Origin of the sequence: Bifidobacterium tissieri, from assembly GCF_002259645.1 — a bacterium.
Lineage (GTDB): Bacteria > Actinomycetota > Actinomycetes > Actinomycetales > Bifidobacteriaceae > Galliscardovia > Galliscardovia tissieri.
The window spans coordinates 288,357-346,027 of the sequence record NZ_MWWV01000003.1 but is presented as its reverse complement, the minus strand read 5'-3'; the positions used below and the strand labels follow the sequence as shown (position 1 = coordinate 346,027).

At 59.6% G+C, this 57,671-nt stretch carries 49 protein-coding genes and 1 tRNA gene (2 of these 50 cut by a window edge); 7 read left to right on the top strand and 43 right to left on the bottom strand.

Translation table 11 applies throughout. The features are described 5' to 3' along the window. The 8 genes from glmS to BTIS_RS02960 form a co-directional block, all read right to left on the bottom strand. A protein-coding gene (gene glmS, locus BTIS_RS02995; RefSeq protein WP_094662487.1) for a glutamine--fructose-6-phosphate transaminase (isomerizing) crosses the window boundary here: on the bottom strand, positions 1-227 show its 5' portion. The gene continues 1,666 nt to the left of window position 1, outside the view; 227 of the gene's 1,893 nt are visible here — the first part of the coding sequence; it begins with the start codon at positions 225-227; its stop codon lies off the left edge, out of view. A 160-nt stretch (positions 228-387) separates the two neighbouring features. Next, on the bottom strand, positions 388-1,206 hold the full coding sequence (locus BTIS_RS02990; protein WP_094662485.1) for an amino acid ABC transporter ATP-binding protein: 819 nt from the start codon (positions 1,204-1,206) through the stop codon (positions 388-390). 24 nt (positions 1,207-1,230) lie between these two features. Beyond that, positions 1,231-2,214 (bottom strand): amino acid ABC transporter permease, encoded by a 984-nt coding sequence (locus BTIS_RS02985; protein WP_094662483.1) that lies wholly within the window; start codon positions 2,212-2,214, stop codon positions 1,231-1,233. A gap of 199 nt (positions 2,215-2,413) precedes the next feature. Then, on the bottom strand, positions 2,414-3,364 hold the full coding sequence (locus BTIS_RS02980; RefSeq protein WP_094662481.1) for an ABC transporter substrate-binding protein: 951 nt from the start codon (positions 3,362-3,364) through the stop codon (positions 2,414-2,416). 168 nt (positions 3,365-3,532) lie between these two features. Next, positions 3,533-4,447, bottom strand: a complete 915-nt coding sequence (locus tag BTIS_RS02975; RefSeq protein WP_094662479.1) for an ABC transporter substrate-binding protein — start codon at positions 4,445-4,447, stop codon at positions 3,533-3,535. Between the two features lie 148 nt (positions 4,448-4,595). Beyond that, positions 4,596-5,093, bottom strand: a complete 498-nt coding sequence (gene smpB / locus BTIS_RS02970; RefSeq protein WP_094662477.1) for an SsrA-binding protein SmpB — start codon at positions 5,091-5,093, stop codon at positions 4,596-4,598. Between the two features lie 200 nt (positions 5,094-5,293). Further along, positions 5,294-5,500 carry a helix-turn-helix domain-containing protein gene (locus tag BTIS_RS02965; RefSeq protein WP_094662475.1) on the bottom strand — a complete coding sequence of 69 codons (207 nt, stop codon included), beginning with the start codon at positions 5,498-5,500 and terminating at the stop codon, positions 5,294-5,296. Between the two features lies 1 nt (position 5,501). Then, positions 5,502-6,116, bottom strand: a complete 615-nt coding sequence (locus BTIS_RS02960) for a DUF2975 domain-containing protein (RefSeq protein WP_094662473.1) — start codon at positions 6,114-6,116, stop codon at positions 5,502-5,504. 306 nt (positions 6,117-6,422) lie between these two features. Between BTIS_RS02960 and BTIS_RS02955 the strand changes: the two genes are divergently transcribed. Beyond that, positions 6,423-7,994: a DUF4153 domain-containing protein gene (locus BTIS_RS02955; protein WP_094662472.1), complete on the top strand. Its 1,572-nt coding sequence runs from the start codon at positions 6,423-6,425 to the stop codon at positions 7,992-7,994. Between the two features lie 242 nt (positions 7,995-8,236). Here BTIS_RS02955 and BTIS_RS02950 read toward each other — a convergent pair whose 3' ends face one another. The 5 genes from BTIS_RS02950 to BTIS_RS12195 form a co-directional block, all read right to left on the bottom strand. After that, on the bottom strand, positions 8,237-9,727 hold the full coding sequence (locus BTIS_RS02950) for a CHAP domain-containing protein (RefSeq protein ID WP_245819226.1): 1,491 nt from the start codon (positions 9,725-9,727) through the stop codon (positions 8,237-8,239). A 69-nt stretch (positions 9,728-9,796) separates the two neighbouring features. Next, entirely contained in the window at positions 9,797-10,720 is a 924-nt protein-coding gene (ftsX, locus tag BTIS_RS02945) for a permease-like cell division protein FtsX (RefSeq protein WP_094662471.1), read from the bottom strand. Beyond that, positions 10,717-12,108 carry a cell division ATP-binding protein FtsE gene (gene ftsE, locus BTIS_RS02940; RefSeq protein WP_094662469.1) on the bottom strand — a complete coding sequence of 464 codons (1,392 nt, stop codon included), beginning with the start codon at positions 12,106-12,108 and terminating at the stop codon, positions 10,717-10,719. The genes ftsX and ftsE overlap by 4 nt, the downstream gene beginning before the upstream one ends. 75 nt (positions 12,109-12,183) lie before the next feature. Next, entirely contained in the window at positions 12,184-13,314 is a 1,131-nt protein-coding gene (gene prfB / locus BTIS_RS02935) for a peptide chain release factor 2 (RefSeq protein WP_094662468.1), read from the bottom strand. A gap of 234 nt (positions 13,315-13,548) precedes the next feature. After that, on the bottom strand, positions 13,549-13,680 hold the full coding sequence (locus BTIS_RS12195; RefSeq protein ID WP_258185403.1) for a hypothetical protein: 132 nt from the start codon (positions 13,678-13,680) through the stop codon (positions 13,549-13,551). Between the two features lie 194 nt (positions 13,681-13,874). Between BTIS_RS12195 and dapD the strand changes: the two genes are divergently transcribed. Beyond that, complete coding sequence (gene dapD / locus BTIS_RS02930) at positions 13,875-14,858, top strand: 2,3,4,5-tetrahydropyridine-2,6-dicarboxylate N-succinyltransferase (protein ID WP_094662466.1); 984 nt, start codon at positions 13,875-13,877, stop codon at positions 14,856-14,858. A gap of 298 nt (positions 14,859-15,156) precedes the next feature. Here the strand turns inward: dapD and BTIS_RS02925 are convergent, their stop codons facing one another. Together BTIS_RS02925 and map are read right to left on the bottom strand one after the other, a co-directional pair. Then, positions 15,157-16,443: a citrate synthase gene (locus BTIS_RS02925; protein WP_094662464.1), complete on the bottom strand. Its 1,287-nt coding sequence runs from the start codon at positions 16,441-16,443 to the stop codon at positions 15,157-15,159. A 322-nt stretch (positions 16,444-16,765) separates the two neighbouring features. Beyond that, positions 16,766-17,542 (bottom strand): type I methionyl aminopeptidase, encoded by a 777-nt coding sequence (gene map / locus BTIS_RS02920; protein WP_094662524.1) that lies wholly within the window; start codon positions 17,540-17,542, stop codon positions 16,766-16,768. 186 nt (positions 17,543-17,728) lie between these two features. Here map and BTIS_RS02915 point away from each other — a divergent pair, with 186 nt between their 5' ends. Both BTIS_RS02915 and BTIS_RS02910 read left to right on the top strand, forming a co-directional pair. Further along, positions 17,729-19,801, top strand: coding sequence for a M13 family metallopeptidase (locus BTIS_RS02915; RefSeq protein WP_094662462.1), 2,073 nt, complete (start codon positions 17,729-17,731; stop codon positions 19,799-19,801). Between the two features lie 382 nt (positions 19,802-20,183). Next, positions 20,184-20,897, top strand: coding sequence for a single-stranded DNA-binding protein (locus tag BTIS_RS02910; RefSeq protein WP_158216818.1), 714 nt, complete (start codon positions 20,184-20,186; stop codon positions 20,895-20,897). Positions 20,898-20,999: 102 nt separating this feature from the next. Here BTIS_RS02910 and BTIS_RS02905 read toward each other — a convergent pair whose 3' ends face one another. Beyond that, entirely contained in the window at positions 21,000-22,817 is a 1,818-nt protein-coding gene (locus BTIS_RS02905; RefSeq protein WP_169713043.1) for a proline--tRNA ligase, read from the bottom strand. A 146-nt stretch (positions 22,818-22,963) separates the two neighbouring features. On the opposite strand from BTIS_RS02905, the gene BTIS_RS02895 reads away from it, so the two are divergent. Continuing rightward, complete coding sequence (locus tag BTIS_RS02895) at positions 22,964-24,916, top strand: SCO7613 C-terminal domain-containing membrane protein (protein WP_143248850.1); 1,953 nt, start codon at positions 22,964-22,966, stop codon at positions 24,914-24,916. An 8-nt stretch (positions 24,917-24,924) separates the two neighbouring features. Here BTIS_RS02895 and BTIS_RS02890 read toward each other — a convergent pair whose 3' ends face one another. From BTIS_RS02890 to BTIS_RS02880, 5 genes are all read right to left on the bottom strand, one after another. After that, a complete protein-coding gene (locus tag BTIS_RS02890; protein WP_094662454.1) occupies positions 24,925-26,451 on the bottom strand; it encodes a polysaccharide deacetylase family protein in 1,527 nt (508 codons plus the stop codon). 9 nt (positions 26,452-26,460) lie between these two features. Beyond that, positions 26,461-27,447 carry a serine hydrolase gene (locus BTIS_RS02885; RefSeq protein WP_143248849.1) on the bottom strand — a complete coding sequence of 329 codons (987 nt, stop codon included), beginning with the start codon at positions 27,445-27,447 and terminating at the stop codon, positions 26,461-26,463. Between the two features lie 110 nt (positions 27,448-27,557). Continuing rightward, positions 27,558-28,169 (bottom strand): hypothetical protein, encoded by a 612-nt coding sequence (locus tag BTIS_RS11655; protein WP_143248848.1) that lies wholly within the window; start codon positions 28,167-28,169, stop codon positions 27,558-27,560. Positions 28,170-28,481: 312 nt separating this feature from the next. Continuing rightward, positions 28,482-29,606, bottom strand: coding sequence for a sensor histidine kinase (locus BTIS_RS11650; protein ID WP_143248847.1), 1,125 nt, complete (start codon positions 29,604-29,606; stop codon positions 28,482-28,484). 16 nt (positions 29,607-29,622) lie between these two features. Continuing rightward, on the bottom strand, positions 29,623-30,321 hold the full coding sequence (locus tag BTIS_RS02880) for a response regulator (RefSeq protein ID WP_094662450.1): 699 nt from the start codon (positions 30,319-30,321) through the stop codon (positions 29,623-29,625). Between the two features lie 189 nt (positions 30,322-30,510). Here BTIS_RS02880 and BTIS_RS02875 point away from each other — a divergent pair, with 189 nt between their 5' ends. Next, entirely contained in the window at positions 30,511-32,733 is a 2,223-nt protein-coding gene (locus BTIS_RS02875) for a glycoside hydrolase domain-containing protein (RefSeq protein WP_094662448.1), read from the top strand. Between the two features lie 40 nt (positions 32,734-32,773). Here the strand turns inward: BTIS_RS02875 and BTIS_RS02870 are convergent, their stop codons facing one another. From BTIS_RS02870 to nusA, 9 genes are all read right to left on the bottom strand, one after another. Next, positions 32,774-34,225 carry a DEAD/DEAH box helicase gene (locus BTIS_RS02870; protein ID WP_094662446.1) on the bottom strand — a complete coding sequence of 484 codons (1,452 nt, stop codon included), beginning with the start codon at positions 34,223-34,225 and terminating at the stop codon, positions 32,774-32,776. A 138-nt stretch (positions 34,226-34,363) separates the two neighbouring features. Beyond that, complete coding sequence (locus tag BTIS_RS02865; protein WP_094662520.1) at positions 34,364-35,506, bottom strand: iron-containing alcohol dehydrogenase; 1,143 nt, start codon at positions 35,504-35,506, stop codon at positions 34,364-34,366. 262 nt (positions 35,507-35,768) lie between these two features. After that, positions 35,769-36,995, bottom strand: a complete 1,227-nt coding sequence (locus BTIS_RS02860) for an aspartate aminotransferase family protein (protein ID WP_094662444.1) — start codon at positions 36,993-36,995, stop codon at positions 35,769-35,771. Between the two features lie 232 nt (positions 36,996-37,227). Further along, complete coding sequence (locus BTIS_RS02855) at positions 37,228-38,109, bottom strand: SDR family NAD(P)-dependent oxidoreductase (protein WP_158216817.1); 882 nt, start codon at positions 38,107-38,109, stop codon at positions 37,228-37,230. Between the two features lie 222 nt (positions 38,110-38,331). Further along, entirely contained in the window at positions 38,332-39,495 is a 1,164-nt protein-coding gene (ribF, locus tag BTIS_RS02850; protein ID WP_094662440.1) for a bifunctional riboflavin kinase/FMN adenylyltransferase, read from the bottom strand. Between the two features lie 108 nt (positions 39,496-39,603). After that, on the bottom strand, positions 39,604-40,782 hold the full coding sequence (locus tag BTIS_RS02845) for a tRNA pseudouridine synthase B (protein ID WP_245819224.1): 1,179 nt from the start codon (positions 40,780-40,782) through the stop codon (positions 39,604-39,606). A 194-nt stretch (positions 40,783-40,976) separates the two neighbouring features. Beyond that, positions 40,977-41,525, bottom strand: coding sequence for a 30S ribosome-binding factor RbfA (gene rbfA, locus BTIS_RS02840; RefSeq protein WP_094662438.1), 549 nt, complete (start codon positions 41,523-41,525; stop codon positions 40,977-40,979). A 201-nt stretch (positions 41,526-41,726) separates the two neighbouring features. After that, complete coding sequence (gene infB / locus BTIS_RS02835) at positions 41,727-44,666, bottom strand: translation initiation factor IF-2 (RefSeq protein ID WP_094662436.1); 2,940 nt, start codon at positions 44,664-44,666, stop codon at positions 41,727-41,729. Between the two features lie 374 nt (positions 44,667-45,040). After that, complete coding sequence (gene nusA, locus BTIS_RS02830; protein ID WP_094662434.1) at positions 45,041-46,069, bottom strand: transcription termination factor NusA; 1,029 nt, start codon at positions 46,067-46,069, stop codon at positions 45,041-45,043. A gap of 178 nt (positions 46,070-46,247) precedes the next feature. On the opposite strand from nusA, the gene BTIS_RS02825 reads away from it, so the two are divergent. Further along, positions 46,248-47,123, top strand: a complete 876-nt coding sequence (locus tag BTIS_RS02825; protein WP_143248845.1) for a hypothetical protein — start codon at positions 46,248-46,250, stop codon at positions 47,121-47,123. 183 nt (positions 47,124-47,306) lie between these two features. Here BTIS_RS02825 and BTIS_RS02820 read toward each other — a convergent pair. From BTIS_RS02820 to rplO, 13 genes are all read right to left on the bottom strand, one after another. Next, positions 47,307-47,392, bottom strand: a tRNA-Ser gene (locus BTIS_RS02820). A 165-nt stretch (positions 47,393-47,557) separates the two neighbouring features. After that, positions 47,558-48,364 (bottom strand): transglutaminase family protein, encoded by an 807-nt coding sequence (locus BTIS_RS02815; RefSeq protein WP_094662430.1) that lies wholly within the window; start codon positions 48,362-48,364, stop codon positions 47,558-47,560. Between the two features lie 120 nt (positions 48,365-48,484). Continuing rightward, positions 48,485-50,692: a circularly permuted type 2 ATP-grasp protein gene (locus BTIS_RS02810; RefSeq protein WP_094662429.1), complete on the bottom strand. Its 2,208-nt coding sequence runs from the start codon at positions 50,690-50,692 to the stop codon at positions 48,485-48,487. 276 nt (positions 50,693-50,968) lie between these two features. Beyond that, positions 50,969-51,883 carry a tRNA pseudouridine(38-40) synthase TruA gene (gene truA / locus BTIS_RS02805; protein WP_094662427.1) on the bottom strand — a complete coding sequence of 305 codons (915 nt, stop codon included), beginning with the start codon at positions 51,881-51,883 and terminating at the stop codon, positions 50,969-50,971. A 253-nt stretch (positions 51,884-52,136) separates the two neighbouring features. Further along, on the bottom strand, positions 52,137-52,652 hold the full coding sequence (gene rplQ / locus BTIS_RS02800) for a 50S ribosomal protein L17 (RefSeq protein WP_094662425.1): 516 nt from the start codon (positions 52,650-52,652) through the stop codon (positions 52,137-52,139). A 120-nt stretch (positions 52,653-52,772) separates the two neighbouring features. Continuing rightward, the gene (locus BTIS_RS02795) at positions 52,773-53,768 is read right to left on the bottom strand and encodes a DNA-directed RNA polymerase subunit alpha (protein ID WP_094662424.1); all 996 of its coding nucleotides are present in this window, start codon (positions 53,766-53,768) and stop codon (positions 52,773-52,775) included. Between the two features lie 79 nt (positions 53,769-53,847). Continuing rightward, a complete protein-coding gene (gene rpsK, locus BTIS_RS02790; protein WP_093959596.1) occupies positions 53,848-54,246 on the bottom strand; it encodes a 30S ribosomal protein S11 in 399 nt (132 codons plus the stop codon). A gap of 88 nt (positions 54,247-54,334) precedes the next feature. After that, a complete protein-coding gene (gene rpsM, locus BTIS_RS02785; protein ID WP_094662422.1) occupies positions 54,335-54,709 on the bottom strand; it encodes a 30S ribosomal protein S13 in 375 nt (124 codons plus the stop codon). 142 nt (positions 54,710-54,851) lie between these two features. Beyond that, the gene (gene rpmJ / locus BTIS_RS02780; RefSeq protein ID WP_093959598.1) at positions 54,852-54,965 is read right to left on the bottom strand and encodes a 50S ribosomal protein L36; all 114 of its coding nucleotides are present in this window, start codon (positions 54,963-54,965) and stop codon (positions 54,852-54,854) included. A gap of 10 nt (positions 54,966-54,975) precedes the next feature. Beyond that, positions 54,976-55,194 carry a translation initiation factor IF-1 gene (gene infA / locus BTIS_RS02775; RefSeq protein ID WP_004268611.1) on the bottom strand — a complete coding sequence of 73 codons (219 nt, stop codon included), beginning with the start codon at positions 55,192-55,194 and terminating at the stop codon, positions 54,976-54,978. Positions 55,195-55,472: 278 nt separating this feature from the next. Further along, entirely contained in the window at positions 55,473-56,039 is a 567-nt protein-coding gene (locus BTIS_RS02770; RefSeq protein ID WP_094662421.1) for an adenylate kinase, read from the bottom strand. 1 nt (position 56,040) lies between these two features. Further along, positions 56,041-57,378, bottom strand: coding sequence for a preprotein translocase subunit SecY (gene secY, locus BTIS_RS02765; RefSeq protein ID WP_094662419.1), 1,338 nt, complete (start codon positions 57,376-57,378; stop codon positions 56,041-56,043). Positions 57,379-57,503: 125 nt separating this feature from the next. Continuing rightward, positions 57,504-57,671, bottom strand: the 3' end of a protein-coding gene (gene rplO, locus BTIS_RS02760) for a 50S ribosomal protein L15 (RefSeq protein ID WP_094662417.1). It continues 297 nt past the right edge of the window; only the last 168 of its 465 coding nucleotides appear in the window; the start codon falls outside the window, past its right edge; the stop codon is at positions 57,504-57,506.

The following is a 57,671-nucleotide window of genomic DNA, read 5'->3' as shown; positions in this document are numbered from 1 at the left end:
CCCACGGTCGCGGCCGGCATTGGCTTGCGTTTGATGTCGTCGATGAGATTGGAGAGGCGCCCCGCCTTCTTGCGGACCTCCACGTGATCCATGCCGGGTGCCGTCAGCGCCACACCGGCCGAGTCGTATCCGCGGTATTCAAGGCGCCGCAGACCCTGAAGGCAGACCTCAAGAGGCTTGCCGCACGCGGTTGAGATGTTTCCTGCATATCCAACGATTCCACACATGGAACACCAGTGTACGGGGTCCATGTTGCGAACGCTCCAAGCAAAACGCCACCTTGGCCGAACCTATACAGGCCGTATGGATATGGGACCGGCCAAGATGGCAGACAGCATCCAGAAGGCATCAGGGCCGTGCGGATTCCAGCACGTCCCCCAGCGCGCCTCACAGCACGTGGTTGAGGAAGTCCTTGAACCTCGGTTCGGTGGGGTTGTCGATGATCTCCGGACCACCCTTCTCCACGACCACGCCGCCGTCCATGAACACGATCTGATCGGCAACCTCGCGGGCGAATCCGATCTCGTGCGTCACGCAGATCATGGTCATGCCGCCCTGAGCGAGCGAGCGCATCACGTTGAGCACCTCGCCCACGAGTTCGGGATCAAGCGCGGACGTCGGCTCGTCGAACAGCATGATGTCGGGGTGCATGGCGAGCGCACGGGCGATGGCCACACGCTGCTGCTGACCACCGGACAGCTGCATCGGATAGTAGTCAAGACGCTCGCCCATGCCCACGCGTTCCAGTTCCTTGATGGCCTCCTGGAGGGCTTCGGACTTGGACTTGTGCGCCACATGCACGGGCGCCTCCATCACATTCTCGAGCGCGGTCATGTGCGGGAACAGGTTGAAGCGCTGAAACACCATGCCGAGCTTGGCGCGCTGCGCGGCGATCTGCTTGTCATCAAGCGTCTGCAGCACACGCTGGCCGTTCTTGTCCACCCACTTGTAGCCGATCATCTCGCCGTCGACGTCGATCTCGCCACCGGTGAGCGTCTCCAGCTGGTTGATCAGACGCAGGAAGGTGGACTTGCCGGAGCCGGACGGACCGAGGATCACGGTCACGGTGCCCGGCATCACGGTCAGATCGATGCCCTTGAGCACGTGCAGGGATCCGAAGGCCTTGTGCACGCCCTTGGCCTGCACGGCCGGGACCACGCCGGTTCGCGCGGCGACGTAGTCGTTGCTGTTCGCAGTGTTCTTCATGTCAGTATCTCCCCTCACTGTCGCCTAGGCGTTCAGCCCCACCATGGTGGCCTGGTTCTGCTTTTGGATGTCGTCCTTGGGTTCGCCGTCGGTCTTGCCGGGCAGCGGCGGCTGCTTGCCCTTGGTGCCGATCGGGCGGGCCTCGAAGCCCTTGCCGAAGTGCTTTTCGAGTCGGGACTGGATGATCATGAGGATGGAGGTGATCAGCAGGTACCAGAAGCAGGCCACGATCAGCAGCGGGATCGGCTTGTAGATACGGTTGGCGATGGCGTTCGTGGCGAACTGCAGATCAAGGGTGAACGGCACGGCGAGCACCAGGGACGTGGTCTTGAGCATGCCGATGGTCTCGTTGCCGGTGGGCGGGATGATGATGCGCATGGCCTGCGGCAGGATCACGCGACGCATGATGAGCGACCGACGCATGCCGAGCGCTTCGGCGGCCTCGGTCTGACCGGGGTCGACGGCCTCGAGTCCGGCGCGCACGATCTCGGACAGGTAGGCGGCCTCGTTGAGCGCCAGACCGATCACGGCTGCACGGAACGCGGTGATCACATCCTGCGTGTCCACGGACCAGAACGTGACGGAGGTGAATGGGATGCCCAGTCCCAGCTTCGGCACCAGCACGGAGATCAGACCCCAGAACACCAGCTGGGTGTACACAGGGGTGCCGCGGAAGAACCAGATGAAGAACCAGCTCACGCCTCGCAGCACGGGGTTGATGGATTTGCGCATGATCGCGAGCACCACGGCCAGCACGATGGCGATGACCATGGACAGCACGGTGATCCACAGCGTCCAGCCGATACCGGCGAGCACGTTCTCGTTGAACAGGTACTTCCAGACGACGGGCCATTCGAAGTTCGGGTTGACGATCATGCCGTAGACCAGCATGGCCGCGAGCAGCGCCACGATCACGCCGGCCACCACGGGTCCGATGCGCTTGACCGGAAGCGCGTTGATCCTGTTCGGAATATTGAGTCCGTCGGACTCGTTCTTCTTGGATGCCATTGGTTTCGGCTTTCTCTCTTTTCTCGGGAAAACGACTATGGTCACCCGTGGATTTCCGAGCCTCGTTGAACACTGCGAAGTTCGGGAATCCACGGGTGACCGGTAGTCAACACATATGGGAAGTGAGTCTAACCTACGTTTCCGTCATCCGTGTTTCACTACGGAGTTTTCGGAATCGATATCATCGATTCGGAATCGGTCAGGACTCCACCGTCGGGTTGATCTCCGCCTTGTCGATGGCTCCGGAGGAGACGCCCCACGTGTCGAGGATCTTCTTGTAGGTGCCGTCGTCCATGAGCTTCTGCATGGCGGCCTGCACGGCCTTGGCGGTGTCGGTGTCGCCCTTCTTGATGGCCACGGCCTCGGGGGTCACGCCAACGTCCTCGCCGAGGGCCTGCAGCGTGTCACCGGTCTGCTCGATCGCGTAGCCGGCGACCGGGGAGTCGGCGTAGAAGATGTCGGCCTTGCCGGTGGCCACGGCGGTGGTCACATCGGTCTGCAGCTTGGACGACTGGATGGTGATCTCGGACTTGCCGGCCGACTTGCACGCGTCGTTGTCGGCGTTGATCTCCTCCTCCTGCGTGGTGCCGGTCTGCACGGCCACCTTCTTGCCGCACAGGTCGGAGGAGTCGATCTTCTCCGGGTTGCCTTTCTTCACCACGAAGGTGGAGCCGGCCTTGAAGTAGGTGACGAAATCGACGGCCTCAAGACGTTCCTTGGTGACGGTGAACGAGGAGATGCCCAGATCGTACTTGGTGCCGACGGACGGGATGATGGAGTCGAAGGTGGCGGTGGTGTTCTCGGCCTTGAGCCCGAACACCTTGGCCAGCGCCTTGGTCAGGTCCACGTCGAAGCCGACCGGCGTCTTGCCATCCTCGGCCAGGAACTCGGCCGGGGCGTAGGAGGTGTCGGTGCCGACCTTGAGCACACCGTCGGACTTGATCGAATCGGGCAGCATGGCGGCGATCTCATCGTCCTTCTGAATGCCGCTCACGTCGTAGCCCTTGGTGGCGGACGAGCTGCCCGAGCCGCTGGAGCTACCGCTGCCGGAATCGGCGGAATCCGACGTGCCGCATGCGGCCATGGAGAACAGCGTGACGGCGGCGAGCGCGGCCGCGGCGATGGCCTTGAATCGAGTCTGGACTGACATGGTTTCTTCCTCTCACGATGTCAACAAATCCAAGATCCGAACCTAGGTTTGCTATGTCACGAATAGGTTACCAACCAAATTTTTATGGACACCCAACCAAATTTACCGGCCGTACACCGTGCCGCGCCCCACCGATCACCGACCACCGATCAACAGTCACCTGCCGGCTCAGCCCTCCACGTCCGGGTTCACCTCGAATTTGTCGACCATGACGTTCTCCACGCCCCAGGCCTTCATGATGCCTTCGTAGTCGCCGGTCTCCTTGAGCTTGTCGAGCGCGGCCTTGACCGCCTTGACGGTCGCGTCATCACCCTTCTTGATGGCCACGCCCATCGGCAGCACGCCCTCGTTTTCGCCGATCACCTGCAGTCGGTCGTCGGTCTGCGCCACCGCGTAGCCGGTGACCGGGGTGTCGGCGTACATCAGGTCCACTCGTCCGGCGATCAGCGCGGTCGTCACGTCGGTCTGGTTGCGATACGGCAGGATCTCGATGCGTTTTTCACCTTTGGCCTGACACTGGTCCTGCATCTTGTACATCTCGGTTTCGGCCACCACGCCCACCTGCACGGACACGCGTGTACCGCACAGATCGTTCACGTTGACGTGGGTGGGGTTGCCCTTACGCGCGGCGAAGGTGAGGCCGGCCTGTGCGTATGTGACAAAGTCGACGGCCTCGATGCGCTCCTTGTTCACGGTGAAGCCGGAGATGCCCACGTCGTATTTGCTGCCGACGGCGGGAATGATCGTATCGAACATGGAGTTCTGGATGTCGAGATCCAGTCCGAAGATCCGTGCCAGCGCCTTGCTGAGGTCGACCTCGTACCCGACGGGCGTCTTGCCGTCGGCGGCGAGGAACTCGGCGGGCGCATACGTGACGTTCGTGCCGATCGTGAATTTGCCGTCATCGGTCACGGATGCGGGAAGCATGGCGGCGATGGCGTCATCCTTCTGGATTCCGCTCACGTCGTAGCTGCGGGCGATGTCGGGATCGGAGCCGGTGGCATCCGTGGTGCCACATGCGGCAAGGGGCATGATCATCAGGACGGCCAGCGTCATGATGATCGCGTTCTTCAGTCTTCTCATAGGGTTCATCTTATGTCCGGACGTATGTTGGGGATGGTTATGGTCGGGCATGGTTATGGTTGCGCGATGCAAACGGAAATATGGAGGGCAGGACGACCGTGATCACAGGCGGCCACGATCGGCAACCCATGACCGCATGACCGTTCGATCAGCCGTGACGCAGATTGCGCAGTCGCATGGCACGCTGCGCCTCGCGCTTGTCCTGCTCCTCACGCAACGCCTGGCGCTTGTCGTATTCACGCTTGCCCTTGGCCAGCGCGATCTCCACTTTCACACGGCCGTTCTTGAAGTACAGGCTGATCGGCACGATCGTGTAGCCCTTGGCTTCGATCTGTCGGGCGAGCTTGGCGATCTGCTGGGCGTGCAGCAGCAGCTTGCGCTTGCGCTTGGGGGCGTGATTCGTCCACGTGCCGTTGAGATATTCGGGGATGTTAGCGTTTTCCAGCCAGATCTCGCCGCGTCGGTCGATCGACACGAACGCCTCGGCCAGCGACGCACGGCCTTCGCGCAGTGACTTGACCTCGGTGCCGGACAGCACGATGCCCGCCTCGTATTTGTCCTCGATCGCATAGTCATGCCGCGCCTTGCGGTTCACCGCGATGGGCTTCAGCCCCTGTTCCTTCGCCGTGACGTCGTTTTTCGCCATAGGTGTCGTCTCTTTCCTCTTGTCGTCGGCACATCCGCCGATCGGTAGTCGCCGGACCACTCCGCCGGCCTTGCTCCCCGAATGATCACATCGGAATCATCATCACATCGCAGGGCACATATCCGTGTGCCGCCGCGTTCGTCTGCAATGTTCCCATCATACTCACGGGGAGGAAAGACCGACCCGCGATTCCGGCTGATTCAATCCTCGACATATTCGAGCACGTCGCCCGGCTGACAGTCAAGAACCCGACAGATCTCGTCGAGCGTGGAGAAACGGATGGCCTTGGCACGGCCGTTTTTCAACACCGACACGTTGACCGGCGTGATGCCGATGCGCTCGGCGAGTTCGTTCACGCCCATCCTGCGTTTGGCGAGCATGACGTCGAGATTCACGCGAATGGCCATGTCAGATCACCTCCGCGAGTTCGTCGCGCTGGGCGATGGCGTCCTTGAGCAGGGATCGCATGACGATGAGCAACAGCACGAACGCGGCGAGCAGCAGCAACGCCACTATGCACGCCAGACTCATGGCCGCCGCACCCATCGCCACGTCGATGGATATGCCCTGTGCGGGATCATAGTATTCCGAATGCGCCAGCGATCCGTATAGCAGTACGAACATGACGAGAACGGCTTCGGCGAGCGCACAACCGATGATGGTGTCGGTACGCGATACTGCCTTGCCGGAGAATACATCATGGTGTTTGACCAGCGTCAGCAGCTGCCACAGCGGGATCAGTGCGATCTCGAAACAGGCGACGCCAAGCACGCCGGTGATCGCATACGGCCAGCGCGCGGACGCCAGTTCCGGATAAGTCGCCACGATATCGCCGGACACGACCACGACCACAAACTGCCCCCAAAGGCAGATCAACTCCAGCAGTACGATCATCGCCTTCAACACGGCGATGATCACACCCGAACGGTTCGACCGCGACGGATGATTCGACTGATTCGACGGCGATGAATCGACGACGGCGTGAACGCCATCACCCTCGGATGCGGAACCATGGGAGCCCATTGCCCACCTCTTTCTCGATTCAACGAAAATTCGACAATGATTCGACGATTCGATAACGACGTACCGTAATCGCAAAACGATAATAACCTATCGTATTTCGATATGCAAATCTCGTGAAGAATCGAAATTCGATTGGTATCTATCTTTTTTCGATATCTATTGTGAGGGTTGGAATCAGATACAAGCCAACCTCGACGGATTCCGGTACCGGACAGCGACCGGCAATTCACCCGATCACGCCCACCGCAAATAACCGACATCATTGACGGAAACCTCAGCCGCCACACTCATCGCAAAGGACACTTCATGACCACCACACCGCAATCCAGCACCGAACACATAAGGAAACCCAACGATCAACCATCGCAGCCAGACACCGCCACACTCCCCCGGTATCCGCTGCTCCTGCTCGCCGCCACCGCACTCATCGCCGTGCTCTTCGACCGCATCGTCGTCGCCACATTCCTCTCCCTCTACACACCTGACTTCCACGACACGTTCCCCCACATGACCGTCGCTCTCGCCATCTTCTGGTTTGCATGTCTCGTCGTTGTCACCGCGCTGCACTGGCGTACGGCGAAACGCAACCCCTACGCATGGTTCACGACAGCGGCCATCACCCTGCTCGCCATCTGGATGATCGTCGCCGAACACAGCATTCGCGCGGCCAACGGTACGACGGAGGACGGCAGCGTCATCGCCAATCCCCTGCTCGGTTTTGACATCGCACCCACCGACGGTTTCCCCTTCCTCGGCAACAACGAATACCAGCTCCTCACACTCACGATCGCCGTTCCCTCACTGCTCATGCTGCACGCCCAGCTGGTCGGCGGGCTGTTCTCCCCCTCGCATCCGTTCGGTCTCGCCCTGCGCTGGCTGACCGGATGGATCATTCAGCCATTCAATCGACTCGACACGTTCGGCATGGCCCTTGCCAAGGCAATCAATACCGCGGCCGCCCACGGCAAACGTCCCGCGCTGTGTAAGATCGGCATCGCCGCACTGATCTGCGTGCCAGTGGTCGGCGTACTGCTGGCGTTGCTGGCGAGCGCGGACATGGTATTCGCCTACGGGTTGTCGAGTGTGTTCCACGATTTCGACGTCAACGCCATCCTGTTCCACGGCACGATCATATTGGTGCCGATTCCGTTCCTATACTCGCTGCTTGCCAACCTCGTTCCGCAGGATAACCGCGATACGTCAGTACGCACGAATTCGACGAAGTCGACCGGATCAAGTGACACAGCCGACTCCTCCAACGACTTGCGCGCTCTCTACTCGTTCAACGTCCGTCTTTCATTGGATCCCACGATCACCATGATCGTACTGGGTGCGGCACTGATCGTATACGCGGTGTTCTGCTCGGTGCAGTTCACGTTCCTGTTCGCCGGTGCCGGTCTGCCCGACGGGCTCACGTACGCGGAATACGCGCGCAGCGGCTTCTTCCAGCTGCTGTTCGTCGCCGCGGTGAACCTGGCAGCATTCGGACTGGTGCTCACCTACGTGCGCAACGGCGACGAAACGCATGTCGCGCAGTCAGGTCATGGCACACAGCGCCGCGCGCTCATCGTCATGCTGATCGGCCTGATCGCCGCGACCGCAGTGCTGCTGGCATCGGCGGCCACGCGACTCGGCCTGTACATCGGCGCGTATGGGCTGACCTGGCTGCGATTCACGGCCATGTCGTTCATCGCCCTGCTGGCCGTGGTGCTTGTGCTCTGCTTGGCGAAGATGCGATTCGCACGCATTCCGTTGATCACGGTCTGCTGTATCCTGTTCGTCCTCTGGTACATCGCGCTCGGATACGCCGATCCCGCCGCCCTGATTCAGCACTACAACCTCGTCCACGGCTTCACCGCCGCCCTGCCGTTGCAGTAGGCGTGGTTCCTGCCCTCTCATACGGGCCGAAAAAGACGAAAACTACAATTCGTAGTGGTTTACAGACGTTTTAAGCGCTTACAACATCCGTAATCTACTACGAATTACCGGAATCGTCTTTTTCAGCCCGTATTTCACGCCTGATGGACGGGACAGCGCGGGTAGGCAACGAAAAAGTCCGCATGTCACGGGAAGTGAGCATGCGGACTTTCGTACTCGTACCGAATCAGACCGAAGGACGATCAGTAGTGGACGTAGGTGTAGGCACCGCTGGCGGCGTTAGGGATGGTCTGGTAGTAGATCTTGCCGTTCATCGACTTGCCGCAGTTCGACGTGACGATCGACCCGTCGGACAGCACCTGCTCCACGATGGCCACGTGACCGTAGACGGCGCTGGACCCGTTCTGGCCGGCGCGGAAGGAGATGGCGGCACCCACGTGCGGCGTGGTGTTCACCAGATAGCCGAGTCGGCGACCCGAGTTGCCCCAATCCTGACCGTTGCCCATGTAGGAGCCGACCGGCAGCTGCAGCTTGCTGCGACGGACGTACGCCCACCAGGTGCACTGGCTGTACTCGTAGACATTGCCGACATTACCGGTGTTATGGCCGTAGCAGAAGGAAGATCCCGCAGCGCAGTTGCCGGGAACGGAGTAGTTCATGCCCGAGGCGCCACCGGAGGAAGAGCCGCCGGACGACGATCCACCGGAGGAACTACCGCCGCTGGATCCACCGGAGGAACTACCGCCCGACGACGGACGGCTTGACGAACCACTGTTGGAAGACGATCCGCTGTTCGACGAACCGCCCGACGGACGGGTCGTGCCCTGACCACCGCTGTTGCCATTGATCTGCTGCTGCGCACTCTGCTGGGCGGCGGCCTGCTGCGCGGCGATCTGCTGGTTATACGAGTCGATCTGCGACTGGATCATCACGGTCTGCGCGGCCTGCTGCGCGGCGGCGGTCTTCAGCTCGTTTTGACGAGACTCCAGTTCGGCACGCTGCTGGTCGCCCTTGTTGCGCAGATCGTTGAGCGACGCGGTCTTGGCCTGCGCGTCTGCGGCGGCCTGCTTGGCCGCGGCGGCCTTGGTCTCAGCCGCGGTCTTCAACGTGGTGATCTGCTTCTCGATGGCGTCCAGACGATCCTTGCGGTTCATCTGCGTGTTCTTGGTGGTGGCGGCCTCGTTCGCGGCATTGGACTCGGAACGGGTCACGGCCGCGTCGGACTGCATGGTCTTGATGAAGTCATCGGTGCTCTTCGCGCCCGTCACCACGCTCATGGTGTCGGATGCGGCGGAACCGTGGAAACTGTCACGGGCCAGCTGGGCGACGGCGGCATGGGCGTCGTCGTAATCCTCACCGGTCTGCTGGATCTTCTCCTCCAGATCGGCCTTGTCCTTTTGCGCGGCCTCAAGTCTGGACGCCGCGGCATCGGCCTCTCCCTGTGCGGCCTCGGCCGCGTTCGCCGCATTATCGGCGGCCTCGATGGCGGCGGGAATCTGGTTGTTGGTCAGATCGTCGAGTTCGATGATCTTCTGAGCCAGATCATTGCTCACACCGCTCAGCTGCGATTCGAGGCTCTTCTGCTTGGCCTTGCTTTCCGACAGCTGACTGTACGACGGAACGGCGTTGGCCTCCTGGGCCGGAACGCCAAGCGACGCCAGCGCCATCGATGCAGCCATCCCCAGACCTGCGACGATCGCGATGGCTTTGGTGCTTGTACGCATTACGGTCATAACGTCTCCTTACGCATTCGGCGCCCAATCATAACCCATGAAACTGAAAACGCCCGTTTCAGGCCGCTCTCAGGCCTTGAGATACTTTCTCAGCGAAATCAGCGAGGCGATCGCGGACAACAGTATGGCCCCAACGATCAGTCCCGGCGAGATCAGCAGCACCGTGGCGATGTTCACGAACGGCATCCATGTGATGGTCTGGGCGAGCGATCCCTCGACGAACACCTTGACGATGCCGGCGAGCGCCGCACACGACAGGATCGATCCGATCAGCGACGCGATCACGCCCTCAAGAATGAACGGCAGCTGGATGATCCAGTTGGACGCGCCCACCAGTCGCATGATCTCCGTCTCGTTCTTGCGCGACGCCGCGGACATGCGGATCGTGGTTCCGGTGAGCATGATGGCCACGAGCACCATCACCGCGGCGAGCACCACGGTGACCGCGGTACCACGGTTGAGCACGGCGAACACGGGTTCGAAGATCTGCCGCTGGTCCTGTACCTCCTCAACGCCGGTCTTGCCGGAGAGCACCTCGGACACCTGCTGGTATTTCTCGGCGTTGGTGAGCTTGAGTCGTAGCGAGTCCTGCATGTCGTCCGCGGTGAGCGTGCGGCCCTGATAGACACCGCCCGGATACTGCTTGGTGAACGTGTCGTCGAAGAACTGCTGCTTGCTCACGTACGTGATCTTGGAGACCTCGTTGTGCAACTCCTCCTTGATCGTGTCCTGGATATTCATGATCTCTTCGGTGGTGGGCGCCTTGCCGGACGCGCAGTTGGCGGACTGGCTAGTGCCATCGGGGCAGAGCCAGACCACGACCTCCACCTTGTCGTACCAGGTTCCCTTGGCCTTTGTGATCTGCGCCTGCATGAGCACGGATGCGCCGATGAACAGGAACGAAATGAAGGTGACGAGCATGACGGACAGGATCATGGATCCGTTGCGCTTGATGCTGGTCCAGGTTTCCGAAAGGACGAATCGGAATCTCATCGTGTGCTCTCCTGCTGGTCGTGCTGATCGTTTGCGTTGTGATTGCCACTGCCGCGGCGTCCGCGCGGCGGAGCCGGAGGGGCGGGAGGCGTGGGTGGTTGCGGTATGGACCGATCGGGCTTCTTCCCAGATGTCTTGGACGCGGGCTCGGGTGCCGGGGCAGGCGGCACCGGAACACGCTTGGGCTTGAACTTGGCGTCGGGATCATCATCCGTTTGGGGTGCGGAAGGCTGAGACACGGCCGGCTTTGCCGCCGGCACGCGTTCCGCGCGGTCGTCGGTGTCGTCGACGATCGCAGCGCCATGTGCATCGCCGGCCGTCGTGCCGGCCTCCGTATCGTTGATCACGGTGCTGTCATCGATGACGATGCCCTTGCCCCAGGTGAGCGTGGTCTCCACGGGGGCGAACGCCTCGCCATAGCGTCCGGTTCGTCCGGAATGCACCGAACTGGCCAGTCGAGCGATGCCTTCGTCACCGGCGGTCACGTTGTTCACGGCCTCGGCAGCCGCCAGCACACCCTCGGTCACGGAACGGGTCTTCTCGTCAAGGGAATCGTCAGCGACGGAGTCGGACGGCACGCCCTTCGTGTCCTTGTCATCGCCCGTGTCGGCGGCCGCGCGGGAACGCAACTGAGTACGCCCGTCCACGCCAAGCGCCTTCTGCGCTCTCGCCTCCACTTCCGCATCGGGGAAGTACGTGGCGGAATCATACGATCCCTGCGCCTCGTCACGCACGATCTTGCCGTTGTGCAGCTCCACCACGCGCTTGCGCATGGAGTTGACGATCTCCTCATTGTGCGTGGCCATCACGATGGTGGTGCCGGTGCGGTTGATCGCCTCAAGCACCTCCATGATGCCCACCGACGTGGTGGGGTCAAGATTGCCAGTGGGCTCATCGGCCAGCAGGATCTGCGGGTGATTCACGTAGGCGCGGGCGATCGCCACACGCTGCGCCTCGCCGCCGGACAGCTCATGCGGCAGACGATCCTCCTTGCCGGTCAGACCCACGGTCTGCAACACCTGCGGTACCAGCGATTTGATCGTGGAACGACGGGTGCCGATCACCTCGAGCGCAAACGCCACGTTCTGATACACGGTCTTATTGGCCAGCAGCTTGTAGTCCTGAAACACGAAGCCGATGGATCGGCGATACTGCGGCACCTGACGATTACGCATACGACGCAGATCATTGCCCGCCACACGGATGTCACCCTCGGTGGCCAGCTCCTCGTGCAGCAGCAGACTCAGCAACGTGGTCTTGCCGGAACCGGACGCACCCACCAGGAACACGAACTCGCCGCGTTCGATGTCAAGCGTGATGTCATCAAGCGCCGGTCGCGATCCACGCGGATATATCTTGGTGACGTCCTTAAGCGAAATCAGTGCCATTGATATCCCCTACCCAATTATTGAATGCACAACCATACACAACCCGGCCGCCGAAACCGACGGCCGGACCATCATCTACTCAGCGGCTTCGGCCTGTGCCTCGCGACGCTGCTGATGACGCCAACGAATGCCGGCGTCAATGAACTCGTCGATCTCGCCATCGAACACGGCCTGCGTCTGCGAGGTCTCGTATCCGGTACGCAGATCCTTGACCATCTGGTACGGGTGCAGCACGTAGGAACGCATCTGATCACCCCAGCTGGCCTTGATGTCGCCGGCGAGCTCCTTCTTCTTCTTGGCCTCCTCCTCGTGCTTGAGCACCAGCAGTCGGGACTGCAGCACGGCCATGGCGGACGCACGGTTCTGGATCTGACTACGCTCATCCTGCATGGTCACCACAATGCCGGTGGGAAGGTGGGTGATACGCACGGCGGAGTACGTGGTGTTCACGCCCTGGCCGCCAGGACCGGAGGAGCAGTACGTATCCACACGGATATCAGTGTCCGGAACGTCGATGTGATCGGTCGCCTCGACCAGCGGAACCACCTCGACCGCGGCGAAACTGGTCTGACGACGACCCTGGTTATCGAACGGGCTGATGCGCACCAGACGATGCGTGCCGCCCTCCACGCTCAGACGACCATAGGCGTACGGCGCATCCACCTGGAACGTGGCGGACTTGATGCCGGCCTCCTCGGCGTAGGACGTATCCATCACCTTGGCCTTGTATCCGTGACGCTCGGCCCAACGCAGATACATGCGCAGCAGGATCTGTGCCCAGTCGGCCGCGTCCACGCCACCCGCGCCGGAACGGATCGTCACCACGGCGGAACGCTCATCGTACTCGCCGTCGAGCAGGGTCTGGATCTCCAGATCGGCCAAATCCTTGCCCAGCGTTTCGATCTCGGACTGCGCCTCGTCAAGCGTGTCCTTGTCGTCCTCTTCCTTGCCAAGCTCCACCAGCGTCTCCACATCGTCGATGCGGGAGCCGGCGCCCTCAATGCGCTTGAGCTGGGATTCGGCGGCCGACAGACGGCTCGTCACCTTCTGCGCATTGTCCGGATCGTCCCACAGGCCAGGAGCGCTGGCGTCCTTCTCGAGATCCTTGATCTGCGAGCGCAGGGAATCAAGATCGATCGCGGTGGCGATCATGTCGTACTTGGCACGCAATTCGCTGATGCCTTGGGAAAAATCAAATTCTGCCATCGTTGTTCACCTTACAATCGTGCTGGTTGTTCGTTGCCGGTCGGTCTTCCTGATTTAACAGGCCTTGCACAAACCGCGACGACTGGCATGCCGCGGACTGCGAGGATAGGAAATCGTCGATGCCGCATCGGACGGGGACGGTTCAGCGAGTCATGGTATTCCGCACGTTGCGTATGGAATCATTCCATGTGACACGCTGCCGATGGAATCATCGACACCTATGAGAGCGGCACGTCAAAGGCCGGCATACAACGCCGGAATAACCAGACTGCCGAGCATGCCCACGGCCACGACGACGCTCACCGCCCGTGCGACGGTACGACGACGACGCGCCTGCTGCTCGCGTTCTTTCCGGTATTCGTTCACAAAGCGTCATTGTAACGGCTCCCCCTCACAAAAACACTGTGATTACGCCCGTGAGACGTTCGCCAGCCGGGTAGACGGGAGGATTTATTGTTAAAAGCGGAATCCGTATGCGCGATCCGTGCATCTTCGGTGCACGAACCATATTCGCATATGGCTGATCAATTCGATTCGAATCCGATCCCAAAGGAGTATCAATGACCGAATCACGCAAGGCATGGGGATGGGGACTCGCCAGCATCGACGCCGCCGGCAACACCCTTGACGTGTGGTATCCACAGCTCGAACTCGGCGACGCACCCGCCGAAACCGATCGCCCCAACCACGATTTCGGCGTACTCGCCCACGATCAGGCCGACGCCCGTGGCGTGCGCCGCGTGCCCGTGTTCACCATCTCCTCCCTCGACGAGCCAATCATCGACGCCGCCGACGCCTACCTTCGCCTTCACCTCATGAGCATGCGCCTCGCCAAGCCGAACACCCTCAACCTCGACGGCATCTTCGGCAAGCTCAACAACGTCGTCTGGACCAACTACGGCCCGTTCGCCGTCGAAGACTTCGCCCTCCGCAAGCTCGACGTCCTCAAGGCCGCCGCCGGCTCCCCGCTGCCCACCGCCGACGTCAACGTGCTCTCCGTCGACAAATTCCCCCGCATGATCGACTACGTCGTCCCCTCCGGTGTCCGCATCGGTGACGCCGACCGCGTCCGCCTCGGCGCCCACCTCGCCGAAGGCACCACCGTCATGCACGCCGGCTTCGTCAACTTCAACGCCGGCACCCTCGGCACCTCCATGGTCGAAGGCCGCGTCTCTCAGGGCGTCGTCGTCGGCAACGGCTCCGACATCGGCGGCGGTGCCTCCATCATGGGCACCCTCTCCGGCGGCGGCAAGCTCCGCAACTCCATCGGCGAACACTCCCTCCTCGGCGCCAACGCCGGCATCGGCATCTCCCTCGGCGACAACTGCGTCGTCGAAGCCGGCCTCTACGTCACCGCCGGCACCAAGGTCACCATCTACGACAAGGCCAAGCTCGCCGCCGGCCAGCCCCTCGACGTCGTCAAAGGCGCCGAACTCTCCGGCAAGGACAACATCATGTTCATCCGCAACTCCGTCAGCGGTGCCATTGAAGCACGCAGCCGGAAGCATGGGATAGAGCTCAACTCCGCCCTCCACAAAAACTGAATATTTGGGGAACGGAGCGTTGTCTGCGTTACCGAAGACTCGACGTATTGATATACGCCTTCGCCTTCGGCGCCTTGACACCGCACACGTTCCCCAAATATTCAAACAATCAGGGATGGAGTGTCGTCTGCGTTACCGAAGACTCGACGTATTGATATACGCCTTCGCCTTCGGTGCCTTGACACCGCACATGTTCCCCAACAATTCAACATGTTCAATGTAATGGGCCTGCGGTGAGGGAGATTCCTCACCGCAGGCCCATTGCGTTTGCCGTGAGACGCGACGCGTCGGCGGCGAACTAGCGCTGGTCGATCGGCACGTAGGCGCGTTCGGGCTCGCCCGTGTACACCTGACGGGGGCGGCCGATCTTCGTGGCCGGATCGGCAAGCATCTCACGATACTGCGCGATCCAACCCGGAATGCGGCCCAGCGCGAACAGCGTGGTGAACATCTGCGGATCGAAGCCGATCGCACGATAGATCAGACCGGTGTAGAAATCGACGTTCGGATACAGGTGACGCGACACGAAATAGTCGTCGTGCAGGGCGATATCCTCGAGTTCAAGCGCCACATCAAGCAACGCCCGCTCGCCAGAGAACGCATCGGCGCGCTGTTCCATGATCTTCTTCAGATACTTCTTGGCGATGGCCGCACGCGGATCGTACGACTTGTACACGCGATGACCCAGGCCGGAGATACGGCGACCGTCCTTCTTCGCCTCTTCGACAAACTCTTTGACGCTCTTGCCAGAGTCACGGATCTGCTCAAGCTGACGCAGCACGGCCTCGTTCGCACCGCCATGCAGCGGGCCGGACAATGCGTTGATGCCCGCAGCCACCGCAGAATACAGATTCGCGTGCGCACTGCCGGCGATGCGCACCACCGACGTGGAGCAGTTCTGCTCGTGATCGGCATGAATGATGAGCAGCTTGTCGAGCGCATCCACCATCAACGGATCGGATTCGAACTTGGTGTACGGCACGGCGAAGCTCATGCGCAGGAAGTCATCCACATAGCCGCGCAGATAATCGGGGTACAGCATCGGCTCGTCACGGCGACGACGATGGATATGCGAGACGATGGTGCGCACCTTCGCCATGATGTTGGCCGCCGCCTCGTTGAGCTGCTCGGGATCGTTGATATCCACGGTGTCCGGATGATAAGCGGCGAGCGCGTTCACCGCCGAGGCGAGCACGCTCATCGGGTGCGAGGTGCGCGGGAACGAGCCGAGGAACGTGCGGAACTCCTCGCCCACCACGGTCTTGCGCAGGATGTTCTCACGATACGTCGCATACTGGGATGCGGTCGGCAGCTCGCCGAACTGCAGCAACCACGCCACTTCGAGGAAGTTCGAATGCTCGCACAGCTGGCTGATCGGATAGCCGCGGTAGCGCAGCACGGAATTATGCCCGTCGATGAACGTGATCTTGGATTCGCACTGCGCGGTGGTGAGGAAGCCCGGGTCCAGCGTGACCCAGCCGTCGTTGCGGAGTTTGGACACCACGATGCCGTCGGGCCCGCACGTGGCCTTCACGACCGGCAGGTTGAACGCAGTGGACTCCACCTCCAGCTTTGCAGTAGACATTTGCCCTCCCTAACACTTATGGGACCCACGCGCTACTGTTCGCCGACGCTTGGATACACGTCGATAGATGAACGCCGAAACACGCGAATCGTCCGACTCACGAAGTGTACGAGCCGTAATGTGGTCTTAGGTTACAGGATGCGCAACACCGATGCCGCGGAATGCCCATTTTTGAAAGAGCCCGCACGGTTTCCCTTGTTTTTCCTTCGTTTTCACGATAAATGACGTTTGGGAAATAACCGTGCGGACCACGTCGGCGTTGTTTATCGATGATCACACGGGATCGCCGACGATGCGCGGTCGCCGTGATATCGGCAGTCCGTCAGTCGCGTGCGGTGAGGATGATCGGATCGCCGTCGGTGATCGCGATCGTGTGCTCGCTGTGGGCGCCGCGCGAACCGTCCTCGGAACGCAGCGTCCAGCCGTCCTTCGGATCCTGGTAGATCTCGTCGGTGGTCTTGAGGAACCACGGTTCGATGGCGATGACCAGACCCGGGCGCAGCTTGTAGCCGTGGTGCGCCTTGCCGTCGTTCGGCACGTGCGGGTCGCCGTGCATGATGCGTCCCACGCCATGGCCGCCGAACTCGAGGTTCACGGTGTAGCCGTACGAGTGGGCGATGTCACCGATGGCGGCGGAGATGTCGCCCAGACGGTTGCCGGAACGGGCCTGGTCGATGCCGGCGGCGAGCGCCTCCTCGGTGCACTTGATCAGTCGCAGATCCTCGGGGTCGGGATCGTTGCCGACCACGAAGCTGATGGCGGAGTCGGCCACCCAGCCGTCCACGTTGATCGCCAGATCCAGCGACACCAGGTCGCCGTCCTTGAGCGTGTAGTCGAAGGGCACGCCGTGCAGCACGGCGTCGTTCACGGACGTGCAGATGTAGTGGGCGAACGGACCGGTACCGAAGTCAGGGGCGTAGTCGACGTAGCAGGATTCGGCTCCCTTGCGCGATTCGATGCGACGCTTGACGAAGTCGTCGATCTCCAGCAGGTTGGTGCCCACCTTGGTGGACTTCTTGAGATCGGAGAGGATGCCGGCGACGAATTTGCCGGCGGGGCGCATTTCGTTGATTTCCTGAGGTGTCTTGAGTTCGATCACTGTTGATTCACTTTCTACGTTTGTCATCCACAGTACTTCGTTACTGTACTGCAACGTCTCGGCATATGTTGATAACCGTTCTCAATCGCCGATCGTTGCCCTGATCGTTCCATATATCGCCACGCTGCGACAACGCCATCCGGAATACCACGACCATAAGTATGGCTGGACCGTTACTCTGGAATCATGACAGACTCGCTTATTTCCGGCATCGATCCGGCATCGTTCTCCTCCGTGATCAAGCCGTCCGATGATTTCTTCCGCTATGTCAATGGCCCGTGGATCGACACCTACTCGCTTCCCGCCGATCGTGCCCGTTTCGGCGCGTTCGATAAGCTCGCCGAGAACGCCGAGAAGGACGTTCGCGACATTCTCGAGGACGAGGACAGTCCGGCGATCAAATCGGCCGTGCTCTACCGTTCGTTCCTGAATCAGGATGCGATCGACGAGGCCGGTCTTGAGCCGCTTCGCCCCGATCTGAATGCCGTGGATTCCGCGACGGACAAGGCCGCGCTCACCCGTGTGCTCGGCGCGCTCAATCCCGCCGGCGGCCCGGATCTGATCGGGTTCATGGTGTATCCGAACCCCGGCGACCCGGATGTGAACGTGACGCATGTGGAGCAGTCCGGTCTGGATCTGCCCGATGAGGCGTACTACCGCGAGGATCGCTATGAGCAGGTGCGCTCCGCCTACGTGGACATGGTGGCGAATCTGCTGCAGCTCGCCAAGTATGCGGCCACCGGCGACGAGGCGGCCAGCAGCGCCGAGCGGTTCCTTGACGTGGAGAAGCGCATCGCCCGCCATCACTGGGATGTGGTGGCCACTCGCGACGAGGACAAGACCTACAATCCCACCGACTACATGGATCTGAAGGCCACGCTCGCCGACTTCGACATCGAGGCGTGGGCGCAGGCGTGGCAGGAGTCGTACGACCAGACGGTGGCCTCCGCACTGCTGCCGATCGACATGCATGCCGTGCTCGCCCACACGATCGTGCATGAGCCGAGCTTCCTGACGGGCATCAACCGCTTCTGGGCGGAGGCCGATCTTGAGGATCTGAAGCTGTGGGCGCGCGTGCACCTGCTGATCGGATGGGCGGGATACCTGAGCCACGAGTTCGATCAGGCCCGTTTCGATTTCTATGGCAAGGTGCTGTCCGGTACCACCAAGCAGCGTGATCGTTGGAAGCGTGCGGTGTCGCTGGTCAACGGCATCTGCGGCGAGGATGTGGGCCGCGAGTATGTGCGCCGCCACTTCCCCGATTCGTCCAAGCAGCGTATGGAGGAGCTGGTCGCCAATCTGATCAGCGCCTACCGCGCCTCGATTCAGGCGAGCGACTGGCTTGGTGCGGAGACCAAGGACAAGGCGCTGGAGAAGCTGTCGAAGTTCTCCCCGAAGATCGGATACACGAATCACTGGCGTGACTACGGCGCGCTGATCGTGTCCGATGAGCTGTCGCTGGTCGACAATCTGCATAACGCGTTCCGCTACGAGTCCGGCTACCAGCTGTCGAAGGCGGGCAAGCCCGTGGACAAGGATGAGTGGCTGATGAACCCGCAGACGGTGAACGCCTACTATGAGCCCACGATGAACGTGATCGTGTTCCCCGCCGCCATTCTGCAGCCGCCGTTCTTCGATCCGAACGCCGAGGATGCGGCCAACTACGGCGGCATCGGCGCGGTGATCGGCCATGAAATCGGCCACGGTTTCGACGATCAGGGCAGCAAGTACAACGGCGACGGCAAGCTGCACGACTGGTGGACCGCCGAGGACCGCACGAACTTCGAGAATCGTACCAAGGCGCTGATCGAGCAGTACAATGCGTTCGTCCCCGCACAGCTGGCCGAGAAGTACGAGGCGGAAGGCCATCCGGAGAAGGCACCGCATGTGAACGGCGCGCTGACGATCGGCGAGAACATCGGCGATCTGGGCGGCGTGAACATCGCCATCAAGGCGTACGCGATCTCGTTGGGCGCGCCCAACGGTTCGGCCGAGGCCGTGTCCAAGGCGCTGGACAATGCTCCGGTGATCGACGGATTCACCGGCGCACAGCGATTCTTCCTCTCGTACGCGTCGATCTGGCGTGGCAAGAACCGTGACGAGCTGGCCGAGCAGTATCTGCAGATCGACCCGCACTCCCCCGCCGAATTCCGCACGAACGGCATCGTACGCAATGTGGATCTGTTCTACAAGGCATTCGGCGTGACCGAGAACGATCGGATGTGGCTGGCGCCCGATCAGCGCGTTCGCATCTGGTAGCAGCGGACAGTCTCAGCCCCTTCCTAGGACGAACGGGCTGAGACGAACGGACTAGAACGCCGAACGGGACGTAACCGGAACCGACGGTTCCCGGTTACGTCCCGTTCGGCGTTCATATCGGACTGACCGAGCCGATCGTGACGGAAGTTATCCACATTACGCGTGATGGTGGGGCACATTGACGCACATTCCCCGTACGGCTTTCCCTGTTGCGACAGCGTGATGCACAGTAGATATCACCGTTGCTGTTGTGATCGGAATCATGGGCGATCCTCCTTCCCAAATCAGGCACATGCCTACTCACGCCCATGGATCCTGCTCCGCTGCGGTGACGGGCCAACGGGCATCGAAGTCGATGCAGACACGAGAAAGGGCATCAGCCATGGCACAGTCACAGATCATCATCACCGGTAACGTGGGCGCGGATCCGACCCGATTCGGTCCCGAAGGAGGCACACCGGCGTGCTCCTTTCGTCTGGCATCCACCCGTTCGTTTTGGAATCGGAGAACCAACGCATGGCAGGAGACCACCACGACGTGGATCACCGTCAAGGCATTCCGGACGCTGGCATTGAACGTGATGCAATCACTGCACAAAGGGGATGCGGTGATCGTATCGGGAACACTGGCCACGGAGGAATGGGAGCGCGACGGCATGACACGCACCAATCTCGTCATTGAAGCATCCACGGCGGGTCACGATCTGACCAAGGGACGATCGATGTTCGTCAGGAATCCCGGCAACGGCGGCTATCAGTCAGGAGATGGCGGATGGCCGAATCCTCGTAACAGTGAGGGCAACGGACCCGATGGTGCCATCGCACCGAACGGATCGCCCAATGCCGGCAACGGTGGCGGCAGGATCGGCGTCAATCCGTACAACAATCAGACCATGGGCGACGGCAACGAGGAATTCAACGGATTCGAAGGCAATGGGGGATGGCCGAACCAGAGTGAAGGGCAAAGCGGAGGACAGTCCTATCCACCCCAGTCACAGCCCCAGCCGCAACCACAATCACAACCACAAACCCAGCCCCAACCGCAATCAGGACTTCAGATCGATGCCGTTCCCGGGCCGGAACCAATAACGGCGTAACCGGCACCGGGCAACGAAATCCGACGACGTACCCGACCCAGAGAAGAAAAGGGGCCGACCGCATGTTGAACTGCGGTCGGCCCCTTATCATGGACAGTCGTTTCAGCCGAGTAGCGCCTTGACGCGATCGGCGATGGTGTCGGCGGCCTCGGCGGCGGGCACGGCGACTGTGTTCTCACCGTTGCGGTCACGCACTTCGATCGTGCCGTTGTTCACGGTGTCACGACCGGCCACGGCGATCACGGGAACGCCGATGAGCTCGGCATCCTTGAACTTCACACCGGGGGAAACCTTCTTGCGATCGTCGTAGATGACCTCAAGGCCACGGTCCTCGAGCTCGGCGACCAGCTTCTCGGCGGCCTCGAACGCCTCGGCGTTCTTGCCGGTGGCCACCACATGCACCTGGGCGGGGGCGATCACGGTCGGCCATGCCAGACCGCGCTCATCGTGATGCGTTTCGGCGATGCACGCCAGCACGCGGGACACGCCGATGCCATAGCAGCCCATCCACACCGGGACGGTCTTGCCGTTCTGGTCGAGCACCTTGAGATCAAGCGCCTTGGAGTACTTGAGACCCAGCTGGAACACCTGACCGATCTCCACACCGCGCTCGAAGCTCAGCGGGCCGGAGCCGTCCGGGCTCATATCGCCGTGACGGACCTCGACGGCCTCAACAGTGCCGTCGGCCTTGAAGTCACGGCCGTACACGAGGTTGTAGTAGTCCACTTCATGCTCGTCGGCACCAGTGAACCATGCGGAGCCCTTGACCACGTGGGCGTCCACAAAGTAGCGGACCGGGTTCTCGACTCCGGCGGCCTCGGCCTGCGGTCCCAGCACCATCGGTCCGATGTAGCCGGGCACCAGCTCCGGGTGGTTCTTGAGATCGGCCTCGGTGGCCTCCTCGATCTCGGCGGGGGCGAACTGCGCCTCAAGACGCTTCATGTCCACTGTGCGGTCGCCCGGAACGCCGACCACGATCACCTCGCGCCACGGTTCGTCATGATCCTCATCCTCGGCATGCTTGACGGCGATGACCACGTTCTTGAGGATGTCGGCGGCCTGCCATTCGCGGCCATCCGTACGCGGGTTGTCGGCGTTGCCGCGCTCGATCATCTGGTCGATCGTCTTGGCATCCGGGGTGGCGCGCTTCTCGGCGGCCGGCACATCGGAGCAGTCGATCTCGGGCAGCTCGGGCGTGTGCAGCGCCTCGACGTTCCACGCCTTGCCGGACGGGGCGAGCGCGAACGTGTCCTCGCCGATCGGCATTGGGGCCAGGAACTCCTCGGATGCGGAGCCGCCCATCGGGCCGGACATGGCGAACACGGGCACGTACTTGAGATCAAGACGCTGGAAGATGCGCTCGTAGGCGCCACGCTCGTCGTAGTAGGCCTTGCGCATGCCCTCCTCGTCGATGGTGAACGAGTAGGCGTCCTTCATGATGAACTCACGACCGCGGATCAGACCGGCGCGCGGACGGAACTCGTCGCGGTACTTGGTCTGGATCTGGTACAGGGTGACGGGGAGATCCTTGTACGAGGAGTACATGTCCTTGACCAGCAGGGTGAACATTTCCTCGTGCGTCGGCGCGAGCAGATAGTCGGCCTGATGACGGTCCTTCAGACGGAAGATGTTGTCGCCGTACTCCTCCCAACGGTGGGTGGCCTCATACGGTTCGCGCGGCAGCAGCGCGGGGAAGTGCACCTCCTGGGCACCGATGCCGTTGATCTCCTCGCGGATGATGTCCTCGATCTTGTTGAGGACCTTCAGGCCCAGCGGCAGCCAGGTCCAGATGCCGGGAGCGGCCTTGCGAATGTAGCCGGCACGCTGCAGCAGTTTTGCGGAATCGACGTCCGCGTCGGCGGGGTCCTCGCGCAGAGTGCGCAGGAACATGGTAGACATACGAAGAGTGTTGGAAGTCATGTGTTCCAAGGTATTCGGTTTCACGGACATCATTTCACACGTCATTGCACAGATCACCGTGCAACATCATCGTTCACGAATATCGACGTCAATCTTGCCATGACGGTCCTGTTATGGACACAATGGAATGGACGAAGGAGGCACCCATGCCCGACCCAGTCCACGAATCCGATTCCACCAACGTTCCGCAGTCACCGCCGACATCTCCGACACCACAATCCTCGTCACCGACCACTCAGCAGCCATGTGCATGGCCGGCAAGCACCGCGCAACTGCGCGACGGCACACTGAACCCCGACGATTTCTCGCCGGTCCGGGGACGGTTCACACCGACCGGACTGGACCTTGATGACCCCCGATGCGTCACGGTATTGGAACTGAGTCGTTCGGCCGCCGACCTGCTCGACGAACGGGCGCGGCTCATCACCGAGATCCGCGCATCGACGACAACGGCGGTGTCACGACCGTCAGCCGGTCAACCGCAGCCAGCGCCACAATCACAACCACCATCCCAACAACCCCAACAACCGGCACCACCGTATTCGCAGTATCCGGCAACATCGCAATCCGTACCGCCCAGCCAGGCATATCCACAACCGGCATATCCACAACCGGCACCCCCACAGCCAATATCCCAAACCACACCGCAGCCCACGTATCCATCGCAGGCCTATACCCCATATCCCCAGCCGACTCCATCGGCCGCATCCCCGCAACCGCCGGCACGCACCCGCCGGTTCCACGTCTCCACCGTGCAGATCCTGCTGCTGGCGCTCGGCGTCGGCCTGATCGGACTCGCCGTCTCCGTATTCGCGTTCATCACCTATCCGATCTTCGGCGACGGGGCGCGTACGGCATGCATCGCCGTCACGGGACTCATCGGACTGGCCGTCTCATATATGCTCGCCCCCAAAGTGCGTGTCACCGCGGAAGGCGTGGCATGGGCGTCATGTTTCGCACTGGTCACCGCAAGCGTGCTCGCCGGCGGACTCGGAGCGATACCGCTCCTCCGGTGGCGGGATCTGGTCACCGGACTGCTGCTGCTCGTACTCGCCGGCATCACCCTCGGACTGTATCTGGCGAGCGCGCATCGATCAGCGCCCATACGCGCCTACTCATTGACGTCATGTCTGTTGCTGCCCATATCCCTTGCCCTGATCGGCAACACGAACCTGCTGAGTCACACCGGACGGAGCGTCGCCACCATCGCCTGCATGACGGGCGTACTCCTTCTGGCGCTACTGGCACCGCTGCCGGATACGGAGCGTCTGGCGGCAACGGCAATATCCTCCTTTGTGCTGATGGTGATCGGATTCGGTGATTTCGCCAATCCCAACCACGTCCGGTACGCAGCCATCACGTCCCTGCTTGCGTATCTGATTCCAATGGCCTTCGCCACGCTGTTGTGGATACGAATCGCCGCGCCAACAGCTACTGCGAACACGACAGCACCAACGACCGTCGTACCGTCCACCACCCCAACCCCGAATCATCAGCGTGCGCTCCGCGACGCGACCCGTTGGGTGCTCACCATCGTCACGATGATCATGGGCATCGGTATGGCGGGGCTCTCCCTTGTCAACGATTATCGCCCATTGCCGCCGGATCTGATCACCGGGCTGTTCGGTGTGGCTGCGCTCGCCGTCGGCGTCATCTGGATGATGAAACGGCCGACGTTGCGCAGCTGGCCCGCACTCTGGCCCGGTCTGGTGATGCTGCTGGTGCCGATGCTGCTCGTGTCCCGCAACGACCGCGGAGAGTGGCACACCCGGTACGGCGTGATGTGGTCCATTGGGCAGCAGTCGTCGAGTCCCGATCGTGCAATGATCATCCGCGCGGTATTGCTGTTGCTGATCGCTCTGGCGTTAGTGATCGCCGGCGCATTGCTCGGCTGGCAGGCACCGGTCATCGCCGGCTCCATCACGCTGATCATCCATGTGATGGTGCAGCTTTGGACGTGGATCGTCATGTTCTCGATGGCATTCTGGTGGGTGTGGCTGGCGGCCGGCGGCATTCTGCTGGTGGTGGTCGCCGCACGATACGAGCGCAGCATCAATACAGCGAGAACGCTGATCACGCGGATCTCGCAACTGCGGTAGTCAGCGAGTCAGCGGTCGGCCAGCACGCCCATCGTGTAGGCGCTGGAATCCCCGGCGGAATAGTAGATCTCGCCGGGCTTGGCACCGCCTTCAAGCAGCTTGCTCACGGTCACGAAATGGTATCCCTGATCCTGCAGCTGTTTCACGATCTGTGGTATGGCCGCGGCGGTGCTGCCGTAGGTGTCGTGCAGATCGATGATCGACCCGCTCAACGTCGTACTCACCACTTGTTTCACGATGGCGTCGGCGTCGCGGCTCTTCCAATCCAAGGAATCGATGTTCCACAGGACCAGGCTCAATCCGTCGGTCTTGGCCCGACTGAGCACGGTATCACTCCATGCGCCGTCGGGCGCACGCAGTAACGTCGGACGGCTCCCGGTGGCGTTTTCGATCGCGTTGGCGGTCTTGTCGAGACTGGTCTTCAAGTCGCCGGCGGACAGCGCGTGCAGCTGCGTATGCGACCATGACATGCTCCCGATCTCATGGCCTTCCGCGGCCTCACGCCTGAGCAGATCGACGTTGCTGCCGGAGATGTTCTGCCCTTGCACAAAGAACGTGGCGGGCACTCCGGACTGTCGGAGCGCGTCGAGCACCTTGGGCGTGTTCGTCTTGTCCGGCCCGTCGTCGAAGGTGAGCGCCACGCATTTGCTGAGTCGGCAGTCAAGCGGCATGGCGTTCCTTACGGCGTCGACGGCGGACTGCAGATCGCTCATCACGCCCTTGGTCGATTCTGCGGTCAGATTATTGGTCTTCTGCAATGCCGTTGCCGCGTCGATCGCGTCGGACAGCGCAGTGCGCAGCGATTCGTCGACCTTGCCGGCGGACACGTCAAGCACCGTCTGTGCGGTGGACACGAGATACGACAGTCGAGACCGCACGTTGATGGTCTTCTGATCCTCGATGCTGGCCTTCACGTTATCGGCTGCATACTGCACTTCACCGGTGCGTTTGAACATCGGCACGATGGCGTCCCCGAACGATCCGGAGAGCGCATCGAGATCATCCGTACTGGCGTTGCCGGAGCATTCGCTTTCGTTGAGCGTGTTGAGATCAAGACCGATGACGGCACTGTCGTTGGTGCCGGCAAGCTCGTTGAGTGTGTCGAGCAGTTTGGTGTTGGCGACATCGTCCGGCGACGTCTTGCCGAGTTCACGCGCGGCCTTCATGGTGGCGGTGTAGGTGGTGACCGTGGTGACGTATTTCGTTTGCGCGTTCTGGCAGGATTGCAGTGCGTCGGCGTGTGCCTGCGCTCGGGACAAGGAGATATTGCGCGCGATCGTCATACCCGCGACCAGCGCCAGTATGACGAATACGGCGAGGAACGCGATAAGCAGCGGTTTGGGACGATGGGATTGCGGTATGGCTACAGTCGCGTCCCCGGATTCGATGTATTCCGAAGTGGCGTCGGGTTCGCTCCCCCACTGACTTGCGAACGCGTCAACGCCGTCCGTCTCATTGAAACCTGCGTTGGCGGCATTGGCATCGGAGTCGTTGGCCGAAGAACCGGTGACGTCCTTGTCCTGCTGTTGAGTCATGATTCCACCCTACTCGTGTAGTGCGCCAAGCTGCCGGTGCAATTCGGCGAGTGTTTCCGTGATCAATTCGGATGCATCATCATCCCCGATTGATTCGGTCATTACACTTACCGCGGCACGATACGTGGAATCCTCTACAATAGCGTACACATTATAGGAACCATCTGCCTTACCGTACTGTGCATGTACGATCATGCCATCAGGAATGCGCACACCAAGTCCTGTTAGATCAGCATTCATCAGATCCGCACCTGCCCGTTCATCCACGGACTGTAGCATGATCACGGCATTGGATGACCACGTATGGTTTGATATCTGCCGCACTGATTCCTCCGGAGAGGTCAGTTTGCTCATGAACGAATTCTTGTCTCCGTACATGGTGATCATCCAATCGTTCACCTTGGCGATGCCACCCATGCGGTCGATCGCCGCATTGCCGGCGACTGGATCCATATTGCGCATCATATCGTCGGTCAGCCGTTGGGACTCCTCGTCACCCCAGCAATCATCCAGGGGAGATCCCTTTGCCGGAGTCTGTACACAACCGATGTTATGAGCCATAAGATACACGGGGATATACAATCCGTACGCTCTCATCGCATATTCAGCATTGGTATCCCCATAGATATGATTCGTGTCCAGTTGCCCCATGGTGCCCAGCAGCATTACCGAAACTCCCACCTGCCCTTTGGGATGAGCCGTCGTCTGTTTCTTGACAAGGGCAGAGAACTGCTGATTGTCAAGTTTCGGCTTGCTGCCATTGTCGGCCAAAGAATTTGGAGAGGAACCATCGGCATCCGAAGGCATTTTATCCGTCGAGACGTTGGTGGATATTTGTTCCACTGTCGAGTGTCGTTGCGCCACCAACCTCCATCCGGAGATACCTCCAACAAGTACAAGAACCGCAACCACAAGCATGATCACCCATACCCGCACTGGTCGGGATTGTTTCTTATTACGTGGAGAACATGGAAAATGCTCCGACTGAGGCATCATCGACCCCTTTCACTGACGCATAGCCACATTAGCAATACAACAAAGCAACTCGGTATCTCTACATGTCAAAGAATATTATCATTTTTATAACATGTCACATTAAAGATATGCTATGCAAGCTTGATGGCACGGTAGCGCACCATACTTCCAAAGTAAAAGCAAGTAGCATTACTTGCATAACCGCCACGATAGGTGCTCCAGAACCAATTCCCTCCCCACTTTGCCTGATAGTAAATCTGACCATAACGCTTGCCTGGGCACACAGCGGAGACCCCAGTTCCATTGTCAATATCGGAACCAGATCGATATGTTCCACTTCCTCTCCAACACACATAAGAAGATGCAACATTGGAATATACAGTGAGTACCTTGTAATCAGTGGAACTGCAGTCAGATTGATATGGCGTACGCGCCTTACTTGCATATTTTGGATTTCGCCATTCAACCCTAACTCGCAAAGATGTATCCGACTTAATATCTCCTTCGGACCAAGGATCTTCCTTGGTATTAGCAGTAGACAAATCAGAATCAGGACCAGCCATATTCAAAGATTCGCTTGAAACGATAACTCCCTTTTCAATCATCTCAACATTGCCTTCATTAGTCTCGGCAGCCCAAGTCTCTGGAGAAGTCACCATAGAGAAAACTATCAACACAGCAACCAAAGCACCGATAAACAACAAAAGCTTTCGATAAACTTTCTTTTGAATTTGGAACTTCATCTCTAAACCCTTTCTCACAGTAGGCTATTTCCGTAATAATGCTATATCCAGATCACCTCTTTTCATAGCAGTCAACATTTGTTGACACATTAAAAAAACAGATAACATAATATATAATTACATCAACATTACAAATTGGAGACAATATGAAAATCTTAGCAGCAATACTTATCGGCATCATACTGTCAAACACCCCCACCATTACAGCGCAAGTCATGAACACAAATACAACCGGATCAACTTACGAAACGAGAGCTATCTGCCCTCCATTTCACATACCGTTTCACCATTGCCATAAACATTAAGAAATAACTAAGAAACAGGAATTTCAATATAGGTCATCCAATAATTATTTTCTATCCAGGAAAAGACTACACCCCCCACTAAGGCAACCCTTTTCTTGACAATAGTAAGACCACTACCTCCTCGCAAATCATTACGATCAAAAATAGAGTTCTTAGAAATAAAGATAATTTTCCTATCCGAAAAAACAATTCTAGAGAAGAATACTCTATTATTAGGATCGCTATATTTAGCGATATTAATACAAATTTCTTTAATAGCAAAAACCATAGTATGGATTATTTCATTTTCAACCAAACTCACCTCCCCTTCAATAAGAAACTCCCCAGAAAAACCCAAATCCTTTAAATAATGATCACAAGTTTCTACAGCCTCCCATAAAGATTTTTTCTCAGAGTTATCCTCAGCATCAAGATCACCACGCATCAATCTAATAGCGTCATGAACACTTTCTAAACTTCTCAACGAAACATCATGTATAGACTTTAAATTACTGGAAACACTTCTTTTATCCTCCCAAAAATCACCGTTTTCGGACAAAAGCACAATATACGTTAAATCACTTGCAATCGAATCATGTAACAGCTCTGACATTCTCTCCGAACGAGCATGATTAATATTATTCCCAGACAGTATTTCTATTTTATTTTCAAGATATGAAACCATCGCGTGTTTACGTTTTAATTTAAAAACTACGCCAATAAGCACCGCACAGATTAAATAAATAGATTCAGTAAAAATAAAAATACAAATATCTCCCCTCGGTTCATACAGCCAATAGCCAATACAATCAAAGGACAAAACAACAATAGATAAAGAAATACCCACCAATAGATATTCCGAAAAAGCCAGATATCCGATTGCAAAAATCAAACCAAAGATCTGCATCAACGAATACACATCCGGAAGCAGTGAAGAAATGCAGTAAAGAACTACAACCGAGCAGCAAGCAAACTTGGTTGAAAATAAAAAACAAAGAAGTAGTATCGTGTGAAGCACACCAAAAGAGAAATCTACCATTTCCTGGGGATTGTGATATATTTCAATACAATATTGAATCAATGTTACAGCGACCAGAAATAATAGAAATAAATGAACACCTTTTCTTTGCGACAAAGAGGTCAACTTACACACAATACGATCCACAATTTTAACTTTCTCGCGACATCCATTTCATTATAGCTTGACTTAGATTCTTTGCCCCCAATTTTTTCACAGCCCGGCGTGCATGAGTTCTTATAGTCACAGATTTTACCTTTTTCATTCTAGCTATTTCTTCAAATGAATAACCTTCGGAATTCAAACACAAAACATCATGTTCTTCCGTACCTAATACTTTAGGCTTATTACCCTCGTCATTATCATTCGCAATTCTGTTATGCGCCACAATTGCAGAATCGAACTCAACTTCCACTTCTTCCATACGCAATGCATCGCCACTAGCCACATTGATTACGGCTTCAGAAATTGATGAAATATCACTCTTCCTGACAATCCCTTGCGCACCAGAATCACTTGCAAGAGACGCATAATATTCTATAGGAAAAGAGGTAATTGCGAGAAGCGACGGACTCGATCCATTTTTTCGAATTTTCCTACATAATTCTTCACCATTCATTTCGGACATCGACATATCAACCAACAAAACATCCGGCCAATTTGCCTCAACGCAACAATGTAAGATCGCCTCTTTAGCAGATGAAGTACACCATAATACTTCCACCCTTGGATCCTTTTTTAGGATAGCGCAAAGTACAGGTAAAACCAAATCATCATTGTCAACTACAGCAACCGAAACGTGTTTACGATCTCTCAAACAGGATGATTTATCTGATTTTATAGAATCCATAAAAACCTACCTTCACTTTATGATATCACAAATACGGCTTTCCCATGAACTCGTTAACGGATGTTGACAGCTTAATGTTAGTACATGCAACAAACTTCACGTCAACAAATGATGACTTTAAAATATAACTCCAACATTTAGTACATCATGAAATAGTACCAACATTCAATACGAGCAAGGAGGCTTGCAATGTCTGATCCTATGGTACTGAAAACTCAACATTGGTTGAATAACACGTACGGAGGAGATTCTCGCTACAATCGCATTATCGAGGACGGCAATACCGGATGGAATACTATCAATGCCTTGATTCGAGCATTACAAATCGAATTAGGGCTTTCCTCCACAGCCGACAATTTCGGAGACGAAACCAAGAAAGCCTACTCAAAGGCACCACTACAAATGACCACTGGAGAAACAAACAACAAGTTTGCGATTCTACAGGGAGCCCTCTGGTGCAAGGGATACAATCCAGGACATGCGGGAACTGATGACGCCATTGACAATCGATTCGACGCACCAGTGGCCGCCGCGGTGAAGGAGCTCAAATCCGATGCTGGGCTCATCAACCCAAATTCCATCGTTACCACGAACTTCATGAAGGCATTACTCTCCATGGACCAGTTCAAACTGCTTAGCTCATATGGGGGAAAACCAGCAATCCGCTCTTATCAGCAAAAGATTAATCAGAGATATGAAGACTATACCGGCATCATACCTTGTGACGGCGTATATACGCGAAGCACTAATCATGCCGCGATTCTTGCACTGCAAGCAATGGAAGGCATGCCTTTGTCCAAGGCAAATGGATACGTTGGCAACCAGACCAAACTTCACTGCCCTAATCTGCCATACGCAGGAGCACAGACCAATTATACGGGACGCGCATATACTCCATCGGAAATTGCTAGTTTCACTGAATTACTGAACTTCTATTTATACGTGAATGGTTATGGAGATGGCAATCTCGCACTCAGTCTGTCACCGGCGAATATCATGGCATTCCAAAAACATTGCGCCCTACCGCAGACAGGAAAAGCAGACCTTTCAACTTGGCTTTCTTTATTGGTTAGCTATGGTGACCAAACACGAGAAGCCCACGCATGTGATACTCGTTTTGAAATCACCGCACGGAATCTAATGATTTTGAAAATGAATCACTACCAAAATGTAGGTCGATACATTATTGGAGGTGATTTCAAGGAGCTAAGAACCGGAGAACCTGAAAAAATCATCGCCGGAGGATTACACTTCTTCCCTATTTACCAAGATGTCGGCCGTGACGCCTCAGCCTTCACCTCGACCCGAGGCGCTTCTGATGCAGCAAGTGCAATGACAGCAGCCTCGAAGCACAGTATCCCTCAAGGCTCCGTAATTTACTTTGCTGTTGATTATGATGCTCTGGACACAGATGTGACCAGAAATATCCTTCCTTATTTCCGAGCTGTAAAAAACAATCTTACCGGCTACAGGGTTGGCATCTACGGTGCCCGCAACGTATGTCAGAGAGTTATTGATCAGGGCTATGCACAGCAATGCTTCGTCAGCGATATGTCTTCCGGTTTTAGCGGCAACATGGGATATCGCCTACCGGATAATTGGGCCTACGACCAGATCGCAAACCTTCATGTTTCCTATGATGGTAAGGAATTAGAAATTGACAAAGTAGTCTCCTCTGGACTAGATGTCGGCGTGAAAGACACGGTTCGCTCGCAAGATTATATTGCTCCTGACCCTTTGACATCCACCGATCCATGGGAATGCTGCATAAACACCTACGAAGACCGGATCCCAATTCATTCGGAACCAAATCTCCAAAGTGCCGTAATCGGCTTTATTCCAACAAACTCGTTCTACTATCGTAATGGCAATATGGCAGGACGCCCTCCCTACGAGAATCTGTCAAACACTCCGGATAACACTCATGAAGTGCGGTTTCTAAACGGACTTGGCAACGTCTCAACGGGTTATTATTGCGGTTCCACGACCATTGGTAGTACCATCTTAGAACCTTGGTATAACGCACAAAAACCATTCATCGCATTGAACTCTACCGGCTCCACATTAGAAGATGCAGACACTCGCACCGAGGTCATTTACGGAAATCGTATGCGAGTCTTCACATTACAACGAAATCTCGATTGGGGAACCGGATGGGAAGACAATGCCGGACGGCATACCTGGAGGCAAGGGGTCCTTCCTGTCGGGACCAAGGTCGCCATTCCTGCCAAGCGAAACGACGAATCCGACATGAGAATGTGGAGAAACTATCTTCCTGTGGTCTATTGGGGCGACGCATCGGGATGGGCCACGTTCCCAACCAATGAGTCATTCTCGCCAAAGGCGGATACGATTCTTATTGATGCCGGATTGCAATACGGAGACTCACCGTCAACGCGAGCATTGTGGTAGTTTGTTCACTTTCAAGTGCAATCCCCATCGACGAATTCGCTCAGAACAATGCGTCCTGGGCGAATTCGTCGTCGGGGGTGGTGGGGTCGTTGCCGCCGCCTGACTCCGCGGAGAGTGTGTCGTATGCCATCGCCGTCGGGCTGAACGCATCCGGACCGTTGGCGGCCAGATGGGCGGCGGCATCGTCGGAGGCCTCGCGCAGCTGGGAGTCGAGCATCACCGCGTCGGGCGAGACGAGGAACGCACGATCGTTGAGGCCATGCAGATACAGACCGTCCAGGGATTCGACTCTGGAAAGCGCCACATACCCCATGCCGGGCGCGAATGTGCGCCGCAGATCCATCACGGCACGGTCGAGCGTCATGCCCTGCGATTTGTGGATCGTAATGCCCCACGCGCACCGCAACGGCACCTGACTGACGGAGGCGAGCACCTTCTCGCCGTCCATCATCTCCCAGTCGGCCGGTTTCATGGTCACGATATTGCCGTTCTCGAATCGTACGATCGGCCAGCCGCCCTTGTCGTCATCGGAAAATCCGATCACCGTGCCGATCGAACCGTTGACGTACTGCCGATCCTGATCATTGCGCAACGCCATCACCGCGGCACCGGTCTTCAGCAGCAGGTGCTCCGGCGCAAGCATGTTCTTTTTCAGTCGTTCCACCAGCTGCGCGCTGCCGGCCGACGTGGCGTGGTACGCGTGCGGATCCTCGTCGATCTCGTCCAGCCGCATGGCGTTGAGCGAATCGGCCTGACGGTTCGTGGGAAACAGGTTCGTCGCCACCACGCCGGGATCGGGCATCATGCCGATACGCCCGGCCAGCGTGGCACGATCGACGTCGGTCACGCCACCGTCACGGATATCGGTGAGCACAGTAAGCAACTGACCATCGTCCTGACGATGCTGTTCAGTCAGATAGCAGATCGTGGGGGCAAGCGCCTCCCACACCAGCGATTCGGTGACGAATCCCTCCGGATCCAGTCCGCGCCGCGCATACTCCTCGCGTGAGCGCAGAAACTCCTCGGTGGGCGCCACCACGTCGTTATTGCGTCCCGAGCGGCTCACCGGCGGCAGCTGGAAGAAATCGCCGGACAGCACCACCTGCAGTCCGCCGAACGGTCTCGGATCATGCCGCAGTTCCCGGCAGACGCGGTCGACCATGTCGAACAGCCAGGCGTGCATCATCGACACTTCGTCGATCACCAGAATGTCGGTGGCGTCGATGGCCTTGCGTCGGCGGGTGCGGATGCGTTTGAGCGTGGCCTCCTCAAGGGATGTGCTCACGCCGACGCCGCTCCACGAGTGAATGGTCTGACCGTTGATATGCGTGGAGGCGATGCCGGTGGACGCGGTGACCGCCACCGAGGCTCCCGCCTTGCGTGCCGCGGCGACGAATTCGTTGAGCACGTAGGTCTTGCCGGCACCAGGCGCACCGGTGAGAAACACGCTGGCACCGGCGTTGAGAATGGCGAGGGCTTCGGATTGCAGCATAGGACGTATGGTACCCGTCGGCCGGGTCAGCGTCGTCGAGTCCGGTGAATCGGTATCTCCTCCGGATGACATAGTCATCATCCGTATCGTCAGCAACGGGGCAGCCCTATGCCGCCGCAACGTTTACAGCGTCTACACCTACAGCGCCTTGTAGATCGCCTCCACATCCGACGGGGTGACGGACCGCGGATTGACGGCGATGTTGCCGGATGCCATGGCGTCGTGGGTCATGCGGTCCACCACCGCAAGGAATGCCGGGCGATCCACGCCGGCGGCCTCCAACGAATCGGGGATGCCGATCTCGCCCAGCAACGAGCGGATCTCGTAGATGAAATCGTCGGTGCCGTCGTATTCGACATCCGGGAACAATGCCTCATGCATGAGCTCGTACTGTCCCTTGTCGGCGAGCGCGTTGAATTCGAGCACGCTGGGCAGCAGCAGGCCGTTGGCCTCGCCGTGTGCCACGTGGAAGAATGCGGAGATCGGGTGGCTCATGGCGTGCACGAGTCCGAGTCGAGTGGATTCGAAGGCGATGCCGGCCATGGTGGCGGCAACCATCATGCCACGGGCCGCTTCGGCGTCGTCGCGACGGGCGGTGAAGCGCTTGAGGTACTTGCCGATCAGTCGTAGCGCCTCGAGCGAGTACATGCCGGAGAATGTGCTGTCGACGGTGTTGGTGAACGATTCGATGGCGTGCACCATGGCGTCGGTGCCGCATGCGGCGGCCACTCGTGCGGGGACGGTGGCGAGCACGCCGGGGTCGAGGATCGCGTAGGCGGGCAGCAGCAGTTTGCTGCCGACGGTGAGCTTGTAGTTACGGGCCTCGTCGGTGATCACGGAGAACGACGTGACCTCGCTGCCGGTACCGGCCGTGGTGGGGATGGCGATGAACGGTACGATCGGGCCGGGCACGGTGTTCATGCCTTCGTAGTCGCCGATCTCGCCGCCGAATTTGGCGACGACGCCCACGGCCTTGGCCACGTCGAGCGAGGAGCCGCCGCCGATGGCGATGATGGAGTCGCAGCCGTTGTCCTTGAACAGCGCGACGGCCTCATCCACGCACACCGCGGTGGGGTTGGGCTTCACGTCGGTGAACATGACGTGCTTGATGCCGGCCTCGTCCAATGATCCGGTGGCCTGCTTGGCGAGCGGGGCGTTGGCCAGGAACGGGTCGGCGATGATCAGCGTGTTCGTCATCTTCAGTTCGCCGGCGTAGGTGCCGAGTCGGCTCACGCCGCCGTAGTCGACGATGATGTTCTGTGGTACGGAAAACTTGAGCATGATGGTCCCTTCAATCTGCGGCGTCGTCGCCACGGTTCCCAGCATAGACCGGCGCGGTGGGCGAAACAAGCAACGTCGTACTGATGACAGCATCTCGCAACGTCATGTTCACGGCGGATTCCGCATGATGCGGATTCCGTACGACGCGGATTCTCCCGGTCGGGATGCGATCGGGAGAATCCTGTTGTGCGATACCGGTGCGAGGTCGCGCGATATCAACGGCATCGGCAACGCCGCCGGTATCGTCGCTACAGCGGTATCGTCACTCCTTGCCGGCGGCCACGGCGTTCACGGAATCGGCGAGGATTTCGAGGGCCTGATCCACCTGCTTCTTCGTGACGATCAGCGGCGGGATGCAACGGATGATGCTGTCGCCGATAGCGGTGGTAAGCAGTCCGCGCTTCAGGGCCGCGTGCTTGATATCAACGGCGTTGACCGTGCCGTCGAATTCAAAGCCGACAAGCAGACCGCGACCACGGCTCTCCTTGATGTGCGGCAGGCTCTTGCCCTGTTCGATGAAGTATGCGCCGATCTCGGCGGCATGCTCCGGCAGCTTGCGGCTGACGATCTCGTCGACTTCGGCGAGCGCGGCCGCGGTGCACATCGGTGAACCGCCGAACGTGGTGCCGTGCGTGCCGGGGGTCAGGGATGCGGCGATCGGATCCTTGGTGACCATGGCACCGATCGGGACGCCGCCGCCGAGGCCCTTGGCCATGGTGAAGATGTCGGGTTCCACGCCGTAGCCCTGCCACGCGAACAGCGATCCGGTGCGTCCCCAGCCGGTCTGCACCTCGTCGAAGATGAGTAGCAGTCCGTTGTCGTCGCACAGCTTACGCAACCCTTCGAGGAATTCCTGCGTGGCGGGGTGCACGCCGCCCTCGCCCTGCACGGGCTCCACCATGATGGCGATGGTGTTGTCGGTGATCTTGGCCTTGAAGTCATCCAGATTGTTGAACTCGGCGTAGGCGAAGCCTGGGGTCATCTGGCCGAAGCCGTCCTGTGCGAGCGATCCGGGCTGTCCGGTGGCGGCAAGCGCGCCGAACGTGCGGCCGTGGAAGGAATGCAGGGCGGAGAGGATCTCGTACTTGTGCGGCCCGAAGTGGTCGATGCCGTACTTGCGGGCGAGCTTGATGGCCACCTCGTTGGCCTCGGTGCCGGAGTTCTGATAGAAGATCTTGTCGAATCCGGCGAGGTCGCACACCTTCTTGGCGAGCAGCGCCTGCGGGATGGTGTACGGATAGTTGAACGTGTGCATGATGTCGCCCACCTGATCGCGGACGGCGGCCACCACCTTGGGGTTGCAGTTGCCGGCGTTGTTCACTGCGATGCCGCCGTAGAAGTCGAGATAGGCGTTGCCGTCAGGATCGTAGATGTACATGCCCTCGGCTCGCTCGGCGACGAAGTCATAGCGTTCGTACGTTTCGATCATGTACTTCTTGACGAGCCCCTTGAGCTCGTCTTGGGTGAGTCCCGTTTCCGCAAGCTTCATCTCATGCTCCTTGTCTCCATGGCGCTGTCCCGACCTCGCGCGCGATGATTCACGAGCGGTCTGCTGGAGGTGCCGTACTGTTGCTGTACGGCTCAGACTCTATGGTTCTCGTGTTTCCCTCGGCATGTGGTTGTGTGACGCATGCATGACGGCATGATGGCGGATTGTCCAACGAGCGACAGTCGAATGGACATATGATCCACGACTGACCCACGACTCGTTCATGCGGATGTCACGAGGTCGGAACATCGGAATGATGGATCGGCGATCCGTCGAGATGCTGCAACTGCAATTGCGCCCACATGAGCGTGCGGACGGGCAGCAGTTTGGATGCCGCGAAAATGACCTTGGCTGGCAGTCCCGGCAGCGACAGCGATCTGCCGTGGAACAGGTCGGCGATGATGCGACGGACCACGGCATCCGCGTCCATGATGCCAAAGAAGTTGGTGAAGGCGGGTCGCTGTGCTCCACCACGTTGATCGCCGCTTCGACCGCCGCGTTTGCCGCCACGGCCGCCGTTCCCCTGCGCCCGGTCGATGAACTCGGTGCGCACCCAGTACGGGCAGGCCGCAGTGACCCTGATGCCTCGATGGGCGAGTTCGCGACCGAGCGCACGCGACCAGCTGACCATGAATGCCTTGGTGGCCGCATACACGTTGATGTACGGACAGGGCAGGAATCCGCTGATCGAGCACAGGTTCATCACGCGGGCACCGGCGCGCATATATGGCAGACTGTGCGTGGTGATGGCGATCGGCGCCTTGATGTTGAGATCGACCATGTTCAGATGTGCGCGCAATGGCACCTCTTCGAAATGGTCCATGCGACCGATTCCGGCGCAGTTGGCAAGAATCGTGATATTCGGCCGCTCCTCGACGAGCAGTTGCCGATAGGCGTCGATGTCGTCGGGATTCGTCAGGTCCAGCGCCAACGGACGAACCGGAATCGGCACTGCGTTCTTCAACGTTTCGAGTCGCTCAATTCGTCGTGCGATCACCCAGATCTCGTCGGCCGCCACCCTGCCGACCGACGCCCAGTATGCGATCTGATGGGTGAATTCTCGTCCCATACCACTCGACGCACCGGTGACGACGATGATGTTCTTGTTCTTCATGGCAAGATCTCTTCTCTTTCCCGGATTGCAGTCGTCCGCAATACCACACCGTCGGTCGGGCAACCCGTATCCCCTACCACAGTACCGAATACCGGGCATCGTCCGGATACCGTACACCCGCCCTCCTTAGTGTGATCACACTAAAAAAGGCGGGTGTTGGAATTTCAACGTTTTGGAGACCTGAACGTTAGTGTGAGGCTCACACTAACAGCAGGACTCACACTAGCAGGCGCAGATGGCCTTGGTCTGCTCCACGTTGCGCTTGAGCTCCTCGACCAGCGCCTCGGCGGAGTCGAAGTGGATCTGCGGGCGCAGGAACTCCACGAATTCGGTGCGCACGGTGTGATCGTACAGATCAAGCCACTGCGCGTTGCCGTCGGCATCGACCGGGGCGATCGCGTACGCCTCGAGCACACGCGCCTCGGGCTCGCCGAACGTCACCTTGGTGCCGATGGAGATGGCGGACGCGTACCGGTGCTCCTCGCCCGTCTGCGGATCGGTGTCGATCAGCCATCCGGCATACACACCGTCGGCGGGCATGGTGCCGTGCACGTCCTTGGCCACGTTCGCGGTGGGAAATCCGAGCGTGCGTCCACGCTGCTTGCCTCCGACTACCACGCCTTCCACGGCATGCGGACGGCCCAGAATCTCGGACGCCGCCCTTACTTCGCCCTGCGACAGCAGGAATCGCACATACGACGAACTCCACGCGCGCACCAGACGGTTCGGCGTCTTCTTGCTCAGAGCACGTCGTTCGGCCTTGGTCAGTCCGGAGTCGGGATCGTTCACACGGATCAGTGCCTTGGCGGCTTCGGGGGAATCGTTCAGCGGGATGCGCACCTCGCCGGGACCGCGGTCGTCGACCACATCCACCTGGAACATGCGCGTGGCCTGTGCGATCGAATCGATGGCCTTCACATCGCCGGCGCGACCGGCGCCCATACGACCATCCTTGCCCATGACCAGCGTGTGCAGACCGATCTTGCCGACCATCTGACCGAGGAAGTACTGGTACGACTTGGAACCAAACTCGAGTGTGTACCGCACCACGAGCGCGTGTTCGATGCCGGTCTCCTCGATGAGCCTGAGACGACGATCGATGCCGGTGAGGGCTTCGGGATCCGGATATTCCTGATCGTTGGGCAGTTCCTGACCGTCGTGCGCCGCCGCATAGTCATGCACGACGGACGGGCGCGGATCGAACACGATGGCCACGGAGATGGCACCATAGCTCTTGGCCAGATCGACCGTGCGCCTGAGCACCGCCTGATGACCCTTATGCACGCCGTCGAAGCTGCCGACGGCCACGATGGATCGCTTGTTCTGTCCGAACGGCGGCCAAGCCAGCACGCCTTCGGTGTCGGGGATCAGTGTGGTGATCTTCATGGTTCCTCGTTCCGTATTGCCATAATTGCCTCGCGCCCGACATTGCGGTTTCACGTGGCACATTTCACGCTGCGTGTTTCACACGCGTCCTGTTTCCGATGTTCCAGCTTACGATAACGGCTCGGCAGCCGCTGTCACCGCTTCCGCAGACGCCGCGGGGAACACGACGGACGGCTTGGACTGACGAGAGTTGGCCCGTTCCACGATGGCGACGAGATCGTTCCCTGCGATGGCCGCCGTGGGCTCTGCGACCACATGATCGATACGGCGTCCGAATCGCAGTTCCTTCGCCTCATCGTCGGTGATGTCCAGATGCGGTAGGGTCAGTCGTGCGGCCTGCGGCATGCCGATCACCCTGGTGAGCAATGCGGTGCGACGATCATCGACGACCGTCGTTGCCTGATCGTTCGGCACGTCGAGGATCGCCTTGGCACGGGTGACCGTCTCGCCATCGCGATTGGTGAAGGTACGGTTTTCAGTGTGAGCCGTGACCACATTCGATGCCGTGACGTCGAAGGAGCCGACCCTGACGCGACGCAGACGGGTCAGGTGCCCACCGACGCCGAGCACACGACCAAGATCACGGGCCAACGCGCGGATATATGTACCGGACGAACAGGTGACACGCACGGCAAGATCAAGATGCGGGCCGTACGCGACTGCATCGTCGTTCACGCTGCCTGTATTCACACTGTCCGTATTCGCACTGCCTGGAATATCACAATCAAGCACGGTGAAGGCGTGGATGGTGACGGGCCGTGCCTCGAGCTCCACGTCCTTGCCTTCCCGAGCCAGATCGTAGGCGCGCTGACCGTGGATCTTGATGGCGGAGAACGTGCTGGGCACCTGTTCGATGCGACCGAGGAATCGTTCGGCGATCATTCGCTCGACGTCGTCCCGCGTCAGTGCGCGCAATCGCGCGGCAACGTCCTCCTGCGACGGCACGGAATCCGATGCGGCAGTCAGATCATGAGCATCGGCGGGGGCACTCCCCCACGGGAGGATATCGCCGTCGGCGTCGTCGGTGGTGGTGCGCTGGCCGAGGCGGATCGTGGCCTCGTAGGTCTTGTCCGCGCCCACGATGTAGTTGAGCAGTCGCGTGGCATATCCGAATCCGACGATCAGCACGCCGGTGGCCATCGGATCGAGTGTGCCGGCATGGCCCACACGACGCATGTGCAGGGCGCCACGTACTGCGGCGACCACGTCATGGCTGGTCACCCCCTGCGGTTTGTCGATCACGAGGATGCCGGAGACGTCCGGCGCTTTCGGAGAACGCGATGCCACTATCAGTCCTTTTGTTTATAAAGTGCAGTGTATTGCAGTATGTTGCCGTATTGCGTATTGCCGTTGCGGTCTGCAACGGTCGTCATGCGACCGTATGGAGCAACACCGAACCGGCTCCCCGCGATTGCGTGATCATTCCGAGTCCGATGATCACGGGGAGCCGGTTCGGTGTTGCTCCTACTCAGGCCATGACATCAGGCCATGAAATGGGCGTCGGCCTCGGGAGTCTCGTCGTTGGACTCGTCAGTACCGTCCGTATCGGTGTCGTCGGCGTCGATGTCGTCCGTGTCATCGAAATCGTCGTTCTTCGGCTCGTCATGACGGTACGGATCGGCATCGCCGGCGTACTGCGCAGTTTCACGTGCCTTGGCGAGTTCGGCGTCGCGCTTCAGCGCAACGGTGAGGATGTCCTCGATCTCGGTGGCCTCGGACGGCACGTCATCGTACTTGAATTCCAGTACGGGGGTGAGGCGCAGACCGGCCTTGTGACCCACATGGGAACGCAGACGGCCCTTGGCCTGATTGAGCGCCTGGGCGGCGCGGCGACGCTGGCCCTTCTCCTTGCCGTCGTCGCCCAGCTGGGTCCAGAAGATGCGTGCGATCTGCATATCGTTGGTCACACGCACGTCGGTGATGGTGACGCCCGCGAGGCGGGGATCGTGCAGCTCACGCTCGAGGGACTGAGCGACCACGCGCTTGATCAGTCCCGCGATGCGTACTGCGCGAGGATTGGTTCCGGACATAATGTCCCTTTCTTTGTCAACAGGATGAACAGATAAAATGAGCTCCCCTGCGGAGGGGAGCTGTTCATGCGAACGATTCGAATCCGGAAACAAACGTGTGCGGTGATGCCGGACCGACGTCACCGCACTGCTTGGATCATGTTGGATCACGTTCGCGGGACGGCTCCCCCTGCGAGGGGGAGCCTGTGAAACACTGCTGGCCTACTGGCGTGCGATCTCGCGCATCTCGAAGGTCTCGATGATATCGCCTTCCTGGATGTCGTTGAAGTCGCCCAGGTTGATACCGGCCTCGTAGCCTTCCTTGACGGAAGTGACGTCGTCCTTGAAACGACGCAGCGAGGAGATCTCCAGATCGTTGACCGTGGCCACGCCGTTGCGCAGAATACGGCACTTCGTACCGCGCTTGACCTCGCCGTCCTGCACCATGACGCCGGCGATGTTGCCGAACTTGGAGGAACGGAAGATCTCGCGGATCTCGGAGTGGGAGGTGACGACCTCTTCGTATTCCGGCTTGAGCATGCCCTTGAGGGATGCTTCCACATCCTCGATGGCCTTGTAGATGATCGAGTAGTACTTGATCTCCACACCCTCGCGCTCGGCAAGGTCGGCCACCTGACGGTTCGGACGCACGTTGAAGCCGATGATCACGGCCTTGTCGACCGTAGCCAGGTTCACATCGTTCTGCGTGATGGCACCCACACCGCGGTGGATGACCTGGATGCCGACCTCGTCGGACACCTCGATCTTCATCAGGGAGTCTTCCAGCGCCTCCACGGAACCGGAGGAATCGCCCTTGATGACGATGTTGAGCATGTCGATCTCGGACTTGGCGAACTGCTCCTTGAGGCTCTCAAGCGAGACGACCTTGCGGCGCTTGGCCAGCTGGGCGGCGCGCTCGGTGGCCTGACGCTTCTCGGCGATCTGACGGGCAGTGCGATCGTCCGGCGCGACCAGGAACAGGTCGCCGGCGGTCGGCACGGAGGTGAGACCGAGCACCTGCACCGGAGTGGAGGGCGCGGCTTCCTTCATCTGCTTGCCGTTCTCATCGAGCATGGCGCGGACGCGGCCGTACGAGGTGCCGGCCACGATGGCGTCGCCCACGTGGAGCGTACCCTGCTGCACGAGCACGGTGGCCACGGCACCGCGACCCTTGTCGAGTCGGGCTTCCACGGTGGCACCGCGGGCGTCCATATCCGGGTTGGCACGCAGGTCCAGCGTGGCGTCGGCCGTGAGCAGCACGGCTTCGAGAAGCTTGTCCACGTTGATGTTCTGCTTGGCGGAGATGTCGACGAACATGGTGTCGCCGCCGTACTCCTCCGGCACCAGACCGAACTCGGTGAGCTGACCGCGCACCTTCTCGGGGTTGGCACCCGGCTTATCGATCTTGTTCACAGCCACGACGATCGGCACGTTGGCCGCCTGCGCGTGGTTGATGGCCTCCACGGTCTGCGGCATCACACCATCATCGGCGGCGACCACGAGGATCGCGACGTCGGTGAGCTCGGCACCACGGGCACGCATGGCGGTGAACGCCTCGTGGCCAGGGGTATCGAGGAAGGTGAGCTTGCGGTGCTCGCCGTTCAGGTCCACGGACACCTGGTAGGCACCGATGCGCTGCGTGATGCCACCGGCCTCGCCAGCGATGACGTTGGTCTTGCGGATCGTATCGAGCAGTCGGGTCTTACCGTGATCGACGTGGCCCATGACGGTGACCACCGGCGGACGGGGCTTGAGGTCCTTGTCGTCCTGCAGCTCTTCCTCGTCGAGGTCGATGTCGAACTGCTGCAGCAGCTCCTTGTCCTCTTCCTCGGCGGAGACGATCTTGATGTTCCAGCCGATCTCTTCGCCCAGAATCTGGAACGTGGACTCGTCGAGCGACTGCGTGGCCGTGGCCATCTCACCCAGATGGAACAGCACGGTGACCAGCGAGGCCGCATTGACGTTGATCTTCTCGGCGAGGTCAGACAGGGAGGCACCCTGACGCAGCTTGATGGTCTGTCCGTTGCCGGAGGGGATGCGCACGCCGCCGATGACGGGTGCCTTCATCTCCTCGAACTCATGCCGCCTTGCGCGACGTGCCTTACGTGCCTTGGAGGAACGGCTGCCCTGACGACCGAAGGCGCCTGCGGCACCACCGCGACCGCCGCGGCCGCCGCGACCGCCACCCTGCTGAGGACCATTGGTCGGAGTACCGTTACCGGCACCCGGACGCGGAGCGCCACCGCCGAAACGGCTGCCACCCGGACGCGGAGCGCCACCGCCGAAACGGCTGCCACCCGGACGCGGGGTGCCATTGCCGGCACCCTGACCGGGACGGCTGTGACCCCACTGGTTCGGCCTGCCCTGACCGCCGCGAGGACGACCGCCCGGAGTGGGCCTGCCGCCGCCCTGACCGGGACGACCGCCACGACGGTTGCTGTTCACCGTGGGGCGGGCCATCGGATGCGGACGCGGGATATCACCCGGAGTGGGCACACTCATGCCCTGCTTGCGGCTGAACGGATTGTTGCCCGGACGAGGACCCGGAGTAGGAGCCGAGGAACGCTGCTCGCCGGCACCGGTGCTGCCGCCCGGCTGCGCGCCGCCATGGGGACGCGGACCACGCGGGTTCTGCGGACGTCCCTGCTGCGGGCGGCCGCCATGATTCTGCTGGGAGTGCTGGGAACCGCCACGACGATCGCCGGGATGCGGAGCAGCGCCACGACCGCCCTGCGGACGGGGACGGGCACCACCGCGATGATCACCGGGGGTCGGCGCGTGTCCAGCGGAACGCGGCGACGGCGACGGAGCCGGACTCGCTGCGTGAGGTTTCGGAGCGGCGGACGCCGACGGAGCATGCGGAACCGCAGGCTTGGCGGTCGCACGCGGGGCGGGATGGGGGGTGGCGGGACGTTCTTCGCCGGAACGGGCCGGCTTCTTCGCCATCGGCTTCGGGGTCGGCTTGGCATGAGGCTTGGCCGACGTCTTATCGGACTTCTCTCCGGAAGGCTGGAACGCAGCCTTGAGTTTGCGCACCACAGGCGCTTCCACGGTAGACGAGGCCGACTTCACGAACTCGTCCATTTCCTTGAGCTTGTCAAGGACTGTCTTGCTGTCAACACCAAACTGCTTGGCTAATTCATATACGCGTGCTTTGGGCACCAATATCTCCTATTCCCGACCGCGCATATGGTGTTTCGCGCGATCAATGATCACTGATGGTGAACATGTCCTGTCTCATCGTGCGACCATGGTTGTGTTACCTCGTTCTTTGCTGAAAGAAGGCATACTGCACCCTCTGGTTCAGTTACCGCTGCAAGCATACTCAGCCCTATGGATTGCAACGGCGGCGAAAAACGCCGATGTGTCGTGTATGCGGATGGGACCGGACACCGTCTGATTGCAGCGGTCACCCGATCCCATACGCACGGTCATCGCGATCGATCAGTCCTGAAGCAATCAGAAGCAATCAGTCCTGAACACCAGTTCCGGGAAACCCATTCCCGATCATTCGACCGCGCTCGATCGTCATTCGATCAGTGCTGGTCCTGCTCGGCCTTCTTGGCGCGGGACTCCTCGGACTCGATACCGATCTTCCAGCCGGTGAGCTTGGCGGCAAGACGAGCGTTCTGGCCTTCCTTGCCGATCGCCAGCGACAGCTGATCATCATGAATGAACGCGATCGCCGTCTTGTTCTTCTCACTCACGACCTGCACCTCGGTGGCGTGTGCCGGAGACAGTGCCGCGGCGACGAACTGCGCCGGATCCGACGACCAGTCGACGATATCGATCTTCTCCTGGCCCAGGTTCTCCATCACCGCACGAACACGGGAACCGCCGGGGCCGATCAGCGCGCCCTTCGGATTCACACCCTGCGCGTTGGCGCGCACCGCGATCTTGGTACGGGCACCGGCCTCACGCGCGATCGACATGATCGACACCGCGCCGCTGGCCAGCTCCGGAACCTCACGCTCGAACAGACGACGGACCAGCTCCGGGTGGGAGCGGGACACGATGATCTCCGGTCCCTTAAGTCCACGAGCCACGTTCACCACGTACACGCGCAGACGCTCACCGTGACGGTAGCGCTCGCCCGGCACCTGTTCACGACGGGGCAGGATCGCCTCCACGTCACCCACGGCCACATGCACGTTGGCCGGATCCTTTGCGTCCTGCTGCACGATGCCGGTGATCAGATTGCCCTTCTGTCCGGAGAACGCACCGAACACCTTCTCGTCGGCGGCACGGCGGAACAGCTGGGTAATGACCTGACGAGCGGTCGCGGCGGCAAGACGGCCGAAATCGCGGGGGGTGTCGTCGTACTCCTCACCCAGCTGGGGAGCGGGATGGGGGTTGTCTTCCGTGGGTTCCTGAGGAATCTCGTCCTGGGCCCAGACCGTGAACGATCCGGCGCGGGCGTCGAGTTCCACGCGGGCGTGCTTCGCCGCATGAGGGGTTTTCAGGTAAGCGAGACGCAGAGCTTCTGCCAGTGCGTTATCCAGAGTCTCGGCATCTATTCCCTGCTCAGCAGCGAGCTGATGCATTCCTGCCAAGTCCAATTCCATGCCCAAGACCTCCCATATGAAGTTATAGCGGGCACCCTGCCCGCGAAATGGTCTGCAACGGCTATTAGTGTAACGTTTCATGCAGACACTATGCGCCCACGGCGAATTCAGAAACGGGGTTGATCGCAACGACGGGCGCGGCGTACGGAGTCGCCGCACGGCGATCATCACGGTGTTCATGTCATTCGTATCGCTGCTGTGCTGCGTAAGTCTGCTTGGCATCCCCGCCTCCCCCGCCGCTGCAGCGGTGCCCGGCATCAGCGGACGCGGGACGGACGAATCCGATCTCAGTGCATGCGAGCGCGCATTGTCTCTCGGGTTCGGCGATCTGGAACGGTACCAGTCGGCGTTGCCGTCGTATCTTCGTCTGTTCTCGGCCGTTGACGCGCAGTCACGTTGGCATACGGCCGCGGTGGAATGCCCGCAACGATTCGCGGAGGGCACCGTGCGTAGCGCTCTGGCCGACGATGCCGCGCGCGCATTGACCGATCGCACCGGAATCACCAGTGTCGTCTCCTCATCATCGGCATCCGTGGATGACGATCTGACGATGCATGTGGATGCCACGACCGCCGCCGCGCTGTCGTTGGCCGAAGATCGTGCCGGATTCGCGTTCGAGATCCTCGCCTCCCGTCACAACGCGGACGCCACGTTGTACCATCTCAGCGATCAGCACAAATCGAACGCGCAGGTGCTGGCCACCGTCGTCAAGCAGGAATCCGATCCCCGGCAGAAGATCTATGCGGTGGATTCACTGATCGCCAATCCCGACGAAACAACCGATCCGACCAACGGTCTCAAGGCGCCCACCGCGGCGATTGTGGAAATGAACTGCGCGTTGGAACAGCTTGACGCAGTAAGTGCAACGAACGGTACGAACGCGACGGAATCGAACACGGCGAGCGCCAGCTCGTCATCATCGTCGGACAGCACAGCGACCCGCACCGACACGGAAATCCATGATCTCTCCGTGATCTCATCCCTCATCGCCGCGCATATCGCCACGGCCATCGATCTCGGCTATCCCGCCATGGAAACCGCCCTGCTGCACTAACGAATTCCAGGCCTTACGATACCGGTCTGGGTATAACCATGTCATGAAGACCCTCGATATCGGTTTCTCGCGACATTGTTATACCCAGATATCCGGTTTTACCCAGACTTGGTTTTACCCAGACTTATTGGGGAGAGTGAAAAACTAAAAAGGGTTTCAGGTAAGAACCTGAAACCCTTTGGGCGGATAAGGCGAGATTCGAACTCGCGGAGGGGGTTGCCCTCACACGCTTTCGAGGCGTGCTCCTTCGACCGCTCGGACACTTATCCATCGTTGCCCGTAAAAGACAACTTGACTAGTATGCCACGTTTTACGAATAATGCAAAATCATCGTCATATCGAAGTGTCGTACGGCGATCCGTACACACTACACGCACTACATTGTGACAGCAACAACCGTCATGTCGCAACCGCCACGTCACGCAACCGTCACGTCACACATGCGGTCCCTGCTCATGCACGGACGCGTTGACCCACTGCTCCTGCTTCACGTTATTACCGGAGAAGATGCCGATGTCGAGCATGCAATCGCGATAGTCACGACCGTGCGCGATGGTGATGTAATTGTCGTCGACCATGCGGTTGTGCGTAGGGTCAAGACCGATCCACCGATTCTTGTGATACACCTCGATCCATGCGTGCGTCGCACCCTCACCGCCCAGCAGTCCGGCGATGTAGCGGGCGGTAAGTCCCACGTGCCGGCATACGGACAGCATCACATGCGCATAATCCTGACACACGCCCTTGCCCTGGGCGAGCGCCTCCTCGGCGGTGGTGCGCACTGTGGTGGATTTGGGCGTGTACGTGAACGCCTTGTACACCTCATCCATCACCACCTGCGCAACGGCGACCGGAGATCCGGAATTGTATTCGGTACGCAGACGGTCCTTGCAACGTTCGGTCAGCGCCTTGATGGCGGGACCGGGAATGGTGAGCGCGGAATCGAATCGGTACAACGGCTTATACACTTCCGGCTTGGTGTTGTCGTTGTCGACGAATGCGATGCCGGTCACCCGATAGTTGAAGCAGGTATGCGGTTCGGGAATGAACCCTGTCATGACCACGGAATCGAAGGAATCGATGGCGGTCTCCGCCTCCACATGCGGTTCGATGACGACCTTGGTATCGACCACCTGCTGGCGAGGACCTGTAGCGGGGATGCACCTGAGTTGGAAACGATGATCGGTCACGGGCGAGCTGAACGACAGCTTCATCTCGTAATCAAAATACAGTTTCTTCACCGATATCTCTCCTTGGGCACCCGACGCAAACCATTTTCATTCTAGGGCCTTATACCAATGAACGTGCCTCGTGTTCTCGATGCGAACATTTGGTACACGAGGCACGTACGGTCAGAGTCGTCAGCGAATGCCGGATCCCTCGTCGGGATCAGAAAGCAACGCCTTTGAGCAGGCCAGATTCATGGTGTTCACCTCGGCGAGCGGTCTAAGGGTTTCGGCTGCTACTCGGTCGTTGAATCCCTCCTGGAACCGCTTGAGCGTCTTGGCAAGCTCCTCGTATCCACGGTTGGGCAGCTGACCGATGAGCCAGCGCAGTCCGGAGGCGAAGCATTCGGGCACCGGCATGCCGTCAAGCGTCATGGCGTAGCTGACCAGTTTGTGGATTGGCGCGCGCAGTTCGTCGGCGGACACGGCCAGTCGCGTATACAGGTCCAGTCGTTCCAGATACTTGCCGATGAACAGGAATGCCTTGAGCGTCTGATCGATCGTCGAGTTCTCGATTGCTCCCCAGAAGGCGAGCAGATCGTCGTTCACGTCGCGCTGTGCGTAGATGTCCTCGGCGTCGGAGCTCAGCGCGGTGGCGTCGGCGATGCTGCTCAACGCCATCTCCACATACTGCAGTACGCGGGAGGTGAGTTCGGGGCGGAGGATCACCGCATTGTTGAACGCGCAGTCCATGGCGCTGCGCACCGAGTTGGGGTTGTTCTTGTCGTAGAGGAAGGTGTGGATGAACGTGTCGAAATCCTCGAAGTCCTCCGGCAGATCAAGGGCGCGGGCGAACGGGCGGAACGCATCCACGTCGGTGTCCATCACCTGATCGTAGAAGGGGAAGAATCGGGTGAGCGTGGTGAACACGCGTTCGGTGTATCGACCGAGCCAGTAGAGGTTGTCGGCCTTGGACGCGGTGAGCAGCGACAGGCTGTGACGCTCCGAATCGGCGATGATGCGCTTGCTGGCCCATTCGTTCTCCAGGGATTCGCCCTCGCCGGCAAGCACCCAGGTGTCCTTGAATCCGCCGCCCTGCGACGAGTTGACGATCATCTGCCCGGGTACGGACGAGTACCGGGTCAGTCCCGAATACCAGACGTGGGTGTCGGGACCGGTGACGACGAAGGCGCGCAGATCGGCCTTGCGCGGTTCCATACGCCCGGTTGCCGGGTCCACCACGTCGATGTCACGGAACTGGATGACCTCCTGTGCGATGAATCGACGCGGTTCGGCCTTGATCTTGTCGGCGAGTTCCTCGCGCTGGCGGGCGTCCAGACTCGAGCCGAACACCACGCCGTAGCCGCCGGCCTCGGCGACGTCCTTGATCACGAGTTCGCCGAGCCGGTCGAGCACCGTCTTGCGGTCCTCGCTGAACATGGGCATGTAGGTCGGTGCATTGTGCAGGATCGGGTCCTCGTGCAGATAGTACTGCACCATGGCCGGCACGAAATAGTAGATGGCCTTGTCGTCGGCGGCGCCGTTGCCCGGCGCGTTCATGATGGCCACATTGCCGGCGCGGTAGGCACCCAGCAGACCGGGGACGCCGATCACCGAATCGGCGTTGAACGCGAACGGATCGAGGTATTCGTCGGACAGACGACGGTAGACCACGCCCACACGATGCTTCCTGCCGGAGTAGTCGATGAAGTACAGTTCGTTGTTTTCGACTTCCAGATCCTCGGGGAACGCGAGCACGGCTCCGGTCTTCTCGGCCAGATAGGCGTGTTCAAAGAAGGCGGAGTTGAAACGGCCCGGCGTGAGTACCACGGCGATGCCTTCGGTGGAGACGAAATCCATGGACCGACGCAGCATTGTCGGGTAGGCGCGATTGTCGCGCACGCGCACGTCGCGGAACAGTCGCGGCGAGATCCTGCGCTCGATGTCACGTACGAACAGCGGGTAACTGGCGCCGGACGGGATGCGCAGATTGTCCTCGAGCACCCACCACTTGCCGTCCTCGCCCTGCACCAGATCCTCGCCGGCGATGTGTGCGAACACGCCGCCGGGAGGGGTCACGCCGTTGACCTGCGGGAAGTATCCGGCGGACGTGTACACATATTCCTCCGGAATCACGCCGTCGTGCACGATGCGCTTGTCGGAGTAGACGTCCTTGAGATAGGCGTTCAACGCGTCCACACGCTGCTTCAGTCCACGTTCCAATTCGTCGAATTCGTCGGATGCGATAATACGCGGCACCGGATCGTACGGAAACAGCTGATCATGATACTGGCCGTTCTTGTAGATGCCGAACCGTACGCCGTTACGGCTCAGTTCGCGGTTGATCGCAGCACGACGATCGACCAGTTCGGAGGCCATTTTCTGTGCTTTCGACTCGATCACTGCCCATTCCTCCCTTTGCACACCATAGCGTCAGGCCATATCCGGGAGGGCGGGTTTGGCCTTCCCATGAAAACATTCTCACCCTAACCGTGTGCCGTTAACGACAATCCACAGTAATGTTTCCAACATGCTTCGGGCCTTCGGGCCTGTGGGATGCGACTGCACGATCGGGGACGCGGTGGGACCTGCGGGCTGGACGGACTGGCGATGTCTGCGGGACTGGACGAATACCGAACTGGTGCCGGACGCGTGCCGAATGGATGCAAGCGAGGCCGACTACAGCGTGCGTACCGCGCGGATGGCCTGCGCGCGTTCGGCGAGCTGGTCGTCGGGCGGATAGGCCACGTATTCGAGGGTGAGTCCCTTGGCTGCGGCCGGGCCTGTGGACCCTTCGCGCTTGGGTTCCGCCATTTTCTGCGCGAACCAGTCGACGTCTTTGCGTCCTCGTCCCACCTGCAGGCATCCGTTGACCAGGGATCGCACCATGTTACGGGCGAACGCGTCGGCCACGATCGTGAAACACAGCAGTCCCGTCTCCGCATAGGGCACCGGCTCGCCGTATCCGCCGGATGCCGCTCCCCCATGCAAGGCCACACCTGGATCGGCACGATGCCATCGTGCGTATTTGACTTCACGAATGGTGGTGCCGCCCGGATTCGGTGTGGCGAACGAGCCGAAATCATGCAGACCGATGGTGAGCGCAGCCGCCTGATTCATGGCGTCCATATCGAGCGTTTCGTCGATGGCTACGACGAATCCACGTATACGGGGATCCACGAATCGTCCGTTGTCGCATACGCGGTACACGTAGGTGCGCTCCAGTGCGGAAAAACGTGCGTCGAATCCGTTCGGCGCGCGACGAATTCGATGGATGGCGATATCGTCGGGCAGCATTCGCTGCAATCGTCGTTCGAGTGCGACTTCCGGCGTTACATTCATATGTCCCACGGCCCGCGCGAGTACATCCTCGTCGATATCAAGATGACAGACCTGATGCAGGGCATGAACGCCGGTATCGGTACGACCGGCCACGACCAGACGGATCTCCGGCGATTCGGGATCATCCGCACGCACATGCAGCACCTTGCGGATCGCCGCTTCGATTTCCCCTTGCACGGTACGGAGTTCGGGCTGGCGCGCCCACCCGTAGAATCCGCCGCCGTCATATCCCAGATCAATCCTCAAACGCATACGCTCTATGCTGGCGAAGGGGGAAGACCAATGCGGAGGAGTGCCGGGAAACAGGATCATATCGAGGCGGGAAATCGGCCGTCAACGGAAATGCAACGCAAGGGAATAGCAGTAAAAAAACAAAAAGGACGGAACCCGCATATTACGGATTCCGTCCTTATGTGAAGCCGATGTCTGAACCGTTGTCAGTAGACCGTTATCAGTACCGTTACCAGCTCAGAGCCTTACGGCTTATGCCTTATCGGCGAGTGATTCACTCGGCCTTCTCGGCGGCCTCTTCGGCAGGAGCCTCAGCAGGGGCTTCAGCAGCCGGAGCTTCGGTGGCCTCGGCCACGGGAGCTTCGGCTTCCTTCTCGGCGGCGACCTTGGTGGCGGCCTCAGCCTCGGCGACGGTGGCCTTCTTGGCGCTCAGCGGCTCGGTGACGAGCTCGATGACGGCCATCTGGGCGTTGTCGCCCTGACGGGAAGCGATCTTGGTGATGCGGGTGTAACCGCCCTCACGCTGCTCCATCATTTCGGCGATCTGGGTGAACAGCATGTGCACAACGGACTTGTTGCGGATGACACGCATCACGCGACGACGGGAGTGCAGGTCGCCACGCTTGGCGAACGTGATCAGGCGCTCGGCGAGCGGACGAAGACGCTTGGCCTTGGGCAGCGTGGTGGTGATGCGGCCGTTCTGGAAGAGGCTGGTCGCCATGTTGGCGAGCATCAGACGCTCATGCGCGGGGCTGGACGCCAGGCGCGGGCCCTTCTTGGGTGTAGGCATTGTAATAACTCCTTATGTCCCGTGCCGGCAGGAGGGCAGCGGCCCAAACATCTGCGCGGCACGGGGCTTATTGTTCAAGGAAGACGTCCGTCTTCCCGTCAGGCGAGAACGCCGAAGCGATCACTCGTCTTCCGGGGAGAAGAACGTGCCTCCTTCGAGATTGATGCTGTCGAGACCCAGCGGCGAAGCCTTCAGCGACAGGCCCAGGCCCTGCAGCTTCTCCTTGACTTCGTCGATGGACTTCATACCGAAATTGCGGATGTCGAGCAGATCCTGCTCCGTGTGGGAGACAAGCTCACCAATCGTGGAGATGCCTTCACGCTTCAGGCAGTTGTAGCTGCGCTGGGTGAGGTTCAGCTCCTCGATCGGAACCGCCATTTCGGGGTTGGCTTCTTCCACAACCGGAACCGGGCCGACCTCGATGCCTTCGGCCTGGTTGTTGAGCTCACGGCAGAGGCTGAACAGCTCAACAAGGGTCGAACCCGCGGAAGCCACGGCGTCGCGCGGGGAGATGGCCGGCTTGGTCTCCACGTCGAGGATCAGCTTGTCGAAGTCGGTGCGCTGCTCCACGCGGGTGGCTTCGACCTTGTAGCTGACCTTGAGTACTGGAGAGTAGATGGAATCTACCGGGATGCGACCGATTTCGCCAGTATCCTGCTTGTTCATCTGGGCAGGAACGTAGCCACGACCACGCTCGACGGTGAACTCGATCTCCAGGGAGCCGTCCTCGGCAAGGGTGGCAATGTGAAGATCGGGGTTCGAGATGACGACGCCGGCCGGAGGTGTAATGTCACCGGCAGTGGCCTCGCCCTCGCCGTTCTTGCGCAGGTACATGACGACGGGCTCGTCATATTCGCTCATCAGCACGAGGTTCTTGATGTTGAGGATGATCTCAGCGACATCCTCCTTCACGCCGGGAAGCGTGGTGAACTCATGCTGGGCACCGTCGATGCGCACGCTCGTCACTGCGGCTCCGGGGATGGAGCTCAGCAGAGTACGACGAAGCGAGTTGCCGAGCGTATAGCCGAAGCCAGGCTCGAGCGGCTCGATGGTGAAGCGCGAACGCTGGGGATTAAGGACTTCCTCAGTCAGGGTCGGACGCTGGGCAATAAGCACTTTTCTTATCCTTTCAGCTCGAACCGGTTGTGCACGCACCGGCTCTCGCGGGTTGGACGTTTACTTTCTAGTCAGTGCTTCAGACGCGGCGACGCTTCGGGGGGCGAACGCCGTTGTGAGCCTGCGGGGTGACGTCGGAGATGGAACCGACCTCAAGGCCTGCGGACTGCAGGGAGCGGATGGCGGTCTCACGACCGGAACCCGGGCCTTTCACGAACACGTCGACCTTCTTGACGCCGTGCTCCATAGCCTTACGGGCAGCGGCCTCAGCGGCCATGCCAGCGGCGTACGGCGTGGACTTACGGGAGCCCTTGAAGCCGACATCGCCACCGGACGCCCAGGAGACGACGGCACCGGACGGATCGGTGATCGAGATGATCGTGTTGTTGAATGTGGACTTGATGTGCGCCTGTCCGACGGGAACCGACTTACGGTCCCTACGACGGGGCTTGCGCGTGGCCTGCTTCGCAGCTGCCATGGATCCTCGTTTCCTTGATTACGAATATTTCTATGGTCTAGGCGATGAGAATGAACTCTCGTGGCCTGGACTCACGCCCGACAAAAGATCAGGCGGCCTTCTTCTTACCAGCGACCGTACGCTTCGGGCCCTTGCGGGTACGGGCGTTGGTCTTGGTGCGCTGGCCACGCACGGGCAGGTGCTTACGGTGGCGCATGCCCTGGTAGCAATTGATCTGGATCTTACGGCGGATATCCGCATCCACCTCACGACGCAGATCGCCCTCGATCTTGTAATTACCCTCGAGGTAATCACGCAGCGTGATCAGCTGCTCATCGGAGAGGTCCTTGACGCGGGTGTCCGGGTTGATACCGGTCGCTGCGAGCGTTTCCTTCGCACGAGTGCGACCCACACCAAAGATGTAGGTGAGGGCGATCTCGATGCGCTTCTCATTGGGGATGTCGACTCCGGCAAGACGTGCCATTGCGATTCCTTCTGTTCATCGGAGGTCTTACGCCAAATCGTCCGAGTTCACGGCCCAGGCCTCCGCACCTGGGGTTCAACGCCGCATATGGTGGTGCGCACGCTGTGATTTAGCGCCTTATTATTTGCCGCTGGGTCTGCTCTCAGCCCTGACGCTGCTTGTGGCGCGGGTTTTCGCAGATCACCATGACGCGGCCGTGACGACGGATCACGCGGCACTTGTCGCAGATCTTCTTCACACTGGGGCTGACCTTCATGGTTTTCCTTTTACTTGTAACGGTAGGTAATGCGGCCGCGGTTCAGGTCGTACGGACTCATTTCCAGCACGACTCGATCCTGCGGGAGGATGCGGATGTAGTTCTTACGCATCTTTCCGGAGATGGTCGCCAGAACGATGTGCTTGTTTTCCAGTTCGACACGGAACATTGCGTTCGGCAATGCTTCGACAACACGACCTTCTACTTCAATCACACCGTCTTTTGCCATGAGCTCCCGATCCGTTCCTTGGCTACGATTACTTAAAGATATGCCCGAAGACACACCAAACTATGAGTATAACAGGGTTAGCGTTATTCGACACTACGGCGTGTCGTATTGCAAAACCGATATTATACGGCACCCATATCAGATACGGAGAAGCCGCCGCACCGAATACCAATGCGACGGCTTCTTCATCGTCGTCCGCGAATCATCAATCCTAAATCATTAATTCTGAATCAGGGATTACACGTCTCGGATCACGATCGACACGAAAGCTGATGGAATCAGCGGGCGTCGAGAGCGCTGACGATGTTGGCCTGAATGGTGTCGATCTCGCCCACGCCATCGATCTTGACCAGCAGGCCACGCTCGGCATAGGTGTCGAGCAGCGGAGCGGTCTCCTTGGCGTACACGTCGAGACGCTTGGCGATGGCCTCCGGGGTGTCGTCGGAACGACCCTCGATCTCGGCGCGCTTCTTCATGCGCTCCATCAGCACATCATGATCGGCGTCAAGCGCCACCACGGCGGTGAGCGGCGTGCCCAGCTTGGCGAGAATGCTGTCGAGGGCCTCCACCTGGGAGGCGTTACGCGGGTAGCCGTCGAGGATCCAGCCGTTCTGGGCATCGTCCTGAGCCAGACGATCCTCGACGATGCGGTTGGTCAGCTCGTCGGGAACCAGTTCGCCCTTGTCGATGTACTTGAGGGCCTCCACGCCGAGTTCCGTCTTGTTCTTGATGTTGAAGCGGAAGATGTCGCCGGTGGAGATGGTCGGGATGCCGTAGTGCTCAGCCAGCTTGGCAGCCTGGGTTCCCTTGCCTACGCCCTGCGGGCCCATGATGAGGAGTCGCATATCACTTGCTTTCTGTGTTGGTTTCGTCTTCCAGGAGGAAGCCTTCGTACTGGAACTGTTCGGTGCGGGCCTTGGCCTGACGCAGCGTGTCGAGGCCGACGCCGGCGATGATCAGGATCGTGGTGCCACCGAACGGAAGCTTGGCGTTGAGGCTCAGCGCCATGATCAGCACGGTCGGGATCAGGGCCACGAACAGCAGGTAGACCGCACCCACCGTGTTGAGACGGTTCATCACGTAGGTGAGATACTGGCTGGTGGCGCGTCCGGCGCGGATGCCGGGGATGAAGCCGCCGTACTGCTTCATGTTGTCCGCCGTCTCGTCCGTGTTGAACGTGATCGACGTGTAGAAGAAGCAGAAGAACACGATCATCAGCGCGTACAGGCCGATGTACCACACGCTCGTGGTGTCGGCCAGGTTCGTGTTGATCCACTGGACCCACGACTGGTCCGTCTTGCCGAACTGGGCGATCAGCGTCGGCACCGCGAGAATCGACGACGCGAAGATCGGCGGGATCACGCCGCTCATGTTGATCTTCAGCGGCAGGTACGTGCTGGTGCCGCCGTACATCTTGCGGCCGATCATGCGGCGCGTGTACTGCACGGGGATGCGACGCTGCGCGAGCTCCACGTACACGACGAAGATCAGGATCACGACGAGCGTGCCCACGACGATGCCGAACTTGGTCCAGTCGCCGTCCGCGCCGTTGGTGCCGTAGCCGATCTCCCACAGCTGGGGCAGGAAGCCCGAGCAGATGGACATGAAGATCAGCACGCTCATGCCGTTGCCGATGGCCTTGTCGGTGATGAGCTCGGCCATCCACATGATCAGGCCGGTGCCGCCGGTCATGATCAGCACCATGACGGCCAGATTCCACACGGAGTTGTCCGGGATGATCTTGGTGCCGTCGCACGCGTAGCCGAACAGGGCACCAGTGCGCGCGGTCACGAGGATCGTGGTGGACTGCAGCACGGCCAGACCGATGGTCAGGTAACGCGTGTACTGCGTGAGCTTGGCCTCACCCGACTGGCCCTCCTTGTGCAGGGCCTCGAAGCGCGGGATCACCACACGCAGCAGCTGGACGACGATGGACGCCGTGATGTACGGCATGATGCCCAGCGCGAAGATCGACAGCTGCAACAGCGCGCCGCCGGAGAAGAGATTGACCAGACCGATGAAGTCCTCGTTGGTGGTGCCGGCCACGCAATCCTGAACCGCGGTGTAATCCACTCCCGGTGTCGGAATGAACGATCCGATTCGGTAGATGATGATGATACCGAAGACGAAGAGGATCTTGTTCCTCAACTCCTTGGTACGGAGAGCCTGAATAAGCGTTCTCACTGGGTGTTCCTCCCTTGGTGTTCATGCGCGTGACACACACAAACACACAGTGTACACATACACAATGACCCTCCCCACAGTGGAGTGGGGAGGGTCATCATTTATTGGAGCCTTCTCCCGGGGATTTACTCCTCGGAGACGGAGCCTCCTGCAGCCTCGATCTTGGACTTCGCAGCGGCGGAGACCTTCACACCCTTGAGGGTGAAGGCGGCAGCCACTTCGCCGTCACCGAGGACCTTGACCGGGAAGCCCTTGCGGACTGCACCCTTGGCCACCAGATCCTCGACGGTCAC

What these genes read in the sequence shown, in the direction of transcription:
- BTIS_RS02990 (WP_094662485.1), bottom strand. Translation starts at nt 1,206, where the DNA reads ATGAAGAACACTGCGAACAGCAACGACTACGTCGCCGCGCGAACCGGC.
- BTIS_RS02985 (WP_094662483.1), bottom strand. Translation starts at nt 2,214, where the DNA reads ATGGCATCCAAGAAGAACGAGTCCGACGGACTCAATATTCCGAACAGG.
- BTIS_RS02980 (WP_094662481.1), bottom strand. Translation starts at nt 3,364, where the DNA reads ATGTCAGTCCAGACTCGATTCAAGGCCATCGCCGCGGCCGCGCTCGCC.
- BTIS_RS02975 (WP_094662479.1), bottom strand. Translation starts at nt 4,447, where the DNA reads ATGAGAAGACTGAAGAACGCGATCATCATGACGCTGGCCGTCCTGATG.
- smpB (WP_094662477.1), bottom strand. Translation starts at nt 5,093, where the DNA reads ATGGCGAAAAACGACGTCACGGCGAAGGAACAGGGGCTGAAGCCCATC.
- BTIS_RS02965 (WP_094662475.1), bottom strand. Translation starts at nt 5,500, where the DNA reads ATGGCCATTCGCGTGAATCTCGACGTCATGCTCGCCAAACGCAGGATG.
- BTIS_RS02960 (WP_094662473.1), bottom strand. Translation starts at nt 6,116, where the DNA reads ATGGGCTCCCATGGTTCCGCATCCGAGGGTGATGGCGTTCACGCCGTC.
- BTIS_RS02955 (WP_094662472.1), top strand. Translation starts at nt 6,423, where the DNA reads ATGACCACCACACCGCAATCCAGCACCGAACACATAAGGAAACCCAAC.
- BTIS_RS02950 (WP_245819226.1), bottom strand. Translation starts at nt 9,727, where the DNA reads ATGACCGTAATGCGTACAAGCACCAAAGCCATCGCGATCGTCGCAGGT.
- ftsX (WP_094662471.1), bottom strand. Translation starts at nt 10,720, where the DNA reads ATGAGATTCCGATTCGTCCTTTCGGAAACCTGGACCAGCATCAAGCGC.
- ftsE (WP_094662469.1), bottom strand. Translation starts at nt 12,108, where the DNA reads ATGGCACTGATTTCGCTTAAGGACGTCACCAAGATATATCCGCGTGGA.
- prfB (WP_094662468.1), bottom strand. Translation starts at nt 13,314, where the DNA reads ATGGCAGAATTTGATTTTTCCCAAGGCATCAGCGAATTGCGTGCCAAG.
- dapD (WP_094662466.1), top strand. Translation starts at nt 13,875, where the DNA reads ATGACCGAATCACGCAAGGCATGGGGATGGGGACTCGCCAGCATCGAC.
- BTIS_RS02925 (WP_094662464.1), bottom strand. Translation starts at nt 16,443, where the DNA reads ATGTCTACTGCAAAGCTGGAGGTGGAGTCCACTGCGTTCAACCTGCCG.
- BTIS_RS02915 (WP_094662462.1), top strand. Translation starts at nt 17,729, where the DNA reads ATGACAGACTCGCTTATTTCCGGCATCGATCCGGCATCGTTCTCCTCC.
- BTIS_RS02910 (WP_158216818.1), top strand. Translation starts at nt 20,184, where the DNA reads ATGGCACAGTCACAGATCATCATCACCGGTAACGTGGGCGCGGATCCG.
- BTIS_RS02905 (WP_169713043.1), bottom strand. Translation starts at nt 22,817, where the DNA reads ATGACTTCCAACACTCTTCGTATGTCTACCATGTTCCTGCGCACTCTG.
- BTIS_RS02895 (WP_143248850.1), top strand. Translation starts at nt 22,964, where the DNA reads ATGCCCGACCCAGTCCACGAATCCGATTCCACCAACGTTCCGCAGTCA.
- BTIS_RS02890 (WP_094662454.1), bottom strand. Translation starts at nt 26,451, where the DNA reads ATGACTCAACAGCAGGACAAGGACGTCACCGGTTCTTCGGCCAACGAC.
- BTIS_RS02885 (WP_143248849.1), bottom strand. Translation starts at nt 27,447, where the DNA reads ATGATGCCTCAGTCGGAGCATTTTCCATGTTCTCCACGTAATAAGAAA.
- BTIS_RS11655 (WP_143248848.1), bottom strand. Translation starts at nt 28,169, where the DNA reads ATGAAGTTCCAAATTCAAAAGAAAGTTTATCGAAAGCTTTTGTTGTTT.
- BTIS_RS02880 (WP_094662450.1), bottom strand. Translation starts at nt 30,321, where the DNA reads ATGGATTCTATAAAATCAGATAAATCATCCTGTTTGAGAGATCGTAAA.
- BTIS_RS02875 (WP_094662448.1), top strand. Translation starts at nt 30,511, where the DNA reads ATGTCTGATCCTATGGTACTGAAAACTCAACATTGGTTGAATAACACG.
- BTIS_RS02870 (WP_094662446.1), bottom strand. Translation starts at nt 34,225, where the DNA reads ATGCTGCAATCCGAAGCCCTCGCCATTCTCAACGCCGGTGCCAGCGTG.
- BTIS_RS02865 (WP_094662520.1), bottom strand. Translation starts at nt 35,506, where the DNA reads ATGCTCAAGTTTTCCGTACCACAGAACATCATCGTCGACTACGGCGGC.
- BTIS_RS02860 (WP_094662444.1), bottom strand. Translation starts at nt 36,995, where the DNA reads ATGAAGCTTGCGGAAACGGGACTCACCCAAGACGAGCTCAAGGGGCTC.
- BTIS_RS02855 (WP_158216817.1), bottom strand. Translation starts at nt 38,109, where the DNA reads ATGAAGAACAAGAACATCATCGTCGTCACCGGTGCGTCGAGTGGTATG.
- ribF (WP_094662440.1), bottom strand. Translation starts at nt 39,495, where the DNA reads ATGAAGATCACCACACTGATCCCCGACACCGAAGGCGTGCTGGCTTGG.
- rbfA (WP_094662438.1), bottom strand. Translation starts at nt 41,525, where the DNA reads ATGTCCGGAACCAATCCTCGCGCAGTACGCATCGCGGGACTGATCAAG.
- nusA (WP_094662434.1), bottom strand. Translation starts at nt 46,069, where the DNA reads ATGGAATTGGACTTGGCAGGAATGCATCAGCTCGCTGCTGAGCAGGGA.
- BTIS_RS02825 (WP_143248845.1), top strand. Translation starts at nt 46,248, where the DNA reads ATGTCATTCGTATCGCTGCTGTGCTGCGTAAGTCTGCTTGGCATCCCC.
- truA (WP_094662427.1), bottom strand. Translation starts at nt 51,883, where the DNA reads ATGCGTTTGAGGATTGATCTGGGATATGACGGCGGCGGATTCTACGGG.
- rplQ (WP_094662425.1), bottom strand. Translation starts at nt 52,652, where the DNA reads ATGCCTACACCCAAGAAGGGCCCGCGCCTGGCGTCCAGCCCCGCGCAT.
- rpsK (WP_093959596.1), bottom strand. Translation starts at nt 54,246, where the DNA reads ATGGCAGCTGCGAAGCAGGCCACGCGCAAGCCCCGTCGTAGGGACCGT.
- rpsM (WP_094662422.1), bottom strand. Translation starts at nt 54,709, where the DNA reads ATGGCACGTCTTGCCGGAGTCGACATCCCCAATGAGAAGCGCATCGAG.
- rpmJ (WP_093959598.1), bottom strand. Translation starts at nt 54,965, where the DNA reads ATGAAGGTCAGCCCCAGTGTGAAGAAGATCTGCGACAAGTGCCGCGTG.
- infA (WP_004268611.1), bottom strand. Translation starts at nt 55,194, where the DNA reads ATGGCAAAAGACGGTGTGATTGAAGTAGAAGGTCGTGTTGTCGAAGCA.
- BTIS_RS02770 (WP_094662421.1), bottom strand. Translation starts at nt 56,039, where the DNA reads ATGCGACTCCTCATCATGGGCCCGCAGGGCGTAGGCAAGGGAACCCAG.